Genomic DNA, 57106 nt, shown 5'->3' on the forward strand with positions numbered 1-57106 from the left:
ACCGACACCACCTTCCGCGACGCCCACCAGTCGCTCCTGGCCACCCGCGTCCGCACCAAGGATCTCCTCGCGGTCGCCCCGGTCGTCGCCCACACCGTGCCCCAACTCCTCTCCCTGGAGTGCTGGGGCGGCGCCACCTACGACGTGGCGCTGCGCTTCCTCGCAGAGGACCCTTGGGACCGGCTGGCCGCCCTGCGCGAGGCCGTTCCGAACATCTGCCTCCAGATGCTGCTGCGTGGCCGCAACACGGTGGGCTACACGCCGTATCCGACCCAGGTGACCGACGCCTTCGTGCAGGAGGCCGCCGCCACCGGCATCGACATCTTCCGCATCTTCGACGCGCTCAACGACGTGGGCCAGATGCGCCCGGCCATCGACGCCGTACGCGCCACCGGAACATCGATCGCCGAGGTCGCCCTCTGCTACACCTCGGACCTGTCCGACCCCAACGAGCGCCTGTACACGCTCGATTACTATCTCCGGCTCGCGGAACAGATCGTCGAGGCCGGTGCTCACGTCCTGGCCGTCAAGGACATGGCGGGGCTCCTGCGCGCACCCGCCGCCGCGACCCTCGTATCGGCGCTGCGCCGCGAGTTCGGCCTCCCGGTGCACCTGCACACCCACGACACGGCGGGCGGCCAGCTCGCCACCTACCTCGCCGCGATCCAGGCCGGCGCGGACGCCGTCGACGGTGCCGTGGCCTCCATGGCGGGTACCACCTCGCAGCCGTCCCTCTCCGCGATCGTCGCCGCCACCGACTACTCCGACCGCCCGACCGGCCTCGACCTCCAGGCCATCGGCGACCTGGAGCCGTACTGGGAGAGCGTCCGCAAGATCTATGCCCCCTTCGAGGCGGGCCTCGCCTCGCCCACCGGGCGCGTCTACCACCACGAGATCCCCGGCGGCCAGCTCTCCAACCTGCGCACCCAGGCCATCGCGCTCGGCCTCGGCGACCGCTTCGAGGACATCGAGGCGATGTACGCCGCCGCCGACCGCATCCTCGGCCACCTGGTGAAGGTCACCCCGTCGTCGAAGGTCGTCGGCGACCTCGCCCTGCACCTGGTGGGCGCGGGAGTGACCCCGGCCGATTTCGAGGCGTCCCCGGAACGCTTCGACATCCCGGACTCCGTGATCGGCTTCCTGCGCGGCGAGTTGGGCACGCCGCCCGGCGGCTGGCCCGAGCCGTTCCGCACCAAGGCACTCCAGGGCCGCGCCGCCCCCAAGCCCGTACAGGAGCTGAGCCCCGAGGACCGCACGGCCCTCGACAAGGACCGCCGCGCCACCCTCAACCGCCTGCTGTTCCCCGGCCCGACCCGCGAGTTCGAGACGCACCGCCAGACCTACGGCGACACCAGCGTCCTCGACAGCAAGGACTTCTTCTACGGCATCCGACCTGGCAAGGAGTACACGGTCGACCTGGAACCGGGCGTGCGTCTCCTCATCGAGCTGGAGGCCGTCGGCGAGGCGGACGAGCGTGGGCTGCGTACGGTGATGTCCGCCCTGAACGGGCAGCTCCGGCCGATCCAGGTGCGTGACGCGGCCGCCGCCTCCGACATCCCCGTCACCGAGAAGGCCGACCGCGCCAACTCCGGCCATGTGGCAGCCCCGTTCGCGGGTGTGGTCACCCTCGCGGTCGAGGAGGGCGACGAGGTGGAGGCCGGTGTCACCGTCGCCACCATCGAGGCCATGAAGATGGAGGCGGCGATCACCGCGCCCAGGTCCGGCCGGGTCTCCCGTCTCGCCATCAACCGCATCCAGCAGGTGGAGGGCGGCGACCTGCTCGTCGAGCTGAGGTAGGCGGACGGCGGCGACAGATCGCGTCACCGGTGACCGGATCGGACCGGTCCCGGACCCGATGCGGCCTGTCGCCGCCCCACCCGCACGGCGCAGTCTTGGGACATGACCCGAGCACTGATCGTCATCGATGTCCAGGAATCCTTCCGCGCCCGCCCGCTGTGGGAGACCATCTCCGACCCGAAGATCGCCGAGCAGGCCGACCGCCTGGTGCGGCTCGCCCGCCGGGCGGGCGACCTGGTCGTGTGGGTACTGCACTCCGAGCCCGGCAGCGGCGACGTCTTCGACCCGGCCCTCGGCCACGTCCGTCTCATCGACGGACTGGAGCGCGCGGAGGGCGAGCCGCTCATCCACAAGACCTCGCACAACGCCTTCACCACCACCAACCTGCAGCAGATCCTCACCGAGCACGGCGTCCGCGAGCTGACCATCTGCGGCATCCGCACCGAACAGTGCGTCGAGACCACCACCCGGGTCGCGAGCGACTTCGGCTACCAGGTCACCTTCGTCACCGACGCGACCGCGACGAACCCCATCCCGCACCGCGACGCCCCCGCCGACCAGACCGTCGCCGAACTCCTGGCCGACCCCCGCACCCTCCCCGCCGACGAGATCATCCGCCGTACCGAGTACGCCCTCGCCGGCCGCTTCGCCACCATCGCGACTGTCGCCGAACTGGAAGCCGCAGCGGCACATCAGGCATGATGACCGGATCGTGAGCCACGTCGTCTTCTTCCTGGTACCCGGAGTCCATCTGCTGGACCTGGCCGGCCCCGCGCAGGTCTTCTCCACGGCGGCCGACTTCGGGCACCCCTACACGCTCTCCTACGTCGCCGAGCAGCCCCAGGTCACCAGCGCCCAGGGGCTGCCGCTGACGGCCGCTCTCGACTGGCCCGAGTTGGGACCCGAGGATCTGATCGTGGTACCCGGCTGGCGCGCGCTCCGGCTCGCCCAGGGGCCCACCATCGGTCCCGATCCCCTGCGGGTCCTACGAGACCACCACGCCCGCGGCGGAACGGTGGCCAGCGTCTGTGCCGGAGCCGACGCGCTCGGCCGGGCCGGACTCCTCGACGGCCGCCACTGCACCACCCACCACGACGTACAGGACGAACTCGCCCTGCGCCACCCGAAGACGACCGTCGTCCGCGACGTCCTGTTCACCACCGACGACCGGGTCATCACCTCGGCGGGCATCGCCAGCGGCATCGACCTCGCCCTGCACCTGATCGCCACCCGGCACGGCCCCGCCGTGGCCGCCCAGATCGCCCGGGACATGGTCGTCTACGCCCGCCGCAACGGCCACGAACCACAGACCAGCGCGATGCTCAGGCACCGCTCCCACCTCGACGACACCGTGCACCGCGCCCAGGACCTCATCGACACCCGCTTCGACGAAGCGCTGCCCCTGCCCGCCCTCGCCTCGGCCGTCGGCGTCAGCGAACGCACCCTCACCCGCCTCTTCACCCGGGCCACCGGACTCACCCCGCTGCGCTACCAGCAGACCCTCCGCCTCGAACGCGCCGAGCACCTCATCAGCCACGGCACCACGATCGACACCGCCGCCCGCTCGGTCGGCTTCGAGGACCCGCGCATGCTGCGCCGACTGCGCGCCCGCGGCCAGTAATCGAAGGGCGGTTCGGTGGGGACGCTGTTGGGTTGGCGGCTGATCCTCACAGGACCGCCCCCATCCGCCAGGGGACGATCTCCTCCGTCCCGAACCCGAGCGCCTCGGACTTGCTCTCCGCACCGGAGGCCATGTCCACCAGAGCCTCGAACAAGGCGGTGCCGTAGGCGACTTGGTCGGTATGGGCCATGGCGGGCCCGGCGTCGAAGTCGATGTCGCCGCGCATCCGCTCGTACAGTTCGCTGGTGGTGCTGATCTTCAGCGACGGCACGGGACGGGAGCCGAACAGTGAGCCGCGGCCGGTCGTGAAGGCGAGCAGGTTGGCGCCGCCCGCGACCATCCCGGTGGCGGACACCGGGTCGTAGCCGGGGGTGTCCATGAAGGTGAGGCCCGGCGCGGTGACCGGTTCCGCGTAGCCGACGACGTCGTTCAGCGGACTCGTCCCGGACTTGAGCACGGCGCCCAGGGACTTCTCCCAGATGGTGGTGATGCCGCCGGCCCGGTTTCCCCGCGACGGATTGTTGTCGAGTGTCGCGCCGCTCGCGGCCGTGTACTCCTGCCACCAGTCGATGAGTTGGTCGATCCGTGCCGCCGACTCCGGGGTCGTCGCCCGGTCCCGCAGCAGATGGTGGGCGCCGTAGATCTCCGGGGTCTCGCCGAGTACGACCTTCCCGCCGGCCGCGACGAGCAGATCGGCCGCGACCCCGAGCGTGGGGTTCGCGGTCAGGCCGGAGTAGGCGTCGCTGCCGCCGCATTGGAGGCCCAGGGTCAGTTCCGCGAGCGGGATCGGTGTGCGGTGTGTCCGCGTGATGCGTGGGACCAGGTCCGCGATGCGGTCGAGTGCCGCGTTCACCGTGGCGGCCGTACCGCCCAGTTGCTGGATGGTGAGCGTCTCGGTGGCCAAATCGCCCTCGGCGAGGAGGTTTTCGGGCTGGTTCACCTCGCAGCCGAGGCTGATCAGCAGGGCCGCCGCGACGTTGGCATGGCCGAGGTAACCGCGCAGTGTGCGGCGCAGTACGGCGTCCCCGGGGGTGCCCTCCGCCATTCCGCAGCCAAGGTCGTGCGGGAGCGCGATGACGCCGTCGAGGCCGGGTGTCCCCTTGTGGACGGCGTCGGCCCGCTGGGCGATCATCCGGGCCACCATGGCCGAGCAGTTCACGGTCGGGACCACGACGACGTAGTTCCGGGTGGCGGCGCGCCCGTCGGTCCTGCGGTAGCCGAGGAAGTGGTCGCGGGTGGGGGAGACGCCGGACGGTCCCGGGTGCTTCGGTGGCGGGCCAGCGATTGGTTCCTCCCAGCGGCCGACGCCCAGGTTGTGCACGTGGACGTGCCTGCCCGCCGGGATGTCGGCCAGGGCGACACCGATGACCTCGCCGTACTTGCGGACCGGGGTGCCTTTCGCAATGTCGTGCAGCGCGACCTTGTGCCCGGCGGGGATGTTCTCAACGGCCGGTGCTGCGCCGTTGGCGAGTTCGAGGGGCGTGCCCTGCGTCACCGCCGCGAGAAGCAGGCCGATGTCGTCCACGCCGGGGCGAGGCACCAGCGGCCTGATGGTCGCCGCCGGTCCCTCTGCGGTACGACGTTCACTGTTCACGTGATCGACCGTAGGGCCCCAACACCGCCCAGGGGAAAGACGGTTATCGATGGTCGGTCATCCGGAATACGAATGCCCGGCGCTCCGGCGGCAGTTGGGTCAGGCCCGGAAGGGGCGGACCGGAACCCCGGCCGTCCCGGTCTCGACGACGAAGACGGAACCGGACAGCGGGGACCTGGTCAACTCCTCGGCGGACAGGCCGTTTCGGGCGGAGGTGATGTACAGGCGGCCGTCCGCACCGAAGGCGCAACTCGTCGGCTGGAGCACGGGCACCGGTACCAGTCCGACGACGAGCCCTGTCGGGTCGTACCGTCGCACTTCGCGTCCGCCGTGCATGGCCACCCAGAAGCAGCCCTCCACGTCGACGGCGAGACCGTCGGGGACACCGACTCCCTCGGTCTTGGTCAACACCTCCAGGCGGCCGAGTTCGCCCGGCTCGGCGTCGAAGTCCGCGCGGTAGAGGAGGTTGGCGTAGCTGTCGGCGAGGTACATGACGGTGTCCTCGGCGTTCCAGCCCAGCCCGTTCGGCAGCACGAGGCCGTCCGCGACGACGACGCTCGGACCGTCGCCGTCCCAGCGGTGCAGCCTGCCCTGGCCGGGCGCGAACTCCATGTCGTTGCTGCCGGCCCAGAACCTGCCGCGGGAGTCGACCTTGCCGTCGTTCATGCGCAGGTTCGGTTCGGGCAGTACGGGATCGATCAGCGTCAGACCTTCGTCGGTGACGTAGCCGAACCCGTCGGCCACCGCGACGGCGAAACCGTCGTGCGCCTCGCGGGGTGCGACCGCGCCGACCATCGTGCCGACGTCGTGGACGGTCTGCCGACCGGTGGACAGCTCGTCCTCGAACACCTTGCGGCCGTAGATGTCGACCCAGAGGAGATGCCCGGTGCGCGGATCGAAAACCGGTCCCTCGCCGACGTCCGACGTCTCGCTGCGCACCGCGACTTCGAGCTGTGTGTACGTTCGGACATTGGACATCGCGACTCCGTTCGTTTTCCCTCAACCTGGCCCCGGACGCCCGTGATCGTCAACGCCCGAACAGCCGATGTCGGGTATTCGTTCCGCGAATGGAAGCGAGTCATGTCACACCGGTGGAATGGCCGTTGTGCCTTCGGGTCTTGATGCCTTCAGTACCTCTCGGATGAAAGCCTGTGCGGCTGCGCCCAGTGGCCGTTCCGAATGCCACCACACTCCCACGTCCCGAAAGCGGTTGAGTTGGCGAATGGGGCGCATTTCCATTCCTTCGCGCAGAATCATCACCGCGCCCAGATAGTTGATGATGCCGAGTCCGTGTCCGGCGCGCACCATGGCGCCGAGCGTGGTCGGCTGATGCGACACGATTCCGTTCGGCGAGACCAGGTTCTGGATGCTCAACTCGACCTCGGCCTCATAACCCACCACCGTGTTGGCGAGCGGATCGCCGATCGTGATGACGCGCTGGTTCGCGAAGTCCGCGAGTTCGACCTCGCTCTTCTTGAGCAGGGGATGACCGGTCGGGGCGAGCATCACGTAGGGCTCTCGCCACAACGGTCGCATGGTGAACGCGTGATCGTGCGGCTCGGGGCGGATCGTCCGCACGGCCACCGAGACCCGGCGCTCGGACAGTGCCGCCTCGATGAAGTCCACGTCCCCGTCCAGGACCGCCACCCGGATCCCCGGATATTTCTCCTGCAACGACGTGATGACTCCCGGCAGGAACTCCGAACTCGCGCTGGCGAAACTCGCGACGGTGACGCTTCCCGTGATGTTGCCCAGGTCGGTCTGGCGCGCGGTGACCAATTCGTCCGCCGCCGCGAGAACCGCTCTCGCCCGGGCCAGCAGTGCACGTCCGTCGTCGGTGAGGGTGAGCGGCCGGATACGGCGTTCGATGAGCAGACAGCCGAGTTCGCGTTCCAGATTCGCGATGTGTGCCGATACGCGCGGCTGCGACAAATGCAACTTCTCGGCCGCTCTGGTGAAGCCGCCCGTATCCACGACCTCGACCCAGGTACGCAACCAGGCCAGTTCGAGCGTCATCGACCGAACCTCCTCTTCTTACGGTCATCTGCGCGGCGGATCACCGGTATTCGTATGTCACTGTTGACGAGATTCGGCGACCATGGCCGACTTGGACAATGACCGATCAGACTTCTTTCGGCACCGCCCGCGGACTGCTCTCCGCGCACGGAGCGGACCTCCTTCGCGGCGACGACGGTGCCGTGATCACCTCCGTGGAGACCTACGCACTCGCCGTGCCCCTGAAGCGGCCCATCGCCGACTCCACGGCCGCCATGGCGCACTGGACGGTGCCCGTGGTCGAGATCCGTACCGCCGACGGCCGGGTCGGGACCGGGATCTCCGGTGTGCACTGCGCTCCCGAACTCCTCTCCGACGTGATCCTCTCCTACTACGCCGACGCCCTGCTCGACACCTCCTCGGAGGACATCCTCGGCACCTGGAAGCGCCTGTACTGGCTGCCCACGCACTGGATCGGCCGGGCCGGTGTCGTCCACATGGCGCTGGCCATGGTCGACATCGCCCTGTGGGACCTCGCCGCACAGCGCGCCGGCATGCCTCTGTGGCGGCTGCTGGGCGGCACCCAGGAGAGCGTCGAGGCGTACAACACCGACGGCGGCTGGCTCAACCTCAGCGACTCGGACCTGGTCCGGGACCTCACCTCGCTGGTCGACCACGGCTGGTCCCGGGTGAAGATCAAGGTGGGCCGCTCCGACTGGCGGGAGGACGCCCGGCGCGTCCGCGCGGTCCGCAAGGCGCTCGGCGACGACGTGACCCTGATGTGCGACGCCAACCAGCGCTGGGACCTGTCGACCGCGAACCAGATCATGCCGGTCCTGGAGGAGGCGGCGATGGACTGGGTGGAGGAGCCCTTCCACGCCGACGACCTCCAGGCCCACACCCGCCTCCAGTCGTCGACGCGCCTGGACGTGGCGGCCGGCGAGAGCATCTACTCGTACCACCAGTTCGCCTCCTTCATGGCCGCCGACGCCATCCGCGTCGTCCAGGCCGACGTCACCCGGGTCGGCGGCGTCACCGAGTTCCTGCAAGTCGCCGCCCACGCGGCGGCACGCGGCCTGCGACTGGCCCCGCACGCGGGCGACATGATGCAGGTGCACCAGCACCTGGTCGGCACCGTCCTGTCCGAGGTGCCGCCCCTCGTCGAGTTCATCCCCTGGACGCAAGAAGCGTTCGTCGAGCGCAGCGTCGTACGCGAAGGACTCATGGAGCGCCCGCAGGGCCCGGGCGCCTCGACCGCGATCGAACCGGCCGCCCGGGTCCGCTGGCAGATCCCCGCGGTGGGCTCGACCAGGACCCTGTGAGACCCCGACCGTCCACCGAGGAAAGGAACGAGATGACCGAGCAGACCGACGACCGCGTGGCCGTCGTCACCGGCGCGGGCCAGGGAATCGGGCGTGCCGTCGCCCTGGCGCTCGCGGCCCGAGGCGTACGGGTCGTCGTCACCGACCGCAACACCGAGACCGGCACCGCCGTCGCCAAGGAGATCGGCGGCGACTTCCTGCCCCTGGACGTCGCCGACCCCAGGGCCGTCGCGGAGGTCGCGGACGAGGTCGTACGGCGCTTCGACCGCGTAGACGTCCTCGTCAACAACGCCGGTATCGCCCACGAGAACGCGGCCCTCGACGTGACCGACGAGATCTGGCACCGCGTCCTCGACGTCGACCTGACCGGCACCTTCGTGGCCTGCCGCGAGTTCGGCCGGCACTTCGTGCGCCGACGCTCCGGATCGATCGTGAACATCTCCTCCATCGCCGCCTTCATCGGCTCCAACCCCGAGTACCACGTCGCCTACGACGTCGCGAAGGCCGGTGTCTCCCAGCTCGCGCGGTCCCTCGCGGTCGAGTGGGCCCCGTACGGGGTCCGGGTCAACGCCGTCGCGCCGGGACGGACCCGCACCCCCATCCTCGACACGGTCGGGATGGACGACCCCCTGCGGATGACGCAGTGGATCGGCCAGATCCCGATGGGCCGGCTGCTGGAGGCCGAGGAGATCGCGGCGGCCGTGGCGTTCGTGGCACTGGACGGAACCGCGATGACCGGACAGACCCTCCTCGTCGACGGCGGCCAGATCGCGCAGTGACGCTGTCATCGGCGCTTGCCCTCAGCCGAGGCCGAGGGCAAGCGTCTCTCCCTCGGCGAGTTGTACGTCGAGGAGGTGGGCGCCGTACCGCACCCGGACGTAGGCGGCTCGTGCCGCCCGGATCCGCGCGGCCTCCAACTGCCCTGCTTTCCAACGGATGTCCACGGTGAGACCACCACGGGCGCGCAGTCCGCTCACGCTCCCCTCCGGCCATGCGGCGGGCAGCGCGGGCAGCAGTTCTACGTCCCTGCCGTCGGACTGGAGGAGCATCTCTGCGATGCCCGCCGTGCCGCCGGCGTTGCCGTCGAAGGAGTAGATGTTCTGCGCCGCGCCTGCCACCCCGCCGGCCGAGAACGACATCAGGTTCGCCTCGCCGGCGTCCGCGATCAGGCTGGTGAGGTGCTTCAGGGCCGCGTCGCCGTTGAGCAACCGGGCGAAATAGACAGTGAAGTTGGCCTCGACCCACTCGGTCTGCTCCCAGCCCGGGGCCTGCTGCCTGCGCGCGATGGTGACCTCGGCCGCACGGGCGAGGTCCGGGGTGTCGCGCGGGGTGATCTGGCGCTCCGGGAACAGCGCGCTGAGGTGGGAGGTGTGCCGGTGGCTCGGCTCGGCCTCCTCGTAGTCGTGCAGCCACTCCTGCAACTGCCCGTGCCGCCCGATGCTGAACGGTGGCAGCCGGCGGCGCGCGGCGGCGATCCTGGTCCTCAAGTCGGCGTCGACACCCAGCAGTTCGGCACTCTCCGCGCAGATCCGCAGCACCGCCTCCATGAACACCCGGTCCGCGGTGGCCCCCATGGACACGGAACACTTGCTGCCGTCGGGCGCGAGATACCAGTTCTCCGGCGACTCGGACGGCCCGGTGACCAGCAGACCGTGCTCCGGCTCCTCGACCGCGTAGGCGAGCAGGAACTCGGCGGCACCGCGCAGCACCGGGTACGCACGCTCCCGGAGGAACGCCTCGTCGCGGCCGTACTCGAAGTGCTCCCACAACTGGAGGGCCAGCCAGGCCCCGCCGGTCACGTTCATGCCCCAGCCGATGCCGGAACCGGGTGCCGTGTAGCCCCACGCGTTGGTCACCGTGTGCGCGACCCAGCCCGGAGCGCCGTACAACTGCTCGGCGGTGGAGCGGCCTTGGTCCGCCAGCATTTCCAACAGGCCGAACAGCGGCTCCTGGCACTCGGCGAGGTTGGTCGGTTCGGCGGCCCAGTAGTTCTGCTGGGTGTTCATGTCCAGGTGGAAGTCGTTGGTCCAGGGCGCGCTGCTGGCCAGACCGTCGTTCCACAGACCCTGCAGGGCAAGCGGCAAAGGGGAGTCGGAGCGGGAGCCGGCCACCGTGAGGTAGCGGCCGTACTGGAAATAGAGGGCGATCAAGTCGTTGTCGGCCCTGCCGGAGGCGAGCCGTTCGCGGCGTGTGTCGGTGGGGAGGGCCGCGAGGTCGGGCGGCGTCGGACCGAGTTCCAGGGAGACGCGTTCCATGAGCGCCTGGTGGTCCGCGATGTGGGCCGCCCGGACGGCCTCGTATCCGGCCTCCAGCCCTGCCGACAGCAGTGATTCGGCGCGTTTTCGCGGGTCCGCTCCGGCCCAGTCGGTGCCGACCACGACGTACACGACGGCGCGATCGGCGCCCTCCAATCGGAGCGTGTCTCCCGTGCGGTGCACGGTGCCGCCCTCGGCTTCGAGGTGGGCGCGGATCTCCAGGGCGACGCCCTGCCGCCCGTCACTGTGCAGGCTCTCGTACGCATGGCCGTCGAAGGTGACGCAGGTGTCCGTCGCGGTCGTGTCGCCGGGCAGTATGCCGTCCCGGATCGAGAGGGTGAAGGCGAGCGATCCAGGACGGTCCGAGGTGAGGCAAATCGCCATCAGACCATGGGGGTTGGTGGCGAACACCTCGCGGGTGAAGCGGACGCCGTCCTGTTCGTACGTCACTTCGGCGAGGCCCGTGTCCAGGTCCAGGGTTCGCCGGTAGTCGTGGACCAATGCTCCGTCGGGGAAGGTGAGTTGGACCTCTGGCAGGGGCAGGTTGGTCCCGAACGAGCTTGGTCTGCCCGGGAGATGCTCGGCGGCGAGCCGTTGTGCCTCGGCGTGGTCTCCCGCGAAGAGGAGTTCGCGGATGCGTGGGAGCTGTTGCCGGGCGGTCGGGTTCAGGTCCGTTGAGGAAGGGCCGCCCGACCATGCGGTCGACTCGGAGAGCTGGATCCGCTCGCGGTCCGTGCCGCCGTAGATCATGCCGCCGAGACGGCCGTTGCCTATGGGGAGTGCTTCGAACCAGCGGGTGGCGGGGTGGTCGTAGTGGAGCGTTCCGGGTGGGAGGCGGACAGCGTGGAAGTCCTGGTCGGAGAAGGCTTTCAGCATGGCGTGCGCTTTCGGGACATGGCCAACTCGCGTGCGGTGCTGGCTACTTGACGGGGGCGAAGACGTGCTGGGCGGCTATGGCGGCGCCGCCGCGGGCCCATTCCTCGAAGGGGAGGGGTCTGACGACGAGGTCGCAGTCGGCCGCCGCGCCGAAGGCACGGGCCGCGAAGGTGGCGCGGATCTGGTCCTCGTAGAGGTCGTAAGTGGCCACGCCCTCACCGGAGATGATGATCCGTTCGGGGCCGATGAGGTTGGCGACGGAGGCGATGGCCAGGCCCAGGGCGTGACCGGCCCGGGCGAAGACGGCGCGGACGACGTCGTTGCCGGCGTGGGCCAGGCGGACCGCGCCGTCCATCGTCAGTTCGGGGTCGCCTGCCGCCTGGCGGGCCTGGTCGGTGATGGCCTGGGTGGAGGCGACGGCTTCCACACAGCCGGTGTTGCCGCAGGTGCACACCCGGTCCGTGCCGCCCACGGGGAGGTGGCCGACCTCGCCGGAGACGCCGTGCGCACCGGAGACGACCCGGCCGCCGATGGAGATGCCGCAGCCGATGCCGGCGCCGACGGTGACCAGGGCGAAGGACGACAGCCCGGCGCCCACACCGAACCACTGCTCCGCGACGGTCAGGGCGCGGACGTCGTTCTCGATGACCGTCGGCAACTGCGTCGCGTTCCGGACGAGTTGGGCGAGGGGTACGCGGCGCCAGTTGAGGAAGGGGGAGTACTGGACGGTTCCGGTGTGGCCGTCGACGTCCCCGGAGATCGTGACGCCGATGCCGTGCAGGGCGCCCGGTGCGTACGGCCGCGCCTTCGCGTTCAGCTGCTCGACGAGGCGTGCGACGGCCAGGACGACCGTGCCGACGTCACGCGAACCGAGTGCGGACCGTGCGGTGGCCAGGGTGCGCGCGGTCAAGTCGGCCAGCACGCCGATGAGTTCGTCACCAGTGATCTTCACGCCCACGAAGCGGGCGCGTTCTCCGCGCACCGCCATGAGGGTGGCCGGCCGGCCCTGGGTGCGCTCGGTGGAGCGGCCCAGCTCGGTGATCCAGCCGTCGGTCAGCAGGGGAGTGGCGACCTTCGTCACCGCGCCGGGCGACAGACCGGTGCGGCGCCCGACCTCGGCGCGCGTGAGCGGGCCGTGGGCCAGGAGGGTCTGGAAGAGCAGCGAGGCCGCGGGTGGCTGATCGGCGAGCGTCATGCGGCGACCATACATTTCCATTGGAAAAGAAGATAGAAGAAGGATCGCGTGGATCTGCGCCCGTCTTCCGCACTCATCTCCTGAATCCGGCTCCATTCTTTCCACGAATGTCGATGATTCGCGCGGCGCAATATGTTGACGCTGGAAGAAAAGCCTGGCTACATTCGCGGCACCTCGCGACAGGCGGATGGGACGTCCACCGGCGCAGGTGGCGGCCGGTTTCCCCCACGACCGGCCGTCGTCGTACGGCTACGAGGGCGGATCCGAACGCCCACTCACCAATTCCCCATGCGGCTGACCGCGCAGGGGCACTTCCGGACCTTCCCGGGGCCCCGCCGTGCCTTTTCGCGCCGAGATGGAGTAAACACATGCCTCGTCCAGCAGGACCCGCGTCATTCGCTCGGCACAGATTCCGTGCGGGCGGTGCGCTCCTCCGTCATCTGCCCGTCCTGGCCGCCGGCGCTCTCGTGGTGTCCCTCGCGGCACCGGCCGCCGCGTCGACCGCGGACACCGGCGCGCCCCGGCAACAGGCGGTCCTGGCCGCCAAGCCCTATATGGGCTGGAGCAGTTGGAGCCTGGAGGCCACCAGCTATCCCGGCTACGGCGGGGTGAGCTGGCTGACCGAGGCGCATGTCAAGCAGCAGGCCGACGTGGTCGCCTCGAAGCTCAAGTCCCACGGCTACGAGTACATCAACGTGGACGCCGGCTGGGCGAGCGGCTTCGACCAGTACGCCCGGCCGACCGCGAACACCACGACATTCCCGCACGGCATGAAGTCGCTGGGCGACTACCTCCACCACAAGGGCCTCAAGTTCGGGCTGTATCTGGCGGTCGGCCTCGACCCCGTCGCGTACGGCGACGGGAAGACGGCCATCCACAACGCGCCCGGCTGCACCACTTCGGACATCGTCTATCCCGATCTGCGGAAGACCAACGGGTGGAACTCCGCGTACAAGATGGACTTCGCCAACCCCTGCGCGCAGAAGTACATCGACTCCCTCGCCGACCAACTGGCGGGCTGGGGCGTGGACTTCCTCAAGGTCGACGGTGTCGGCCCGGGTTCGTGGCAGGGTGACGCGGACCACGACAACACCCCGGACGTGAAGGCCTGGCACACCGCGCTCCAACGGACCGGCCGTCCCATGCAGTTGACGCTGTCCTGGTCACTGAGCCACACCCAGGCCGAGACCTGGAAGGCCAACTCCAACGGCTGGCGGGTCGACACCGACGTCGAGTGCTACTGCGACACGCTCGTGACGTGGAACAACTCGCTGAAGGTCCGCTGGAACGACGTCGTGCAGTGGATCGACGACGCGGGACCCGGACACTGGAACAACCTCGACTCCCTGAACGTCGGCGTCGGCGCCATGGACGGCCTCACCGAGGCCGAACGGCAGAGCTACGCCACGCTGTGGGCCATCGAGTCGGCGCCGCTGTACTCGGGCGACGACCTCACCAAACTCGACCCGTACGGGCTGAAGCTGCTCACCAACGACGAGGTCATCGCCGTGGACCAGGCGGGTCATCCCGCGCGGCCGGTCAGCCAGACCACGAACCAGCAGACCTGGTACGCCCGCAATCCCGACGGCAGTTACACCGTCGCCCTGTTCAACCTGGGCTCCGAAACCGCCGACGTCACCGCGGACTTCGCCGACCTGGGCATCAGCGGCCCGGCCGCGGTCCGTGACCTGTGGCAGCACAAGAACCTCGGCCGCGTCTCCGGACACCTCACGGCGAACCTGCCCGCACACGGCTCACGGCTGTTCACCTTCACCCCGAAGGACAATGGCGGCCGACCCGGAACCCCGCTGGGCGTCCACGGCACCGCCGCCACGTCCACGAGTGTCTCGCTGGCCTGGAACAAGGTGAACACCGGCGCCTCGCCCGTCACCCGCTACACCGTCTACGCCGACGGCCGCCCGGTGAGCGCCGGCACCGGCACCACGGCTACCGTGAGCGGCCTGAGCGCGGCCGGTGCCCACACCTTCACCGTCGTCGCCCGTGACGCCAAGGGCCGAACTTCGGCTCCCAGCAAGGCCGTTGCGGTGAACGCGCCGGCGTCCGGCGGTCCCACCGCCTACGAGGCCGAGTCACCCGGCAACATCCTCACCGGCAACGCCGTCGTCGCCGGCTGCGACGCCTGCTCCGGCGGAAAGAAGATCGGCAACCTCGGCGGCGGGGTCGTCGCCTTCACCCACGTCAGCGCGCCGAAGGACGGCACCTATCTGCTGAAGCTGGACTACGTGGACGCCGACTCAAGTCGCGTCATCGACCTGACCGTCGGTGACACGACGCTCCAGGTCCCGGTGCCCGGCACCAACGACAACGCCTGGGGCACCCCGCAGTCGCTCACCGTCCCGGTGCCGCTGAAGGCCGGGGACAACACGATCGGCTTCGGCAACGCGACCGACTACGCGCCGGACATCGACAAGATCACCGTCTGATCCACCAGTTCGTATCGCAGTTCGTATCGCAAGAAGGAGGGTGCTGTGGTGGTCACATCACAGGGCAACCACGCGACATCGGTGAAACCGCGGTCCGGTGAACCGGGCGCCGTGGCCACCACCACCTCACCCAGCAAGGGCCCGGGCAGGAAGGCGCGGCGCACGGCCGTCACCAGGTCGGCCGCCGCCCGCCGCCGGGACCTGCCGATCGCCCTGCTGCTCATCCTGCCCGCCGTGATCGGCTTCGCGACCTTCTACGCCTATCCGACCCTGCGCGGCATCTACCTCAGCTTCACCGAGTTCCATGTCCTGAGCCCGCCGAAATGGGTCGGCCTTGCCAACTTCCGGGAGCTGTTCGGGGACGACGTCTTCTGGCACTCGCTCCTCGTCACCGGCTACTTCGTCCTGCTGTCCGTCGTCTTCGGCACCCTGATCTCGCTGGTGACGGCGGTGGTGCTGGACCGGGTGACCCGGTCGTCGGCACTGCGCGGAGTGATCCTGCTGCCGTTCCTGATCTCCAACGTCATCGCCGCTCTGGTGTGGCAGTGGATGCTCGACCCGACCCTCGGCATCGTCAACATCGCCCTCAAGCATCTGACCGGCCACTCCATCCTGTTCTTCGGCAGCGGGGGATGGGCGATCCCCTCCCTCGCCGCGATCAGCGTCTGGAAGTGGATGGGCTACTACGCCCTGCTGATCTTCGCCGGACTGCAGACCATCCCGCCGACCATCTATGAGGCCGGCCGGGTCGACGGCGCGAGCGAGATCCAGATGTTCCGGCGACTGACCGTGCCCCTGCTGCGGCCGATCCTCGTCATGGTCGTCGTCCTGACGGTGATCAACTCCTTCCAGGTGTTCGACATCGTGCAGGTCACCACCGAGGGCGGTCCGGCGAACGCCTCGAACGTGCTGCAGATGTACATCTACCGCAAGGCCTTCCGCCAGTTCGACTTCGGCTACGCAGCCACCATGTCGCTGGCCCTGTTCGCCCTGCTCATCGCGGTCACCTTCACCCAACTGCGGCTCGCCCGCGCCAATGAATCCGACCTGAGCTGAAGGAGGCCGCCCCATGGCTGTCACCGTCGCACCCGGCCCGGCGGCGCTCCCGCGTCGCCCGCCCCGGAAGGACACCCGCAGGTTCTCGCCCGGCAGGGCCGTGGCCTGGACCTACCTCGGCGGCATCGTCCTCGTCACCCTCTTCCCCTTCTACTGGATCCTCCGCACCGCCCTGTCGAACAACTACCAGCTCGCCACCAACCCGTCCTCGCCGCTGCCGGTCGGCTTCACCTGGGGCGCCTTCGAACGCGTCCTCGGCATCGCCACCACCGCCGAGGCACAGGCCCAGGGCGGCTCGGGCGCCACCCTCGACATCGCGATCTATCTGCGGAACTCGCTGATCTACGCGTCCGTGCAGACGGCGCTCATCGTGCTGTTCTCGGCAGCCGCCGCCTACGCCTTCTCCCGGCTGCACTGGCGTGGCCGCGACCTAGTGTTCAACATCCTGATCAGCGCCCTGATGGTGCCCAGCGTCTTCACGCTGCTGCCCAACTTCGTCCTGGTGAAGGACCTCGGACTCACCGACACCTTTGCCGGACTCATCCTCCCCGGCGGGCTGTTCCAGGCCTTCGCGCTGTTCTTCCTGCGGCAGTTCATGCTGGGCCTGAGCACGGAGGTCGAGGAAGCCGCGATCATCGACGGCGCGGGTCCCCTGCGGATCTTCTTCCGGATCATCCTGCCGATGTCGTCCGCGCCGATCGCCACCGTCTCGCTGCTGATGTTCGTCAACGCCTGGAACGACTACTTCTGGCCGCTGCTCATCGCCAACGACCAGAGCGTCCAGCCACTCACCCTCGCCCTCGGCGTCTTCAAGCAGTCCTCACCCCAAGCCGCCCCCGACTGGGCCGGGTTGATGGCCGCCGCGCTCATCGCGGCGCTGCCGATGCTGCTGCTCTTCATCGCCTTCGGCAAACGCATCGTCAACTCCATCGGCTTCTCCGGCCTCAAGTGATCAGTGAAAGAAGGAACCATGAGAGTTCGCAAGGCCGTGGCACTGGGAGCCGCGCTCACCCTGACCGCCCTCGTCTCCGCCTGCTCCTCGGGCTCGAGCAGCGGCTCCGGCTCCTCCACCCTCAACTGGTGGACCTGGGACGACAAGCAGGCCGCCGCCTACAAGGTCTGCGCCACGGATTTCGAGAACGCCAACCCCGGCGTCAAGGTGAAGATCACCCAGTACAACGTCACGGACTACTTCACCAAGCTCACCGCCGGCTTCGTGGCCGGCAAGGCTCCCGACGCCTTCCAGAACAGCGTCCAGTTCTTCCCGGAGTACGCCGACCAGCACCAACTCCTCCCGCTGGACGACTACATCAAGAAGGACAAGTTCGACCTCTCGCGGTTCTCCGTCGGCGTCGACTCGTGGAAGTACACCGACGGCAAGCAGTACGGCCTGCCCCTGGACTGGGCCGCCACCGGCCTCTACTACAACACCGACATGCTCACCAAGGCCGGCTACTCCGCCGACGACGTCCAGAAGCTGAACTGGAACCCCGACGACGGCGGCACGATCGGCAAGATGATCGCCCACCTCACCCTCGACACCAAGGGCCGACGCGGTGACCAGCCGGGCTTCGACAAGGCGCACATCAAGACCTACGGCTTCGGCCAGCTGGCCGCCAAGGACTTCCTGGGCCAGTCCACCTGGAGCTCCTTCGTCTCCACGACCGGCTGGCGGCTCGGCAACAAGGCCAACTGGCCCACCGAGTTGAACTACAACGACCCGCGCTTGGTGAAGACCATGGACTGGATCCGCACCCTGGTCGCGAAGGGCTACGCACCCAAGATCGGCACGTTCACCAACACCGTGTCCGACGTCGACCTGCTCTCCTCGGGCAAGGTGGCGATGGAGACCGGCGGATCGTGGTCGGCGTCCACCTTCGCCAAGATCCCCAACGTCAAGGTCGGCATCGGCCCCACGGTCCTGGGCCCCGACGGCAAGACCCGCGCCGTCTTCAGCAACTCCAACGGCAACACCATCTGGGCCGGCACGAAGGACCCCGACCTGGCCTGGAAGTGGGTCTCCTACATGGGCTCCGAGGCCTGCCAGACCAAGGCGTCGGCGACCGGCACCTTCTTCCCGTCCATCCCCGCCTCGATGGACGCCTCCGCCAAGGCGCTCAAGGCGCAGGGCGTCGACCTCACGGTCTTCACCGACATGCTCAAGAACAAGGAGCTGTACCCGTCGCCGGACTTCCGCAACGGCGCCGCCCTCCAGGACGCGATCGAGCCGCTGATCGAGGCCTACTTCGGCGGCCAGAAGAGCGACAGCGTCTTCGCCGACATGCAGGCCAAGACGAAGAGCATCCTCACCGAGAAGTGACCGCCGCCCCTTCGGCGCACTGAGGCGGGACGGGGCTTGTACGGCGGGGATCCCCACGCAAGTCCCCGCCGCCGTCGCGGAGTTGCTCCGAGGCCCCGAGCCGCTCGCCGTCCGGCGCTGCCCGGTCGATGACGACTGTGCCGGCCGGCGAGATCCGTCCAGGCGCGTGGGTCCGGCGCGAACCGTGGCCCGGACCGGCTCGGCCATGCCCGCCCCACTCGCCCTTCCGTGCCGGGCCACGGCGTTCCGCCGCCCTCCCCGAAAAGAGACCGCATGCCCACACCCCCCTCGCGCATCGTCAGCCTGCGGGCGGCCGGTACCTGCTTCACCGTGGAACTCACCGAACCCGTGCCCCGGGTCCTGCACTGGGGAGCCGACCTGGGCGACCTCACCCCCGAGGACCTGACGGCCCTGAGCCTCACCGCCGAACCCGCGATCCTCAACAACGCCCCCGACATCCCGCGCCGCTTCACCGTCTGGCCCACCGAGGCGGACGGCTGGTCCGGCACCCCGGCCCACCACGGCCACCGGGCCGGCACCGCCACCGCACCCCGGCCCACCCTCACCGGCGCCACCCACCACACGGCCCCCGACGGCGGCGGCGAACTCCAACTCCGGCTGAGCGACGAGCCGTTCGGCCTGGACATCACCCTCACCTACACCCTGGACCCGCACGGAATCCTCACCGCCGACGCCGTCCTCTCCCGCCCGCCCGGCACCGACACGACGCCCTACGACCTATCCGGTGCCCTGACCCTGCTGCCTCTTCCGCGCCGGGCCACCGAGATCCTGGACTTCACCGGAAAGTGGAGCCGCGAACGCTCCCCGCAACACCGCCCGCTGCACCACGGCGCCCACGTCCGCGACGTACGACGCGGAAAACCCGGCGTCGACTCGCCGTACCTCCTGTCGGTGGGCGTACCGGACTTAGGGTTCCGTACCGGCGAAGTGTGGGCCGTGCACGTGGCGTGGAGCGGCGATCAGCGCTACCTGGTCGAGCAACTCCCGGAGGGAGCGGGCGTACACGCCTCGGCTCTCGGTGGCGGCGAACTCCTCCGGGCGGGCGAGATCCGTCTCGCCCCCGGGGAGTCGTACCGCACGCCCCGCTGCCACTTCGCATGGTCGGCCGATGGCCTCGACGGCATCGCCGACCGTTTCCACCGCCATCTCCGCGCACGACCCCAACACCCGCGCGGCGCCCGCCCCTTGGTGCTCAACAGCTGGGAGGGCGTCTACTTCGACCACGACCTCGGCCGGCTGCGCGCCCTGGCCGAGCGGGCCGCCGCGGTGGGGGTCGAGCGGTTCGTGCTCGACGACGGCTGGTTCAGCGGGCGCCGCGCCGACACGGCAGGTCTCGGCGACTGGCTCGCCGACCCGACCGTCTGGCCCGACGGGCTCAGCCCGCTCGCCGACCATGTCCGGGCGCTGGGCATGGACTTCGGGCTCTGGGTGGAGCCGGAGATGGTGAACCTCGACTCCCACCTGGCCCGCGCCCACCCCGACTGGATCCTCGGCCCCGCCGCAGGCCTCGGCCCGACCGCCCGCCATCAACACGTCCTGGACCTCGCCCGCCCCGAGGTCTTCGACTACCTGCTGAAGTCACTCGACGCCCTCGTCGGCAGCTACGACATCGCCTACCTGAAGTGGGACCACAACCGGGAACTCCACGAGGCCGTGCACACTCCGGACGACCGGCCCGCCGGTCACGCCCAAGTCGCGGCGCTGTACCGGCTGTTGGACGCGGTCAAGCAGCGCCACCCGGGACTGGAGATCGAGAGCTGTGCAAGCGGCGGTGGCCGGATCGACCTGGGCGTGCTGGCCCGCACCGACCGGGTGTGGCCCTCGGACTGCAACGACCCCGTGGAACGCCAGGCCATCCAGAGCTGGACCGCCCAACTCCTGCCGCCCGAACTCGTCGGCGCCCACGTCGGCGCCGCCCGCAGCCACACCACCGGACGTGTCACCTCCGACTCCTTCCGCATGATCACCGCCCTGTTCGGCCACGCGGGCATCGAGCAGGACCTCGCACGGTGCTCCGAGGAGGAGCTGGCCCGACTCACCGCCTGGAGCGCCCTCTACCGCGAACTGCGCCCACTGCTGCACACGAGCCGTACGGTCCGCGCCGACCTGGAGGACGAGGCCCACGTACTGCACGGAGTGGTGGCCCAGGACGGATCGAGGGCCCTGTACTCCTGGGCGCGCGTGGCGAGTTCACCCGAGGGGCAGTCCGGTCGTACGACCCTGCCGGGGCTGAGCCCCGACGCCCACTACCGACTCCGGGTGCGCACCGAACTCGGCCTGCCGTCCTTCCACCAGGTGGCGGCGCCTCCGTGGGTCACGGCCGCGCAGGAGGACTGGCTCGCGCTGCCCGGCTCGGTGCCGGCCGTCGCGGGACTGCCCATGCCGACCCTCGATCCCGGGCAGGCACTGCTCGTCGAGGTCCGCCGCGTTGGCTGAAGTCGCCGTGCGTCAGCGAGAATTGGTGTTCCCCGAGACCGTGACGTTGACGGGAAGGCTCCGTACACCGTGCATCAGCAGACCCGGAGACCACTCCAACTCGGCCTCGCCCACGGCCAGTTCTAGACTCTCGACGCGTTCCAGGAGCGCGGTGACCGCGACCGCGGCCTCCATCCTCGCCAGGGGCGCGCCCAGACAGTGGTGGACACCGTGCCCGAAGGCGACATGGCCGGTCGACCGCCCGAGACGGAAGGAGTCCGGCTCCTCGAACCGGGCGGGATCGCGGTTCGCCGCGGCGAGCGACACCAGCAGCATGTCGCCCCGGCGCACCGGCACTTCACCGATCACCATGTCCTCGGTGGCGAAGCGTTCGGTCGCGGTGAGTACCGGCCCGTCCAGGCGGAGGAACTCCTCGACCGCAGCGGGCACGAGCGCGGGATCGGCGCGCAGCGCCTCGAAGAGGTCCGGCTGTCGGGCCAGACCGAGGAGGACGGCACCGATGAGGTTGGCGGTCGTCTCGTACCCGGCGATCAGAAGGAGGAAGGCCATACCGACCAACTCCGGGTCGGTGAGGGCGTCTTCGACGGTGTCGTTGGCCAGCGCGCTCAGCAGGTCAGGGCCGGGCACGGCCCGCTTGCCCGCGATCAGCACGGCCAGGTACCCGCTCATCCAGACGTAGGCCTCCTCCCGGTCCGATCCGGCGACCGGGGACACGATCTGCTCCGAGGCCCAGCGGAACCTGTCCCAGTCGGCCAGCGGCACGCCGAGCAGTTCACAGATCACCGCGATGGGCACACGGACGGCGAACCCGTCGATCAACTCCGGTGCCTCGGCGGCCAGTACGGCGTCGGCCAGCTCGTCCGAGATCTCGCGCGTGCGGGGCCGTAGCGCCTCGATCTGCTGGGGTGTGAAGGCGCGGGTCACCAGTTTGCGCAGGCGGGTGTGGTCGGGCGGGTCCACGGTGAGCATGTAGTCGATGCCGACCTCGTCCCGCACACCGCTCATCAGCCAGCCCGGCTCCAGGCCGGCGCGCTCGCCGCGCTTGGACACGCGCGGATCGGTGAGGACTTGACGGGCCGCCTGGTAGCCGGTGATCAGCAACTGCGGCGGCGCACCGGCCGGTTCGCAGCGGTGCGCCGCCGCGGACTCCGTCAACCGCCGCAGCAGCGTGTGCGGATCCGCCTGGAACGCCGCACCTTCCAGCTCCGGCCGCAACGACCCGCTCTCGTTCGTGGTCATCCGGGTTCTCCCGCCTGGTTTCTGTGCTCTCGTCGGCGAGCGTCTCGTCGACCGAAGGACTGGAGGGACGTGTCACGGCGTCGGGTGCCGACGGTCGCCGTATGGCTGCCGCAGGCACCCGACTGCCGTGCTGTCACGCGTTGTTGAACCGTGCGGTGACCGTGGCCACGCGCTTGCCCTGGTACGCGGCGGCGGCCCGGGCGGTGTCGTCGACGGGAAGCGCACCCTGGCCGTTGACGTGGCTGGTGCCGTAGGGGTTGCCGTCGGCGAACTTCACCGGGTCGGTGTAGCCCGGGGTGACGATGATGCCGCCGAAGTGGTGCACGGAGTTGTAGAGGGCGAGCAGCGTGGACTCCTGGCCGCCGTGCGCGGTGGCGGTGGCCGTGAAGCCGCTGTAGACCTTGTCGGCCAGCTTGCCCTGCGCCCACAGCCCGCCGAGCGTGTCGATGAACTGCTTCAACTGGCTGGCGACATTGCCGAACCGGGTGGGGCTGCCGAAGATCACCGCGTCCGCCCACTCGATGTCGGCCGGGGTCGCCACCGGTATGTCCTTGGTGGCCGAAGCATGCGCCGACCAGGCGTCGTTGGCGGCGATGGCCTCCTCGGGGGCGAGCTCGGACACACGCAGGAGCCGTACCTCCGCACCCTCCTTGCGGGCGCCCTCGGCCACCGCCTCGGCCAGCTCGTGCACGGTACCGGTCGACGAGTAGTAGATGACTGCGATCTTGGGAGACATGGGAATTTCCTCTCGCTGTGCTGCGTGCTCGACGGCGGTCGCCGCCGTGGCCTCGGCGGCGGGGGCCGCCGTGCTCGGTTCGGGATGGGCGATGGTGGTCAGGGTGAGCCGCAGCCGGCGGGCAGCGAGGCCCTTCGACGCGGTGAGTCCGTGGCGGTAGCGGTCGACGGAGGTCGAGGCCGAGATCCGCAGTGAGCCGTTGTCGACGGACAGGGAGTCCACCGTCAGTTCGACCGGGGCCTGGTGTCCGCGGACGGTGAGGAGCCCCTTGACGACCCAGGCACCCTCCTCGCCGCGGGCCACCCTGGTCGACTCGAACCTGATCTCGGGGTAGCGCTCCGCGTGGAGGAACGCGGGGGAGCGCACATGGTTGTCGCGGCGGGACGTACCCGTGCGGAAGCTGCGCGCTTCGATGACCGCCCGAGCGGTCGAGTGGGTGACCGGCTCCGCGATCGTGACGCGCCCCGACTCCACTTGGAACGTGCCACTCACCCGGCCCAGGCCGAACAGGTGCCGCGTGGTGAAGGTGACGGACGACCGCGCGGGATCGATCACGTACGTCCCGGCTGGGGGCAAGGAGACGCTCATGCCCTGCTGGCCTCTCGCTCGTCGTCGCGCGGGCCGTCCCGTTGCGACGCTGTTGCTTGCTTGGGCAAGTATCTTCGACCCATCGGAAATGCTTTGTCAAGCAAGTAGTTCCTGTGGTTCAGTGGTCTCACCGGGAGCTTCGGCGGGAAGGCGAAGGACATGGAAACGCCGGAGCAACAGCACCCCACGAACCCGGTCTCCACTCCGCTGAGCTGTGTCGAGGAACGCCTCTGGCGCTCGCTGCAGAGACTGCTGGTGACGCTGCCCCGGGCGCTCGACGAGGATCTGCTGCGCTCCACCGGTCTGTCGCTCACCCAGTACACCGTGCTGATGCACCTGTCGGAGGCGGACGACATCGGCCTGCGCATGACCGACCTGGCCACCGCCACGGGCCTGTCCGCGAGCCGCATCACCCGGCTCGTGGAAGCCCTCCGGGCCGAGGGGCTGGTGGTCAAGCGACCGCACTCGACGGACGCTCGGGGCAGCATGGCCGTACTCACCGAAGCGGGGTGGCGACGGCTGCGCGGCGCCTACCCGGCGCATCTGGCCAGCGCGCGCCGACGCGTCATCGACCGGCTCGACCCGGTCCTGGTCGACCAACTGGCCGAGGAACTGGGGGCGGTGGCCGATCCGCTCCACGCCCGGTGCCGGGCGAGCCACGACTCCCGCGAACAGACGTCCGCGTACGGCGAAGCAGTCACATGACCCAAGCCGGGCCCGCTCCCTCCGGCGAAACATGGTGTCCTTCCGGCCCCACCCACCGCCGAGGAGGCATCCATGCTCCAGGGCTACACCTACCCGCTGTCACCGCGTGGAGAGGCGGATCTCGCGCCCGCCCCGCCGTGGCGCTACGCCGGTGACATCCTCGGCGTCGAGTTCTGGGCCGACCCGGCCGCCGCCGAGGCGACACTCCCCGAGGGCTGACACCGGACCCGGACTCCGACGGGCGCGCGGTGGCGCTGTTCACCGACTGGCAGTTCTCCGCGCGGCACGACGAGTACCTCGACCCGGTGCGCAGCCAGTACCGCGAGTTCATGGTCCTGGTCGACGCGCACCACCGGGACGAGCCGGTCTCGTGGTGCCCGTACATCTACGTCGACAACGACCTTGCCCTGGCGCGAGGTTGGCTACAGGGCTTCCCGAAGAAACTGGGCGCGGTCCACCAGACGCGCGTCTTCGCGGCCCCCGGCAACGCCTCGCCGACCCTCGCACCCGGCGGCCCTCTTCGCCCGGCCCACGGTCAACCTCCGGCACTTCCCGAGCCTGTTCGCCGGGTAGTACGGCAAACCCGCCGTGCACGAGCTGGTCATGGCCGAGTTCGACGACCGGCGACTCGCCGACGTGTGGACCGGCACCGGAGACATCAGCCTGTTCGCCGCCCGGGGCGAGGAACTGGCCGACCTGGCTCCCGTGCGTACCGGCGCCGACTTCCGCGCCTCGATGTCCTACAGCGTGCCGGACGTACGGCGACTGGACGGGTAGCGGGCCGCCGTTGAGGTTCCTTGCTTGAGCACGCTAACCTGCGAGGATGACCGCCGAAGATCCCCTCACCGCGCAGGAAGAGCGCTTCTGGCGCGCGCTGATGCGTGTCATCGTCGCGCTGCCGCGCTCGCTGGACGACGACCTGCTGCGCGCCACGGGTCTGACGCTCACCGAGTACGTCGTCCTGATGAGCCTGTCGGAGGCCGAGAACCAGGAACTCCGCATGGCGGACCTGGCCTCGGCCACCGCCCTCTCGGCGAGCCGTATCACCCGTGTCGTGGACGCGCTGCAGAGCCGCGGCCAGGTCGTCAAACGGCGCTACGAAGGGGACGCCCGGGGGAACGTGGCGACGCTCACCCCGGACGGCATGCAACGGCTCCAGGCCGCGTATCCGGTCCACCTCGCCAGTGCCCGCAAGCGGGTCATGGACCATCTGGACGGCCGGTCACTGTCGGCCATGGTGCGGCAGTTCGAGACGGTGGTCGAGAAGTTCGACTGAGGGCCGCGGCCCCCAGCGAGTTCCTTACGCGGGCCGGACCGCGCCGGTGCGGTGGCGCCGCTCCTCGAACGAGGCGAAGACCGCCGAGACGCCGTAGACGAGGCTGAACAGGCCGAAGACCGTGGCGAGGGAGACCGCGCCGATGTCCGGGTGGACGAACAGCGAGAACGCGAACACGATCGCCACCGCGCCGGTCAGCAGGAACAAGGTGCGTTCCCCCGCCGTCTCGCCGCGCTGGAAGGCCAGTCCGATCTCCATGGCGCCGGTCGTCAGGGCCCACGCGGCGATCCAGATCGTGAGCGCGAGAGCCGTGATGCCGGGCCAGGCCAGGGCGACCACCCCGCCGGCCAGCGAGAGCAAGGAGAGCAACAGCCAGCCGAGGACCGGTCCAACCCGGTCACTGGCGAAGGCACGCGCGGCGTCCGTGGCCGCGATCATGAACGCGTAGACGGCGAACAGGACGACAACGGCGCCGATGGTGATGCCGGGCCAGGCGACGGAGACCACACCGAGGACGACGGCCAGCAGACCGCGCGAGAGAAGCACGTTGGGTGAACTGAACATGGTCACCTTCCCCATACGAATGTCGCCCCGGTCTTCGCCCGGGGCCATGGTCCGCCACGAAGGCTAAGGTCGCGCCCCCCGGCCGCGATCTGTCATACGACTGCATCCGCTACTTCCATACCCCCCTGTCGCCATGACATGAAGAGGTACAGCCAACTGACCGATGCGCCACCCGAGTTGCGGCGAGAACATCGGCACCCCCTGGCTGCGGCCGCCGACGAGGAGCCGACGTGAGCACCGTGATCGACACACCGCCTCCCCGGACCGTTCGACGGGCGGTCGATCTGTGGCGGCTGTCGCTGTCCCTGGCCGTACTGCTGGCCGCCGTACTCCTGGCCGTCGCGACCCGCGACTTCGTCCGCGCCGCACAGCAGGGCCTCCTCGACTCGGCGACCGCCCTCCCCCCGGCCCTCCGGGACGCCCTGGTGGGAACGGTCCAGGCCGTCGCCCTCCTCGCGCCGGTCGCGGCCGTGGTGGTGTGGTGCGTACGGCGCCGGGCCGACCCGGTGCTACGGGTCCTGCCCGCGGCGGTGCTCGGCGCACTGGGCGCGTGGTCGCTCACGCACCTGGCGTTGGAGCGGGGGAGACCGGACACCTGGCCGGAGGTGCTGGCCGGCAGGGACGGACTGCTGCGGGCGACCTGGCCACCGGCCGTGTACCTGGCGGCCTGCGCCGCGGCCGTCGTCGCGGCCGGGCCCTGGCTCGGGGCGCGCCCGCGCCGTGCGCTGTGGGCGCTGGCCTCCTCCTGTGCCGTGCTGAGCGTGGCCACCGCGGCGATCGTGCCGCTGGACGCCGTCACCGCACTCGCCATGGGCGGCGCGGCGGGATCGGCCGTACTCCTGCTGGCCGGTGCTCCCGCCGACCGTCCGGCGGCGCAGGCCGTCGCCGACGCCCTCGCCGCGTCCGGGATCTCGGTCAGCGCGCTCCATGAACTGCCCGCGAGTGAGCAGCTGCCGGGGGAGGGGACCCTCTACCGGGCCGACACCCCTGCCGGGTCCCGGCTCGCGGTGCGGGTGCTCGCCGCCGAGGACCACAACCGCGATCTGTTCCACCGGCTCGCCCGGCGGACACTGCTGCGTCACCCCGCCGACCCGACCGCCCCGACACCACTCGTCGCCGCCGAGCACGAATTGCTCATGCTGGTCTTCGCGGCCCGCACCGGCGCCCGGGCCGTCGAACCGGTGATGGCCTATCCGGTGGCCGGGGGCGGCGCCCTCGTGGCGACCTCCGCACCGGACGACGCCCGTGCCCTCTCCGCCCTGCGCGCCGAGGAGTTGACCGACCCGCTCCTCACCGGGGTGTGGAACTCCGTGGCTCGCCTCCAGGAACACCGCCTGGGACATGGGGAGTTGCGCCCGGAACACGTCCTTGTCGCACCCGACGGCGAGAGCCGGCTCACCGCGTTCGCGCGCGGTCGGCTCAACGCGCCGCCCGAGGTGCTCGGCAGCGACCTCGCGGAGTTGCTGGCCACGACCGCGATACGGGTCGGCCCGCAGCGCGCCACCGCGTGCGCACTCGCGGGCCTGGGACCGGAGTTGCTCGCGACCGCGCTGCCGTACCTGCAACCGCTCGCGCTCATGGGACCCGCGCGGAGTGCGGTCGCCCACCACGACCAGGCCCGCGCGCGGGCGGCCCGGGAGAAGGCCGGCCGGCGGACGCTGCGGGCCGGCGGCCGGCCAAGTCTGCTGCGTGATCTCGCCACTGAGGTCTCAACAGCCACTGGCGCCAAGGAAGTTCAGCCCGCGCGGCTGGCGCGCTTCACCTGGAAGAGCGTCCTGGGGCTCGCGGGCGCGTTTCTCGTACTCCACCTGGTGCTGCCCCAGTTGGCCAACGCGCCCGCGGCCGTCGACGCGCTGCGGGACGCCAACTGGTGGTGGGTGCTCGCGGTGTTGCCGATCACCTTCCTCTCGCAGGCGTTCTCGACCTTCCTGCAACAGGGAACCATCCCGGAGCGGCTGCCGTTCGGCCCCACCTACCAGGTGCAGTTCGCCAGTTCGTTCCTCAACCGGATCACCCCGAGCAACGTGGGCGGCATGGCGCTCAACCTGCGCTACCTCCAGAAGACGGGGATCGAGACCGGAGCCGCCACCGCCTCCGTGGGGCTGCAGAGCCTGGCCGGCGCGCTCTCCAACACCGTGGTCGCCGCCGTCTTCCTCACCTCGGCGGGACGACGTCACGCCGGAGTACATCTCGACCTGTCCGCCGGCCGCCCCGTGCTGTGGGCCCTCACCCTCGTGCTCGCCGCCGGCGGACTGCTCGCCTTCACCCCGCCGGGCCGGCGCTTCCTGGGCGACAAGGTGTGGCCGTTCCTGCGGGCGGCCGGTTCGACCGTCGCGGGGATCGCGACCGAACCCGCCAAGATCGTCGTGGGTACCGTCGGCGCCCTGGGCCTCCCCCTCATCCAGGTCGTCGGCCTCGCCATGAGCCTGCACGCACTGGGCGCCGACCTCCCCTTCGTCCAGGTCGGCGCCGCCTACATGGCGGCCCGGCTGATCGCCAACGCGGCTCCCGTGCCCGGCGGCCTCGGGGCGCTGGAGGCCGGACTCATCGCCGGACTGACGGCCCTCGGCGTCCCGGCAGGGGCGGCCACCTCGGCGGTGCTCCTCTACCGGCTGCTCACCTTCTGGCTGAACGTCCCGCTGGGCGCCCTGGCCCTGAACGTCGTGCAGCGGCGCGGCTACGTGTGAGGGGCCGGGCCGTCGTACGGTGGACGAGCGGGCGGGTGCCGCAGCCGTACAGTTCCGGGCGCGGTCGGATGACTCAAGCCCCGCTGCCGGGGAGAACCCTACGATCCCGCTGAGAAGACATGAGGTGTCCTGGACGGCTGGAGGGCACATGAACGAATCCGAACTCCTCGGCCGTGAGCCGCAGTTGAGGGCCCTGCACGAGCTGCTGGGCAGGCTGCCCGACGCCGGCGGTGCCATGCTGCTGCAGGGCGGTCCGGGGGTCGGCAAGACCGTGCTGCTGCGGGCCGCGGCGGAACGGGCCCGGGCGGCGGGATGGCGGCTCCTGGAGGTGACGGGCGGTGCCGACGACACGCCCTTCAGCGGGCTGCGCGCGCTGCTGCGCCCGGTGCTCGGTACGGCGGAGTCCCTGCCGGCGGGGCAGGACGAGATCCTGCGGACGGCGTTCGCCGCCGGTTCGGGGCCGCCGCCGGAGACCTCGCGGGTCGCCCTGGCCGCGTTCAACCTGGTCACGGCCAGGGCCGCCGAGCAGCCCACCGTGCTGATCGCCGACGACACGACGAGACTCGACGGGCCCACCCGGGACGTCCTGGCCTTCATGGCCCGCAGGGCGAGCGACAACCCGATCGTCCTCCTCGGGGCACTGCGCGGCGGACGGACCCTGCCGGGAGTCCCCGTACTGGACGTGCCGGTGCTCGACGAGCCCTCGGCCCGGCGGCTCCTGGCCCGGCACGCGGACGCACTGCCACAGGCCGTCCGGGAGCGGATCCTCGGGGAAGCGCTCGGCAACCCGCTCGCGCTCGTCGAACTCCCCGCGGCCTGGCGCCCGACGGGACCACCGGGATCCTGGGCCCACGTGCCGGTGAACGCCTCGCTGACGAGCGCCTTCGCGGCCGGTCTCGGCGAACTGCCGGACCGGACCCGGGACGCCCTGCTGGTCGCGGCCGTGGACCAGGTCGGGGACGTCGCGGAGATCCTGGCCGCCGCCTCCGTGCTGGCCGGGCGCACCGTCGCGGTGGACGCCCTCGACAGCGCGGTCGCCGCCTCACTGACCCGACTCGACCGGACGACCCTGCGCTTCCTCCATCCCGTGGTCCGGTTCGCCGTGCTGGCGGCCGAGACCCCGGCCCGCCGACAGGCCGCCGACGCGGCTCTGGCACAGGTGCTGACCGAGCACCCGGACCGCCGCACCTGGCACCGCGCCCAGTCCGTGAACGGCCCCGACGACGAGATCGCGGACCAACTGGCCGCCGCCCACGCCTCTTTGCTACGGCGGCACGGAGCCCTCGCGGCCATCTGGGCGCTCGAACGGTCCGCGCAGCTCACCACGGACTCGGTCACCCGGGGACACCGGCTGCTGGGCGCGGCCGAGCACGCGCACGGGGCCGGACGCGTCAGGCTGGCCCACTCCTTGATCGACGCGGCGGAACGCCAGGAGCTGACCGGCGCCGACCGGACCAGGGCGGGGTGGCTGCGGGAGATCTCGGACGCCGAGCCGCAGCCGGGTCCTGCCCCGGTGCAGCCGCCCGACCTCACCGAACTGTCGGCGGGCGAACCCGAGTTGGCCCTCGACCTGTTGCTGAGCGCGGCCCTGCACGTCCACCGGACCGGCGACGACCCCGCCCTGCGCGCCGTCGTCGTCCGGACCGCCGAGCAGCTGCCCGCCACGGACGACCCCCGCCATCTCGCGGCCCTGGCACTGACCGAACCCGTACGCCAGGGCAGGACGGTGGCCGACCGACTCCCCTCCCAGGAGACGATGTCGTGTCTCACCGACTCCGAGGGATTCCGGCTGCACGGCATGGCCGCGCACGAGATCGGCGATCCGGTCGGCGCGGTCGACCTGCTCGGCCGGGCGGCGCCGACTCTGCGCCGACAGGGCCAACTCGGCCTGCTCACGGAAACCCTCCTCACCGAGGCCACCGGCCGACTGCTGCTGGGGGACTGGCCGCGCGCGACCCAACTCACCGAAGAGGCACGGCAGATCGTCGCCGAGACCCGACAGCCGGCCATGGTCGCCGCACTCGCCGGCACGGACGCGGTCGCCGCCGCACTGCGCGGACAGGCCCTGCGCGCCGAGGAGTTGGCCGACATGGTGGCGGCCTGGCAGCGCGCCGACCTCGCCCCGACGCTCCGGCTGGCCCGTGGCCTGGCGCGGCTAGGCGAGGGGCGGTACGCAGAGGCGTACGGCGAACTGAGCCCGCTCCTCGACCGGCCGCACGAGAGCCTGCGCTGGCAGGGCTTCGCCGCGGTGCTGCCGTTCGCCGTGGCGGCGGACCGCGCCGGCCGGAGGGCGGACGCCGTACGCGTCCTCGCACCGGCGGAGGAGGCGGCGCGGATGTCCCCCGCCCCGCTGCTGCACATCCAACTGCCCTGCGCCCGCGCCGTGTTGGCCTCCGACATGACGGCCGAGGAGCTGTACCTGGTCGCCCTGGAACAGGACCTCTCGCGCTGGCCGCTGGTCAGGGCCCGGACGGAACACGCGTACGGGCAGTGGCTCCGGCGCCGTCGGCAGGCCGCCCGGTCCCGCACGATGCTGCTCTCCGCGCGGGCCGCCTTCGAGCTCGTCGGTGCCTCCGACTGGGCGGGCCAGGGCATGGCGCCGGGAGCGGGCGCCCCGCTGCCGTCCGCCGCCGACCTGCTGTCGCCCCAGGAGAGGCAGATCGCGCTGCTGGCGGCGGAGGGCCTCTCCAACCGGGAGATCGCGGAACGGCTGTACCTGTCCCACCGTACGGTCGCCGCGCATCTGTACCGGGCCTTCCCCAAGCTCGGCATCACCTCACGCGGTGAGCTGGCCCCGCTGTTGACGAGCCTGGAGTAGGGCGTCTCAGTCGGCCGTTGAGGTGTGCTGGGTGTCGTTCATCTTCGCGCGGTTCTGCGCCAGCAGCGTCCGTACGTCCTCCTCGACCTGCTGGGCATCCACTCCGAGGGAATGGCCCATGTGGGCCGCCCACACCTCCGAGCGGATATTGGTCTCGAAGTCGAGGTCGGCGCGGACCGTCTCGCGCGTCGCCTGCCGGTTCTGGCTCACCATCACGAAGGTCGAGAGGAAGATCGCCTCAAGGCTGACGATCATCGTGAGCAGCCCGAACGGATAGGGGTCCCAGACCGCGTCACGGCCGAACAGCCCCTCGTTGTACACGATCCAGACCGTGAACCACAACGCGTGGAGATAGATGAACTGCATGGTCCCGGCGAAAGCGGTGATCGCGTCCGCGATCCGGTCCTGGGTCCCCCGCATCCGCGCGAGGACGGCCTGTTCGTTCGGGAGACGTATGTCCAACCCGTTGATTCCAGACGGCACGGTCACTCCTTGATCCGGCGCTCACGAGAAACGGCCGTCAGCGTAAGCGCGGCACGGGGGCGCCTCCTTGGGTCAATCGACTGTCCGTACGGCCGCAATGCCTCCGTCTACGCCGTCCGTTGCGTCGATTGACCGAAGCGGACCGCGCCGCCGCGACGGCAGAGTGACGGTCGGCTCGGACAGGTACCCCGGCCACACACGCACCGCGGTACCGCGCGTCATCGAGCAGCGACACATCCGTCAAGGAAGGGATCACCATGTCGGACCCGACGCCGCAGCAGAACCAGGCACCCGGCACCACCCCGGCCGGCCCCGCGGGGCGCCTCGCCGAACTGTCGCAGAAGGCCCAGGACGCCCAGCGGACCGTGGCGGCGAGCATCGCGGAGGACCGGCAGAAGCTGTCCGCCGCCGTCGCCGACGCGAAGGACAAGGCCGAGCAGGGCGCGCAGCGGCTGCAGTCGAGCGGGCAGCGGGCCAAGGAGAACGTCGCCGGGAGCTGGAACCAGGTACAGACCTCCTGGCAGGACCACGTGGCCTCGGTCCGCGCGAAACCGGACGAGCGCAAGGCCGAGCGTGATGTGAAGCGACTGCAGCACGCGGCCGACGACGCCGAGGACTACGCCTCCGACGCCGTCGACTTCGCCATCGCGGCCGTCGAGGAGGCGGAGTACGCCACGCTGGACGCGGTGCTGGCGAGGGTGGAGGCGGACGAGACCGCCGACGCCGTTCAGTAGTCGACCTCCGCCGTGCCTCCGGGCGCGGGCGGCCGAAAGGCCGGGGGAGCGGGTCGCGGGACGGCACCCACGGCCCGCTGCCCCGCGCCCGGGCGGTGGTGTGGGCGGCCACTGCCCTCGGCGCCGAACGCTGTGGCCGGGAACATCGACCTCCGCGCCCCGATCAGCGACGATCTTGCTGTGGAGCGACAGTACGTGGATTCTTCCTCGCCGACTCGTTATATTTCCTTCGGCAAGCAACTTGACGGAGGGGAGTCGGTGACCTCACGGCCCGGAGCGGACCTGGTGGGGCGCGCGGCCGAACTGGAGCTGCTGGACTCGCTGCTGGCCCAGCGGGAAGGTGCCTGCCGCGGGCTGCTGATGCGCGGCGACCCCGGAGTGGGGAAGACCGCGCTGCTCGACGCCGCCGCGGCACGGGCCGGGGTCCTCGGGACGCGTGTACTGCGGGCCTCCGGCGTGGAGTTCGAGCGGGAGATGAACTTCTCGGCGCTGCACCAGATGCTCTATCCGCTGCGCCGGCACACCGGGCGGCTCGCCGGACACCACCGTGACGTCATCGACCGGATCTTCGGCCTCGCGCCGGGACCGGCGCCGGACCCGCTGGCCGCTTCGACGGCCGTACTCGCCCTGCTCGGCGAAGTCGCCGTGCAGGGACCGCTGTTGATGATCGCCGACGACGTTCCGTGGCTCGACCTCGCCAGCGCGACCACGCTCGGTTTCGTCGTCCGCAGGATGAGCGACCACCCGATCGCCTTCCTGGCCACCCTGCGCACCGGGGTACGGGGAATCTGCGGCCAACTCGCCCTGCCCGTACGGGAGATCGGACCGCTGACCGAAGGGGAGGCGGCGCGGCTGCTGGACGCGCGGTGGCCCGGTCTCGGGCCTTCGGTGCGCCGACGGATCCTGGCCGAGGCCGGCGGAAACCCGCTCGCGCTAAGGGAGTTGCCGGCCGCGCTGACCGGCCGACAGCGCTCGGGCCAGGCCCCGCTGCCCGCGCGGCTGCCGCTGTCCGGGCGCCTGGAAGCGGCCTTCGCCTCCGCGGTGGAAGCACTGCCCGCACCGACCCGGACCGCGCTGCTCATGGCCGCGCTGGACACCGGGATCGACCCGGCCGTGATCAGAAGGGCCGCGCGGGCGGCACTGGAGGACCCGGCGGATACCGATGCCGTCCAGTCCGCTGCGACCAGGGGCGCTGTGCAGGACTCGGAGGGTGTCGACGGCCTCGGTCCGGGCATGGCCAGGAGTGCTGTGGCAGATCTGGGGGGTGTCGATGGCCAAGGTCCCGGCGCGGTCAGGGGTGCTGTGCAGGGGGCGGAGGGTGCCGACCGCCATGGCCCAGGCGCGGACAGGGGTGCCGTGCAGGGCTCGCAGGGTGTCGACCGCCACGGCCCAGGCACGGTCGGGGGTGCTGTGCAGGATTCGCTGGGTGTCGACGGCCACGGCCCGGCCACGTCGAGGAATGCCGTGCGGGACCCGGAAGGCGGCCTCGTCCCGGTCGCGCCCAGCAATGCGGCGCGGGTCGTGGAGTGCCCGGTCGGCGCCGATGTCCTCGGTCCGGCGCGGGACGCGGGCCTGCTGCAGGTGGACGTAGGACATCTGTCGTTCCGGCATCCGCTGGTCCGGGCGGTGGTCGTGCATCTGGCGTCGCCCGGTGAGCGCAGGCGCGCGCATCGCTCGCTCGCCGCCGCTCTGGGTGACGTACCCGAGCGCCGGGCATGGCATCTGGCGGAGTCCGCGACCGGACCGGACGAGACGGTGGCCCGGGCGCTGGACGAGGCGGCCCTGTCGGCCTGGCGGCGCGGCGCGGAGTCCGTGGGCCCCGGGGAGTCGGCCCCTTCCGAAGGGCGGCGCGTCGCGGCGTCCGCCGCCGTGTCCGCCCTCATGCGGGCCGGTGAACTCAGCCCGCACCCCGGCGACCGTTCACGGCGCCTGGTCGAAGCTGCCTACCTGGCCACCTTCACCGGTCAACTCGACGACGTACCAAGGCTGTTGGCCGACGCCGGACAGGCCCCCGACACCCCGGGCGGACTCGTCTTCGCCGCCACCGCCCACCTCCTCACCAACGAAGAGGGCGACGTCGACGCCGCATACCGCCTCCTGGCCCGCGCGCTCGACGACGACACGGTCACCGCCGCCAACGACGACTGGGACCAGCACGGCATCCTCTACGCGCTGCTGCTCGTCAGCCTCTACACCCTCCGCCCCGAGCCGTGGCACCTCCTCAAGACCGCGCTGACCCGCTGCGAACCGACCACGGCGACACCGATCAGGCTCTGCTACGACGCCTACGTCGACCCCACCCATGCCCCCGACGCGCTGCGCAAGGGCCTCTCGGACGCCTTCGATGCGCTGCCCGCCGACGCGGCACCCTGGGAACTGATCCCCCTGGCCTTCGCCGCGGTCGCCACGGACGCCCTGTCGGACCACCGGTACCTGGTCTTCCGCATGATCGAACGCGAACGCGACGGCGGTGCGATCGCCATGGTCGTGCCCGCGCTGCTGCTGCTCTGCCAGGACTCCTACGTGCACGGCCGCTGGGACGAGGCCGAGGATCTGGCACAGCAGGGGCTGGACCTGGCGGCGGCCCACGGCTACCACTTCTGGGAACGGCAGATCCGCGTCCTGCTGGCAGTGGGCGCGGCGCTGCGCGGCGACGCCGAACTCGCCCGGGTCCGCAGCGAGGAGACCACGACCTGGGCGGCGCCCCGTGGCATCGAGGTGACCGAGGCCTACGCCCGGTCGGCCCGCCGCCTCGCGGCCATGGGCGAGGGCGACTACGAGGAGGCCCACGTCCAAGCGGGCCGGATCGAGCCACCCGGCCCGCCGCTCTTCGGGGTCCCGCGCCGGTGGACGGTCCTGGACCTGGCCGAGACGGCCGTCCGCACCGGCCGCGCGGACGAGGCACGCGACCATGTCGCCGCGGCGCGCCGGGCGTCCGTGCACCGCATCTCGCCCCGGACCGCGCTGATCTGCGCTGGGGCCGAGGCCGTGGCCGCCGACGAGACCGAGGCCGGGCCGCTGTTCGAGGCGGCCCTGTGCGTGCCCCACGCGGCACGGTGGCCGTGGGAACACGCACGCGTCCAGCTCGCCTACGGACAGTGGCTGCGCCGCACCCGCGACCACCGCGCGCGCCGGTATCTGAGCGCCGCCCTCGAGACCTTCGACCGGATCGGTGCCGGGGCCATGGCGCAGCGGGCCCGCAACGAACTGCGCGCCACCGGGGTCGCCACCACCACCGGGCCCGTCGCGCCGGCCGCCGCACTGACCGTGCAGGAACGGCAGATCGCCGAGCTGGCGGCCGTGGGCCTGACCAACCGGCAGATCGGCGAGCGGCTGTTCCTGTCCCACCGCACGGTCGGCTCCCATCTGCACCGGCTGTATCCCAAGCTCGGCATCACCTCACGCGCAGCCCTGCGCGCCGCCCTGGAGACGATGTAGGAGGTGGCGGGAACCGGTGAGTACCCGAAACGGCCCGGCGTACGGTGGGATCCGGGACCCCTTGAACGGTGAGCCGGAGAGGACCGTGGTCGACAAGGAGATCAACGCCCTGGCCACCGCGTTGCTCGAACGCATCGACGAGCTGACGAAGGAGATGGCGGCGCGGATCCGCGCCGGCTCACGGGCGGACCACTACGAGGTCGTGCCCGAGGAGGATCTGGAGGACGCCTGCCGGATCCATCTGGGCAACGCGCTCCAGGCGTTCACCGGACAGACGCCTCTGGACACCGGTGCCGCCGCCGACATAGGTCGCAGGCGTGCCGCGCAGAACGTGCCGCTGCCCAGCGTGATGACGTCCTACCGCGTCGGCGTGCGGTACTTCTGGGAGGCGCTGGTCGACGAGGCCACCACAACGTCCTTGGTGGGCAACGACATTCTGGTCGCGGCGGCCTCCGCGATGTGGGAGATCCAGGACGGCATCACCGAGGCCATGGTCTCCGGGTACCACGAGGCGGTGGCCGAGCGGCTCCTCGCGGGCGACCAGGAGCGTTCGGCGCTGGTGGAGGCGCTCCTGGAGGGCAGGAGCATGGACGCCGACGCCGTGTGGTCCGCCGCCGAGGTTCTGGACGTGCCGCACAAGGGCCCCTTCACCGTGGTGGCCGCCGAGGTGCCGCGGATCGGCCGGCGGGCGCTGCCGGACATCGCGGCCGTCCTGGCCCGGCGCGGCATCCGCTCCGCCTGGCGACTGCGGCCCGAACTCCAGCTGGGCATCGTGCACTTGCGCACCCCGCGCGACATGGTCGACCTCGTCGAGGTGCTGCGCGAACAGGCGGAACAGCGGGTCGGGGTGAGCCCCTCCTACGGCGATCTCAGCCGCACCGGAGACGCCCTGCGCTTCGCCAAGGTCGCGATGCGCGGCGGCGACGCGGGCAGCGCAGCCGTGACCGTCTTCGACGACTCCCCGGTCGCGGTCGCGACGGCGGGCGCCCCCGATGTGATGGCCCGGGTCGCTGCCAAGGTGCTCGGTCCCGTCGAGGCCCTGCCCGCAGACGAACGAACCCTGCTGCTCGACACGTTGGAGGCCTGGTTCGACTCCGGCGGCTCGGCCGAGGAGGCCGCCAAGGTGCTGTACGTCCACCCCAACACCGTCCGCACCCGCCTGCGCCGGATCACCGAACGCACCGGCCGCTCACTGACCGACCCCCGCGGCATCACCGAACTCTCCCTCGCGCTCCGCGCCGTCCGGCAGACCCCGAGGCCCCCGACCTCGGAGTCGACCGGTACGGAGGACTAGGCGGCCGTACCGCCCGCGTAGTCGCTCTTGAAGGTGGTCTCGATGGTGGTGGCGACGGACTGGGCCACTCCCGTGCCGGTGAGGATGATGCCCAACTCCCGGTTGTTGGAAAGGGAGTTGCTGCTGATGTTCATCGAGCCCGCCTCCACCTCCTGGGTGGACAGACCGTAGTCGGCGACCATCGCCTTGGCGTGGATGTAGAAGCCGTTCGGGTCGGAGTACCCGACCACCGTGCCGCCGGCCGCCTTGATCGCGGACACCTGGCTGGAGTAGCTCGACGGGGTCTCCAGCACCACCCGCACGGTCACGCCCGCCTTCGCCCTGGCCACGATCGCGTTGACCACCGTGCTGTCGCTGAACTCCAGTTCCTCGACGTCGAGCGTCGTGGTGGCCGCGTTGATCACGGTGAGCAGCCGGCTGCGGGAGTCCGTGGGGGACCAGAGCAGGTGGTCGCCGTCGGTCGGGGTGATCGAGGTGCCGGCGTAGTCGGCGTTGAAGACCTTCTCGATCGCGGCGACGTCCCGGGTGTCGTCGGTGAAGACGCCGTAGTCGCGGCCGGTCGTGTAGTACTGCGAGGTGAGATTGCCGGTCAGGACAAGGGACTTGGTGGCGTCGACCGTGATCGTCTTCTGGTGCGTGTAGACGAAGCTGGAGGGCGACCACACCACGCCGACGCCCGCGTTCGTCAGCGCCGTGTACGCCGAGCTGTTGGCGGACTGGTGCGCGGTGTCGAGGACCACCCGCACGGTGACGCCCTTCTTCTCCAGCGCTATGAGGTCGTTGACGGCGGTGGTGTCCTCCAGCTCGTACATGGTCATGTCGAGCGAGGAGGTGGCCGAGTTGATGAAGTCGTAGATCGTCGGCTGTGTGGTGCCGGACTGCGAGAAGGCGAAGGCGGTGTAGGTCGCGGCGTTGGCGGGGACGGCCGTGACGAAGAGGGTGGCGCCGGCTGCCAGCGCGACACCCGCGCGGCCGAGGAACGTCCTCAACATGTGTGACTCCTAGTCGAGTTGATGCCCACGTGGGGGGTGGTGAGCGTGGGCATGACACCACGCGCGTAGAACGCTGAGGAAGAGAACCTCGGTGAACTCGCGATTACCGGCGCCGAGCAGGAGCGGACAAAGGGGACTTCGCGCAGGTGAGGGCCGGTTCATGGAGTCCCCGCGAGTTCGCAAAAACTTCGTAGTCGAACTCGCGGGAACGCCGACCGCCGGCTCAGCCCGCTGCCGGGCCCTGCGGAACCTCCGGCCGGGTGAACCCCTGGCTCCGCTCCACTTTCGCCACGTGCAACGTGTAGCTCTCGTACCATTCGGCCCGCCCGCGCTGCTGCGCCGCGCGGTGCTCGGTGTTGCTCCGCCACTCGGTGAGGCCGTCGGCGTCACGGAAGTAGCCGACGGTGATGCCCAGCCCGCCCGGGGTCTGCGCGTGGTCCATCCCGAGGTACCCGGGTATCTCCCTCACCAGGTCTTCCATGCGCGCGTTGGTCTCGCTGTAACCGCGCTGCTCCTGGGTCCGAACGGTCGTGAAGACGGCCACGTAGTACGGGGGTTCAAAGGCCTCGACGGGCGTGACAGGTGCTTCGGTGTGATCGCTCATGTCGCCACTGTAGGGCGGGCCGGATCGGCGGACGAGGGCCGACCACGGCATCCTGGACACCGTTAGAGGATCTCCAGAGGACGTATGCCCGACCATGCTCTTCCCCGTGGTAAAGGATCTTTCGATGAGCCAGCAGAACACGCAGGACGACCGGTTCGACGTCGTCGTACTCGGCGCGGGCCCCGGCGGCTATGTCGCCGCCATTCGCGCCGCGCAGCTCGGCAAGCGGGTCGCGGTGGTGGAGGAGAGGTACTGGGGCGGCGTCTGCCTCAACGTGGGCTGCATCCCGACCAAGGCGCTGCTGCGCAACGCGGAGCTGGCGCACATCTTCACCCGCGAGGCGAAGACCTTCGGCATCAAGGTCGAGGGGGAGGTCTCCTTCGACTACGGGGAGGCGTTCCGCCGCAGCCGCCGGGTCGCGGACGGCCGGGTCAAGGGCGTCCACTACCTGATGAAGAAGAACAAGATCACGGAGATCGACGGCCGCGGCACCTTCCTCGACCCGCACACGCTCCAGGTGGCCGGATACGACGGCGACACCCGCACCATTGCCTTCGAGCACTGCATCATCGCCACCGGCGCCACCCCGAGGCTGCTTCCCGGCACCAAGCGCAGCGCGCGCGTCGTGACGTACGAGGAGCAGATCCTCGCCGACGACCTCCCGCGGTCCATCGTCATCGCGGGCGCCGGCGCCATCGGCATCGAGTTCGCCTATGTGCTGCACAACTACGGTGTGAAGGTCACCATCGTCGAGTTCCTGGACCGCGTCGCACCCTTGGAGGACGCCGAAGTATCCACCGAACTCGCCAAGCAGTACCGCAAGTTGGGCATCGACGTCCTCACCTCCACCCGAGTCGAGTCGATCGACGAGTCCGGCCCGCAGGTCCGCGTCACGGTGACCGGCAAGGACGGCACCCAGCAGGTCCTGGAGGCCGACAAGGTGTTGCAGGCGATCGGCTTCGCACCGAACGTCACCGGCTATGGCCTGGAGAACACGGGCGTACGGCTCACCGAGCGCGGCGCGATCGACGTCGACGGCCGGTGCCGCACCTCCGTCCCGCACCTGTACGCCATCGGCGATGTCACCGCGAAGCTGATGCTCGCGCACGCCGCCGAGGCGATGGGTGTGATCGCCGCCGAGACCCTCGCGGACGCGGAGACCATGGAGCTGGACTACGCGATGATCCCGCGCGCCACCTACTGCCAGCCGCAGATCGCCAGCTTCGGCTACACCGAGGCGCAGGCACGGGAGTTGGGCCACGACATCAAGGTGGCGAAGTTCCCGTTCACCGCGAACGGCAAGTCGCACGGCCTCGGTGACACCACCGGCTTCGTGAAGCTGATCAGCGACACGAAGTACGGCGAGCTCCTCGGCGGCCACCTCATCGGCCCCGACGTCACCGAACTCCTCCCCGAACTGACCCTGGCCCAGCAGTGGGACCTCACGGTCCACGAGGTCGCCCGCAACGTCCACGCGCACCCGACCCTGGGCGAGGCGGTGAAGGAGGCGGTGCACGGTCTGGCCGGACACATGATCAACATGTGACCGTCCTCCAAAAAAGAAGCTCGCCGACCTCCGAGCCGGTCACGGTAGCCGTCACCGTGACCGGCTTTCTCATGTCCGGAGCATCGTTCGCGCAAGCAATCACGGGCCGCTGTCGAGTCGGTTCGGCCGGGTCTCGATCGGTGCGATCACGCAGTGAACCTCCCCTGGGCGGCAGCCGTAGTCAACGACAGAGGGGGCGCTCGAAGAGCTCGCTTCCGGGGACCGGGCCGTGGGCCAAGGACTGGTATGGGAATGGACGGCCGTTCGCACCGGCGTTCGTCAGTCGTCGCGATTCCGGCCGACCGCTGGTCAGTACGTGCGGGACGTCACCCGGAGACCATGGGCTGGGCCCGCCACCGTCGACGGTCGGCAGCGCGGCGTCGCTGTCCAGGACGCCCAGCCGCCCGAAGGAGTCCAGCGCCGCCCGCACCAGGCTTCCCACCCCTTCCTCCCGCGCCCGCGAGCCCGGGCGGCGGCCGATGCGTGACGACCGATCGGACAGGAACGGCAACCGCCCGGGTGGCGCTACGCTGCCGTGTCGTGCAGCAGACACGCCTCGACATGGCTCGGATCAGGGCGGCCCGCCGGGTGATCGACCCGATGTTCCTCGACACCCCGCTGTACCGCTGCGAGGCGCTGGAGCCCGGCCTCGGGTGCGCCGTCAGCATCAAGCTCGAAACAGCGAACCCGGTCCGCAGCTTCAAGGCGCGCGGCACCGAGGTCGTCGCGAGCCGACTCGCCGACATCGGCGCGCGGGCCGTCGTGTGTGCCAGCGCGGGCAACCTCGGCCAGGCACTCGCGTGGTCCGGTCGCGGCCGGGGGATCGATGTCACGGTAGTGGCGTCCCGTTTCGCGACCGCGGCCAAGCTCGACCGCATCCGCGCGTTGGGCGCTCAACTGCAACTGGTGGACGGGCACCACGAGTTGGCCCGTGAGCGGGCGGCGGCCGTCGCACGGTCCGACGGTATGCGGCTGGTCGAGGACAGCTTGGACATCGAGACGTGCCACGGCGCGGCGACCATCGGGCTGGAACTGGTGGACGCGGCGCGGCCGTTCGACACCGTGCTGATCGCCCTCGGCGGCGGCGCGCTCGCCACCGGAGTGGGACATGTGCTGAAGTCCCTCGCGCCCGAGGTGGAGGTGATCTGCGTCCAGCCGCTGGGCGCACCGGCGTTGACGCTCTCGTGGCGCGCACGGCGGGTCGTCAACACCGAGTCGGCGGTCACCATCGCCGACGGTGTCGCCGGCCGGTTTCCCATCCCTGCCGTCCTGGACGACCTCCTCCTGGTCGCCGACGACGCCGTTCTGGTGCGAGAGGAGTCGGTCATCACGGGTATGCGGATGCTCTTCGACCACGCCGGCCTGGTCGTTGAACCGTCGGCCGCGCTCGGCATCGCGGCGGTTCTCGAAGACCGTGACCGCTTCGCCGGCCGTCATGTGGTCACCATCGTGTGCGGCGGCAACGTCGATGGGGACGTGTATCGCCGCTGGATCGGTACGGCTCCGCTGTAGGGGTCCTCCCGCACGGCGCCCCGGGCACGCTCGTCACGTGCCCGGGATGTCCCGCCGCGGTGGCCGCTTTCCCTTCACCGCGGCGGTTTCCACCGGTGTGCGGGACCAGAGTTGCCGCTGTGCGGCGACGGGTGAAGGTCTCGGGGGGCCGCGTCAGACTCTCGTAAGATCCACTCCGCGCAATCGCCTACGGGGTGACAGAGTTGGTGACGGCGGAGTGCCGCGCGAGGGCGCCCTCCACGAGCTTCACCCGTGCGGCGTCCACCAGTTGACCGTCGACGCCGGTGGCGCCCGGCCTCCTCGGCGTCGGCCCCGCCGAACGGCACTGTGAGGCGCGCACGGTCCGCGATTCCCGCCGCGCCGTCGCACAGGGCTGATGCCCGAACCTTCGATGTCAGTGGGCCCGCGTACCTTTCAGATCGACCGCCTGCCGAGGCGGCGAGGGAGGGACGGGACATGGAGCGGGGCGGGGACGCCAGGCTGGCGGCCGGGCCTGAGGCCACCTGGTATCTGGAGACGGCGTTCACACCCGGGGCCCAACTGGGCACGGTGTACGACGATCCGGAAACGCCCGTCGTCGTCACGGGAATCGAGGAGGTCACCACCATCCGCGTCCCCAGTGGCCGCCTCGTCGTGGACGCGCCGTGGCACGACGACGAGGTATGGAAGTACGAGCAAGGGCGGCCCACGAGGCCCCCGAGAGAGCTGGCCGCGCGGATCCCGCCGGGCACCTACCGGGTGGAGTTCTCGTGGACGACGGGGCCGTACGAGTTCATGGGCGAGCGTTTCGACGGCGCCGAGTGTGCCGCGACCAGGCTGTGTGTCAGCGACGACCCGGTGGTCGGCTGGGAGATGGGCCTGGGGGTCGGCGACGACCTCGACGGGCTTGAGCCGGGCAAGCGGGTCGAGTTCGGCTCCGATGCCAATATCGGCTGCTTCGCCGACGCCGACGCGTGGCCGACGCTGAGCGCGCCGTTCCGCACGTTCACGGACGGCATGCCGGCACCGCGCGACAGCGAGCAGTTGGCAGAGCTGTGCGAGCGGATACGCGACGAGGCGCACCAGGCCGACCTGGTCACGTTCCCGGCGGAGTCGGGCGGTGTCGTCTGGCTGGGCCGCACCAGGACCGGCGAGGTGGCCTCGATCGTCGTCACCAGCGGCATGCCGGGCGCCAAGGCCTGACGCGGCGCTAGGAGTCCGTCCAGCGGACCGGATGGCCGGACGCGTCCGTGGTGAGCCAGGTGCCGTCGCCGAGGGGCCGCATGTCGTAGTGGTCGTCCGTGCGCGCGTCGAACTCGGCTCCGACCCGGCCGGAGCGCACATCCACCCGGTAGTGCCGGAACCACTCCTGCTCGTCCTCGGTCTCGCCGCCGAGGGTGACGAGGACGGTGTCCGGGTCCAGATAGCCGCCGCTCCATTCCACGTAGACCTCGTCGGGGTCGTGTCCGAAGGCGTCGACGGAGAGCGCGAACCGCACCTCGCCGTCGGGATAGGCGTGGAGGGCGACGTCGGCCTGCTCGTGATGGACGGTCATGAACTCGTGTCCGTCGGGCGACAGGGCGATGAGACACCGGTCGTCCCACGGATAGGTGGTGAGATCCATCCGGCTCCCGGTCAGCGACGCCCGGAAGACGACCGAGCCGTCCTGTCCCTCGCCCACATCGAGGAAGACCTCGTCGCCCGCCGGGTGCAGCAGGTGCAGCCCGCCGTGGCCTACGGTCGACAGTTCTGCCTCTGCGACGACCGCCCCGGTCGCGGCGTCCAGGGCGACCCACCGGTCGTGTCGGTCGCGGCCCGCCATGGCGTCGGGCCGGTAGACCCACAGGACGAGTTCGTCCGACGACAGCACACAACCGGGCCGGTGTCCGTGCCGCTGGTCCGACCGTGGCTCGAACCGCGACCGCCAGACCTCGGTCCCGTCCGCCGTCACGCAGACCGCCGCGTGGAGGGTCGTGTAGTAGGCGCGCTGACGGCCGACAGCAACGGCATGGTCGACGACTTCGTCGTCGGGGGACGGTCGGCAGACCATGACCGGCGACAGCACGCCCTTGACGTCGCCGACCAGGTCGTAGGCGCAGATCCGCCCCTGGACGAATCGTGTGATCGTCGGCAGGGGACGAGGTGATGGAGGCATGCCCCGGAGGCTAACGTCCCCGCGTCTTCGGTGGTCAGGGGGGATCGCTCACGTACTCGTGCACCGGGGGGCCGAAGCCGCGGATCTCGACCACCGCTTCCGGCAGGTACGGCGCGGCCATGTCCCGCGTACGACCCTCTTCCTGCGCCTGGTGCGCTGAAGGTCGATGTCGACGAGATGCCGACCGTGATGATCAAGTACCGAACCTGCGAGGACTTCAAGATCCCCGACCCCTCCGCGCCGATCTCCGGGGCCCTGAAATGTGGTGCTATGCCAAGATCACCAGGCCACGGGCCGGACTTCGAGATCAGGCGTCAGGAGATCATCGACAAGGCGGCCGCGCTGTTCGCGAGGAAGGGCTACGCCGCCACCGGTATCGCCGAGGTGGGAGACGTAGCCGGTCTCGGCAAGGGCGCGCTCTACTGCTACATGGGCTCCAAGGAGAAACTCCTCGTCGAGATCCAGGACCGGGTGATGCGCCCCTTGCCGGCCTCCGCCCACCGGATCGTCGCCCTGGAGGACGTGGACCCGGTCCTGCGGCTGCGCATGCTGTCGCAGACGCTGCTGGAGAACACCCTCGCCCGGCTCGACCACGTCTGGGTCTACGAGCACGACTACCGGAGCCTGCGGGGAGCCAACCGGGCCCGACTGCTCGACCAGCGCCGTGAGTTCGAGGAGGTGGTCGAGGGCCTGCTCGTCGCCGCGATGGACAACGGTTCATTCCGCCCACTCGATCCCGGACTGGCCACTCTGCAGTTCCTCAACCTGCACAACCACACCTATCAGTGGGTGAGGGTCGACGGCGCGTGGGACGCGCAGTACCTGTCGCGCGCCTACTGCACCACCCTCTTCCGCGGCCTGGGCGCTGCCGGCAGCCGGTTCGACGACATCGAAGACCGCATGGTGGAGTACCTCGCCAAGAGGCAGTCCGCCGTCCCCGAGCCACTGCCCCACTCCGCCACGGACTGACTCCCGTTCCCGGCCGCGAGACCCGCCTGACGTACACCTCCTCGAACGGGGCCGGGTGGTCCCGCCTGCGCGAGATGGCCGTGGCGATCGCGGACCACGAGTACGCCGGGTTCGTCCTCTCCAAGGCGGGCAGCGCGGCCTGACCCGTGCCGGGGCCCGGCGGGCCGAATGGTTGGATACGGGCATGGACCACGGCGGCCACCAGGAATCGGGCCTTTCCAAGAGCGTCTGGAGCGACGCCGACTTCCCGGAGATGGGCTGGCACGACGCCACCGTCCACGGCCTCTCCGTGCAGCCGACCGACGACGTCCTCCCGCGACTGCTCCTCGACCTCGACTACATCGTCCGCTGGGTCCACCCGGTCCCGCCGGAGACATATTTCTCCTTCTGGGTCGCCCCGGCGACGCTCGTCTTCGACGACGTCTGGGACCTCGAAGGTGACCTCGACTTCAAGGGCACGGCCCCGGACCTGGAGATCGACGGCGTGCACCGACTCGTCCCGGGCGACGGCCGGGACGACCTGCCGTTGTGGCACATCGAGGGCCACGCCTTCGACTTGCGGTTCCGCGCGTCCGGCTACCGCCAGTACGTCCGGAAAGCCCCGACGCTCGCGACACGACAAGCGCTGCCTTACGCGGATCGGGGCGGCTGCGCCTTCACCGAGGTCGGCTTCCGCTGACGCACCCGTTGGCCGGACCGCACCAACTCTTGGCGCCGCAAGGCGAGTTCAGCGTGGCCGCCGCTGTACGACGTCGGCGAGCACCGAGGTCACCAACTTGCCGACGGTCGATGCGGTCGGCGGGTCCGAGGCCCGGTCGGCGAACAGGAGATGTCCGCCCCCGACCAGGGAGAGGGTGAGCGAGTCGATGTCGGCGTCGGCCGCGATACGGCCCCTCTCGCGCTCGTCGGCCAGATAGGCGGAGACCGCCGCCGTCACCTGGGCCAGGATGGCGATACCGCCTCCGGGCCGCGCCTGCCGCAGCCGTGCGCGCAACTCGTCCCGGAAGGTGATGAGCGGAATGATCGCCACCGGAACCGGTCCGAACAAGGTGGTCAGTGCGTCGGTGAGGTTGTCGGCGACGCTGCCGGTCCCGGCCGAGTCGCGCAGCGCCTGCGCCTGCGTCTCCAACCGCGCGGCCCGGTCGAGGACGAGCTCGGCGAGGAACGCGTCGAAGTCGGTGAAGTGCCGGTGCAGGACGCCTTTGGCGCAGCCCGCCTCATCGGTGACGGCCCGGCTGGTCAGCCCGTTCGGACCGTCCCGCAGCAGCACGCGTTCGGCGGCGTCGAACAGCTGCTGCCGCGCATCACGAAGGTGCACCCCGGTCGGCACTTGTGGATCCTCTCCCGCGCAAGTCCGCTGACATCCATTGGCTTGTGGGCGCTCGCCCACTAAAGTGAACGCATGCCCACTTTACCGCGAGAGCAGCCGGAGCCCACCCCACTGCACCAGGCCCGACAGATGGCCGAGTCCTTCGGCACGGACGCGCAACGCTACGACCGGGCCCGCCTCGGCTACCCCGATGACCTGGTGGCCCGGACAGTCATCGGAAGCCCGGGCCGCGACGTCCTCGATGTGGGCTGCGGTACCGGCATCGCCGCCCGCCAGTTCCAGGCCGCCGGCTGCACCGTGCTCGGCGTCGAGCCGGATGCCCGCATGGCCGACTTCGCCCGGTCCCGCGGCCTGCCGGTCGAGGTGGCGACTTTCGAGGCCTGGGAACCGGACGGCCGTACGTTCGACGTGGTGACCGCAGCCCAGTCCTGGCACTGGGTCGACCCTGTCGCCGGCGCCATGAAAGCGGCCCAAGTGCTGCGCCCGAACGGCAGATTGGCGATCTTCGGCCACGTGTACGAGCCGCCGGCCGAGGTCGCCGAGCCCTTCGCCGCCGCTTACCGGCGAGTGGCACCCGACTCGCCGTTCGACGGCCGGTCGGCCCGCCGCCCGCTGGAGATGTACCAGGCGGGGTACGCGAAGGTCGCCGACAAGATTCGCGAGACCGGCCAGTTCCTCGACCCGGAACAGTCCCGGTTCGACTGGGAGCACTCGTACACGCGCGATCAGTGGCTGGAACTGCTCCCCACGACCGGCGGCCTCACCCGCCTCGACCGCGGTCAACTGGCCGAGATACAGGGCGAGGTGGGCCGCGCCATCGACGTGCTGGGAGGCAGCTTCACCATGCCGTACACCACTCTGGCGGTCATCGCGGTACGTGCCACCACCCCCCTCTGATCCCCTTTGATCCACTCCCTTTCGGAACGGCGGCTTCCAGAGCGTTGCTTTCCGAATATCCCGCTCGTTGATCTCCGCATGCAGTGAGCGGTGCCCGAGCGGCATGGAGGCATGGATCGACAGTGGTGCCCGGCGGCCTCCCGTGGGCAGGCGAACGGAGAGCCCTGTGCGCATGAGTGACCTTCAGCGGTGCGAGATCCGTCCCGGACGACTCGTCGAGTGGACGCTGCACCCGACGGCCGTAGGAGCGGCGCGGGTGCTTCCCGACGACGTGCGGCCACCGGCGTATGTGCAGGAGTCCCATATCCGTACGGCGCGTTCGGTGCGCGAGGACGGGCTGTTCGTGCCGACCTGGCTCGGTACCGCCTTCGACATGCCGGGGAGGATCGAACTCGACGTGCTCCAGGGCGCGTTGCGGGCCTGGATGCTTCGGCACGAGACGCTGCGCAGCGGTTTCCGGTGGGCCGGTGACGAGATGCGCCGCTTTACCCTGGACGCCGACGCGGTGGCCCTGCACCGCGAGGACGTCGGCGAGTTCGCGGACGCGGGGACTCTGACCCGGTATCTGCAGGACCGTTTCGATGTCGCGGCGGACGCGCTCACCTGGCCGAACTTCCTCTTCGCCGCGGTCGTTCGCCAGGACTGCACGAGCGTGTACCTGGCGTTCGACCACAGCAACGTCGACGCCTACTCGCTCCATCGCATCGCGGGCGAGGTGCACGAGCTGTACTCGGCCGGGCTCGCCGGCAGGACGGTCGAAGTGGCGCCCGTCGCCAGCTACATCGACTTCTGCGCGGGCGAACGCACGGACGCCGACCTGATCGACGACACGCACACCGTCGTCTCCCGCTGGCGCGAGTTCATCGCCCGCTGCGACGGCAAACTGCCGAACTTCCCCGTCGACCTCGGCCTCGACCCCCAAGGGCCGCTGCCCACACAGAAGTTCCTCCAGGAGATGCTGACCGACGACACGGAGGCGGCGGCCTTCGAGGCGTACTGCCGCCCGTACGGCGGAAGCCTCGTAGGCGTGCTGGCGGCCGTCGCCCTCGCCGCCCGCGAGATCAGCGGCCTCGACGTGTACCGCACCGTCGTGCCCTTCCACACCCGGGCCAAGTCCCGCTGGGCCGACTCCGTCGGCTGGTACGTGGGCGGCGCGCCGATCGAGATCCCCATCGAGCACGCGAGGGACTTCGACGACGCCCTGCGGATGGTCCGCGCCACCCTCCGCGAGAACCGCTCGCTGGCCCGCATGCCCATCGCCCGCGTACTGCGCCTGCTGGGCGCCGACTTCCGGCCCACGTCCCCCGACCTGTACTCGATCGTCTCCTACGTCGACTCGCGCGCCCTGCCCGGTTCGGAGCGCTGGCAGGAGCTGAAGGCGTACGGGCTGATCCGGGTGTCGTACGGTGACCAGGTGTGCGCGTGGGTGACCCGGGTGCACGAAGGTCTGCAGTTCGCCTGCCGTATCCCGGACAACGTCATCGCCGACAAGAACATGCGGCTGTGCATGGAGCTGGTGGGGGAGCACCTCGTCTCGGTGGCCCGGCGGGCACTGCCCGTGCGTCTCTGACCCGGACGCAACACGTGATGCGCCGCCGTCCGGAATTACGCATCACGTGTTGAATGCCTGTCTCCTGCCGTGATGTCACACTTCCTGAAAGCCGAACCCGCTGACCAGAGGGTGTTCACCCCGCGTTCGGCAACGCTCGGTACCTCGCCCCCGGCGTCGTAAGCGGGAGTCACGATGACAGGCCCAGGCACAACCGCCCTCTCCCCTCGAACCACCTCCCGGCGCTCCGTTCTGCGGGGCGCCGCCACGGCCGGGATGCTGCTGGCCGGCGGCGCCCCGCTCGCCGCGTGCGGGCGGCAGCCGGTCGCGGCGTCGGCCGGGCCGACCGGACCGCCGCGCAGGGGCGGCCGGCTGCGGGTCGGCATGGTCGGGGCCGGCAAGGGGGAGTCGTTCGACCCCTCCCTCGCCGCGAACGCCCTCATCAACACCGCCATGAGCTGCGCCGTCTTCGATCCCCTGCTCACCATGGGACCGGACGGCCGGCTGCGGCCGATGCTCGCGACGTCCTGGATCTCGAACTCCACCGCGTCCGTGTGGACGTTCCGGCTGCGCAAGGGCGTCACCTGGCACGACGGCGAGGACTTCACCGCCGCCGATGTCCTGTACTCGCTGAAGTGGATGGCGAAACCCGGCAACGGGCTCGCCCTCAACATCGCCGACGTCGACCTGGAGAAGGTGTCCGCACCGGAGCCGTACACCGTCGTCGTCCCGCTGAAGAGCCCCAACCTGCTCTTCCCCTACAGTCTCGCCACCGCCTCCATCGTGCGGCGCGGCGCCGAGGACTTCACCAGACCCGTCGGCACAGGGCCCTTCTCCTTCGTCTCCCTCGACCCGGGTCAACAGGCCGTCTGCAGACGCAATCCGGCGTACTGGCAGCCCGGGAAGCCCTACCTGGACGAGCTGGTGTTCCTGTCCGTGAAGGACGACTTCGCCCGGCTCAACGCGCTGCTGTCGGGCCAGACCGACGTCATGGCCCAGGTGCCCTTCACCCAGGCCAAGTCCCAACTCGTGGGCGACGTGCGGCTGATCAGAAGCCCCGGCGTCACCGCGCAGGCCTTCTACACGGCCGTCGACAAGCCGCCGTTCGACGACGTCCGGGTGCGCCGCGCGCTCCGGCTGATCGTCGACCGCAGACAACTGGTCGACGTCGCCCTGTTCGGCTTCGGCACGGTCGCGAACGACCTGTACGGCAAGGGACTTGAGTACTACGACGACTCCCTCCCGCAACGCACCCGCGACCTCTCCAAGGCGAAGGCCCTGCTCGCCGAGGCCGGACACGGCCGGGGACTGACCCTGAAGCTGCAGACCTCCACCGTCGCGCCGGGGATGGTCGAGGCCGCCACGCTCTTCCAGCAGCAGGCAAAGGACGCCGGCGTCGACATCTCCATCTCCCAGGTCGACCCGACCTCGTACTTCGATCCGACCCGCGACTACCTCAAGATGCCCTTCGCGCAGACCATCTGGCAGGGGATGACGACTTTGGGCGACGTCTACAACGCGAGCCTGGTCTCCAAGGCCCCGTACGGCGAGACCCACTGGTCCGACCGCCGTACCGACGAACTCGTCGCCACCGCCGTCGCCGCACCCGACGCGAGCGCCGCCCGGTCCGCCTGGGCCGCCGTACAGCGTCAGCAGTACGACAGCGGGGGCTACATCTGGTGGGGGAACGTCGACAACCTCGACGCGGTGTCGAACCGGGTCGGCGGCCTGGTCCCGAACCGCTACCAGAACCTCGGTCTGCCGACCGGCCTCAACGAAGCGTATTTCGCGTCGTGACCGCCACCACCACGGTGCCCACCACCGCACCCGTCTCCGCGCCCTTCGGCTCCCGGCACCCGCTGGCCCGCGTCGCCCTGCGCCGGATCGCCGGCGGTGTCCTCACCCTCCTCGTGCTGTCCGTGCTGGTGTTCCTCGCGACCTCCGTGCTGCCGGGCGACGCGGCGAGCGCGATCCTCGGCAAACAGGCCACGCCGGACGCGGTGGCCGAGCTGCGGCACACGATGGGACTCGACCGGCCCCTCGTCGTCCAGTACGGAAAGTGGCTCGGCGGACTGCTCCACGGCGACCTCGGCAACACCGCCGCCGGATACGCGGCGGGCGGCCGGTCCGGTGTCTGGGACCAGATCAGCGGCAAACTCGGCAACTCCCTGGTCCTCGCGGCCACGGTCTTCGTACCGGTCCTGCTCCTCTCGTTGCTGCTGGGCGTCCTCACGGCTCTGCGGGCGGGCCGCTGGCTCGACCACCTCGTCACGACGGTGACCCTGGTGCCCGCGGCGCTGCCCGAGTTCGTCCTCGGCACCGTCCTGCTCGCCGTGTTCTTCACCTGGTTCGACCTGCTGCCCCCGGTGTCCTTCGTGGCCCCCGGCACCAGTCCCCTCGCGACCCCCGCGACCCTCGTCCTGCCCGTGCTCACCCTGGTCGGAGTGACCGTGGGACCGGCCACCCGCATGATCCGGGCCGGCATGCAGGATGCGCTGCTGTCCGACCCGGTCGCCGTCGCCCGCCTCAACGGCATCCCCGAGGCCCGCGTGATCCGCCGCTACGCCCTGCGCAACGCGCTCGCGCCGAGCATCCAGGTCTTCGCGCTCATCGCCCAGTACCTGGTCGGCGGACTGCTCATCGTCGAGGAACTCTTCGGCTATCCGGGCATCGGCAAGGAACTCGTCGACGCCGTGACCGTCCACGACAACCTCGAAGTCCAGTCCGTGACCATGCTCCTCGCCACCTTCTACGTGACCGTCACCATCGCCGCCGACCTGCTGGTCATGGCCGTCGTACCGAAGCTCAGAACAGGTGGTACGTCATGACCGCCCTCCTGAAGACCGACTCCCCGCGGCGAGGGTTCCCGTTCGGCGCGGCCCTGCGACGGCGCGCCCCGAAGACCCTCTCCGGCCGGATCGGCCTCGCCCTCCTCGTCCGGAGCGCCGAGGAATTCCTCGACCGCGCCGGCGACTCCGGCAGCACGGCCCAGGCGATGCATGTGCACCGGACCACGCTCTACCACCGGCTCAAGCGCGTCGAGACCATCACCGGCCTCTCCCTGGACGACGGGATGGACCGCCTCACCCTGCATCTCGCGCTCAAGCTGGCCCGGATCAACACCGCGCGCCGATCGGCGGGTTGACCGCAACACCCGATGCGACACCCGACGCAACACCTGATGCGGGAAAGCGCCGTGCGGCGCGACCGCGAGCGCTTCCGGCACACCCGCCGACGCTCCTACGCTCGACGAAAGAATGGAGGACCGCCGATGCATTCCGACGCCGTGATCGTGGGAGCCGGTGTCATGGGAACATCGATCGCGCTCGAACTGGCGCGATCGGGCCGCAGCACCGTCGTGATCGACAAGGCGCGCGGCATAGGGCACGGCTCCACCAGCGCGTCCAGCGCCATCATGCGGTTCAACTTCTCCACCCTGGCCGGTGTCGCCACCGCCTGGGAGTCCAGGTTCCACTGGGAGAACTGGGCCGAGCACACCGGACTGCCCGACTCCGCCGGCCTCGTCCGGTACGTCAGGACGGGCCTCGCCTTCCTCGACGTGGACATCGCCCCCCGAGCCCTGTACCTGCCCTTGTTCGACACCGTCGGGGTGCCCTACGAGGAGTGGGACACCGACCGCCTCACCGCCGAGCTGCCCGGCATCGACACGGGCCGCCACTGGCCCCCGAAACGCCTGGCCGACGACGCGTTCTGGGCGCCGTCCGCCGAGAACCTCGGCGCGGTCTACACCCCGGACGCCGGTTACGTCAGCGATCCCCAGCTCGCCGCGGCCAACCTGGCCGACGCCGCGGTACGGCAGGGCGCGGTCTTCATGCTGAACCGGGCGGTCACCAAGGTGGTCCGCCACTCCGGGCGGGTGGCCGCCGTGCTCCTCGACGACGGGACGAGGATCGAGACCGGCATCGTCGTCAACGCGGCCGGCCCCTGGTCCGGCCGGATCAACGAACTCGCGGGCGTCGGCGACGAGTTCACGGTGTCGCTCCGGCCGCTGCGCCAGGAGGTGCATCACCTGCCCGGAGGCGCGGAGGGCACGACGGGCATGTGCGTCGCGGACATCGACCTCGGTGTCTATCTGCGCTCCGAAGTGGGCGGCGGCCTGCTGATCGGCGGGACCGAACCCGAATGCGACCCCCTGCAATGGGTCGACGACCCCGACACCGTCGCCCCCGACGTGACGAAGGCCGTGTTCGAGGCACAGGCCACCCGCGCGGCCCGCCGCCTCTCGACCCTGACGGTCCCCAACCGCCCGAGGGGAGTCGTCGGTGTCTACGACGTCACCGACGACTGGACACCCATCTACGACAAGACCGACCTGCCCGGCTACTACGTGGCGATCGGCACCAGCGGCAACCAGTTCAAGAACGCCCCGCTCGTCGGCGGATTCCTGCGCAGCATCGTCGAGCAGACCGAGAACGGCGTGGACCACGACCGGCACCCCGCGGTGTTCAAGGCCCCGTACACGGGCCACACCATCGACCTGAGCACCTTCTCCAGACTGCGACCGGTCAACGACAAGAGCTCGGGGACGGTCCTGGGCTGACAGCCGCAGCCCTCCCTACACGCCCGCTGGGCGGACTGCCGCGCGCGCGTCCCAACCGCTCCGGGCGGGGATCGCCTCCAGGGCCTCCCGCCAGGCGGACGGGATGCCGCCGGTGCCGGTGCGGGCCGCGACCACACCGCCCACGATCGCGCAGGTCGTGTCCCGGTCGCCCCACCCGGCGACGGTCTGCCACAGGGCCTCCTGTAGATCGTCCAGGTGCCCCGCCGCCGACCACAGGGCGAACGGCACGGTGTCCGGAGCCGAGATCAGCGTCCCCGAGCCCAGCACGGACGCCGCGTGCCGCACCGACGTCCGCGCGGAGAAGCCCGCGGCCACCAGCAGACGCGCGCGGACATCGCCGTCCGGCACGTGGGAGGCGACCTCCCGCAGGAACTCGGCGCGCGGCAGCGCCTGTTGGCCCGCGCCGGCGGCGGCCAGCGCGGCGGCGACCGCCACGGCCACCGCCCCCGCGACGGCCTCCGGGTGGGCGTGGGTGGCCAGCGCGGACAGCCGGGCCTGCTCGACGGCGACCTTCAGGTCGTCCCGGAACCAGGCGCCCAGCGGGGCGACCCGCATCGCGGCGCCGTTGCCGTAGGACCCCTGGCCGCCGAACTGCCCCGTGGTGACCGTCCGCCAGTCCTCGCCCTCGCCGATCCGGCGCAGCACACCGTGCATGGACGGGCCGTACTTGCGCCCCGGTTCCCGCTCGTACTCGGCGGCGAACTCCCTTGCCAGCGCGTCCGGTTGAACCTCCCCATGGGCCACCAGATGCGCGAACAGGACGAACGCCATCGCCGAGTCGTCCGTCCACAGCCACGGCGCGGGCCGCAGCTCCCGCGCGGCCCACAACTCCTCGGCGGGCTCGTCGGACCGCGTGAACCAGCTGTCCCCGAAGGCGTCGCCCGTCACCAGCCCGTCCAGGGAGGCGTGGGCATGCTGCGGACTGCTCATGGTGGGGCTCCTGTTAATGATCGGCGGGCTGCGCACATCGTAGTTAGGGTGCGTGAATGGAGCGGATCCTGGTGGTCGGGGCGACGGGCGCGGGCAAGTCCACGCTGGCCCGGGGCGTGAGCGAGCGGCTGAAGCTGCCGTACCACGAGATGGACGCCCTCTACTTCAGCGGCCCCGACTGGGCCGTCAACGAGCACCTGACCGACGACGTGCTACGGCTCACCGCGGAACCCCGCTGGATCATCGACTCGATCGGCTCGCCCGAAGTCCGCGACCTGCTCTGGGAGTTGGCCGACACGGTGCTCTGGCTGGACTACGGGAGAGGCGTGATCATGCCGCGCGTCCTGCGCCGCTCCCTGCGGCGTACGGTCACCCGCGAGCGCGTCTTCGGCGGCAACAGGGAGACCTGGGCGGGCTGGCTGAGCCGCGAGCACCCGGCCTGGTGGGCCTGGTCCCAGCACGCCGGCAGACGCGCCGAGATCGAGCGCCGTACGAACGACCCACGCTTCGCTCCGCTCACCACACTCCGGTTCGCCCGACCCCGGGACACCGCCGCCTGGTTGGGGTCGCCGGGCTGAGCCGTCAGAGGAAGGGCGTGCCCGCGTCGAGTCCGGAGAGGACCCGGCCGTACAGCTCCAGGTTGGTGGCGGGGTTGACGAAGGAGTGCAGGCTGAGCGCGTGCAGATCGCGCACCGCCCGCTGGACGGGGACGTCCCGGTGCAGTGAGGACGCGCCCGACGCGGAGGCGATGAGGTCCACGGCCTCCTTGCACAGCCGGGTCGTGTAGCCGCTCTGCGCGCGGATCCTGGCGCGTTGCTCCTGTGTGTACGGTTCGTCGTTGTCGGCCGCGGACTCGATCCGGGCGACGAACTCGCGGGTCAGCAGTTCGGCACAGGAGATCTTCAACGCGGCCTCGGCGACCTGGAGATGGGTGACGCCCGCCTCGTACTGCCGCTCGTGGAAGGTGTACGTGATGCCCCGCCGGTGAATGCGCTCGGTGAACTCCGCGAGGGCCGCCCGCGCCAGGCCCAGCGCGTTCGGCGCCGTCCAGGCACAGAACAGCATCAGGACCGGCATCCGGTAGAAGGGGTCGTCGGCGTTGGCCTTGGAGGGAAAGCCACCCCCGAGCAACTGCCCCACGGGCAGGACGCGGTGCGCGGGCACGAACACGTCCCGGGCGACAACGCTGTTGCTGCCGCTGCCCGCAAGGCCCGACACGTACCAGTCGTCGAGGATCTCCAGATCCGCCATCGGTACGGCGGTCCACAGCACCTCGGGCGGGCCGCCCTCGGACTCGACCCGAGCCGTCAGCAGATGCCAGTCGGCGTTCTGGCAGCCGGTGGCGAAGCCCGAGGTGCCGTTGACGACATAGCCGCCGTCCGTCGCCACCGCGACGGCGTCCGGGATGAGCGTGCCGCCGACCCGCACATCCGGGCCGGTGAAGATCTCGTCCTGCGCCTCGTCCGGGAACAGCGCGGCGATATAGGAACACCCCGCCTGGATCAGCGCCATGAAACCCGTCGAACCGCACCCGGCGGCGATCTCACTCAGCACCTGGACCTGAGTGCTCAGCCGACTCTGGTAACCGCCGTACCGCCGGGGGACGTTCATCCGGTACACCCCGGCGTCCGTCAGCGCGGACACCACCTCGGCCGACACCCGCCGCTCCTGCTCGGTGCGCAACGCGCTGTCACGGAGCAGGGGTTGCAACTCCCGTACACGTTCGACGAGACCGGCATCGGACGGGAGCGGAGCCATGGGCGACCTCCGAGCGCTACGGGCCCTCACCGTGACGCGGATCGCACGAGGTGTCAACGGCCGTGCTCGGCAAGGGGAGTTGTGTGTGACTCCCGGTGCTACTCGGCCACGAGGGCGTCCGTCGGCTCATATCCGGTGGGCTACGCTGTGCGGCTATGAAGACCGGGACGGCCTCGCGCCACACACGGATCGGTGACCCGGGGCTCTTCTGAGCGCCGTACGGGCCGGTTCGGGCCCGCTGTTCGATCGAGGCTCTTGCGCCGCCGCGCGCGCTCCGCCTCCCGTCGTGTTGATCACAGGCTCTGCACATCAACCACGACAGGAGCATTGTTCATGCCTACCAAGACGCTGCGGATTCCCACCGCGGACGGCCAGGCCGACGCCTTCGCCGCCTTCCCCGACCAGGGCGTGCGGCACCCGGGGGTACTGATGTACGCGGACGGCTTCGGCATCCGGCCCGTGCTGCGGGAGATGGCCCGCGAACTGGCCGGGCACGGCTACTACGTACTCGTCCCCAACTCCTTCTACCGGCACGGGCCCGCACCGCTTGTCGAGCTTCCCGCGTACATCGGAGAAGAAGTCCGGCCCGCGGTCTTCGCCCAGCTGATGCCCCTGATCAAGGCGCACACCGCCGAACGTGTCCTGCGCGACGCCGACGCCTACCTCAGGTTCCTCACCAATCAGCCCGAGGTCGGCCCCGGACCGGTCGCGGTGACCGGCTACTGCATAGGCGGCCTCTACGCGATGCGCACCGCCGCGGCCCACCCCGACCAAGTGGCGGCCGTCGCCGCGTTCCACGCACCCGTGGG

The 57106-nt window shown here is 70.5% G+C and carries 48 protein-coding genes and 2 pseudogenes (2 of these 50 only partly in view); 33 read left to right on the forward strand and 17 right to left on the reverse strand.

Annotated elements, in window-relative coordinates; genetic code table 11:
* The 3 genes from JHN45_RS04490 to JHN45_RS04500 form a co-directional block, all read left to right on the forward strand.
* Positions 1 to 1797, forward strand: the 3' portion of a protein-coding gene (locus tag JHN45_RS04490; RefSeq protein ID WP_201048122.1) for a pyruvate carboxylase. It extends 1578 nt beyond the left edge of the window; 1797 of the gene's 3375 nt are visible here — the last part of the coding sequence; its start codon lies beyond the left edge, outside the window; its stop codon occupies positions 1795 to 1797.
* A gap of 102 nt (positions 1798 to 1899) precedes the next feature.
* Complete coding sequence (locus JHN45_RS04495) at positions 1900 to 2499, forward strand: isochorismatase family protein (protein WP_201048086.1); 600 nt, start codon at positions 1900 to 1902, stop codon at positions 2497 to 2499.
* Positions 2500 to 2509: 10 nt separating this feature from the next.
* Entirely contained in the window at positions 2510 to 3418 is a 909-nt protein-coding gene (locus JHN45_RS04500) for a GlxA family transcriptional regulator (protein ID WP_200708561.1), read from the forward strand.
* Between the two features lie 46 nt (positions 3419 to 3464).
* Here the strand turns inward: JHN45_RS04500 and JHN45_RS04505 are convergent, their stop codons facing one another.
* From JHN45_RS04505 to JHN45_RS04515, 3 genes are all read right to left on the reverse strand, one after another.
* Complete coding sequence (locus JHN45_RS04505) at positions 3465 to 5012, reverse strand: altronate dehydratase family protein (RefSeq protein WP_307783034.1); 1548 nt, start codon at positions 5010 to 5012, stop codon at positions 3465 to 3467.
* 99 nt (positions 5013 to 5111) lie between these two features.
* On the reverse strand, positions 5112 to 5990 hold the full coding sequence (locus JHN45_RS04510) for an SMP-30/gluconolactonase/LRE family protein (protein WP_201048087.1): 879 nt from the start codon (positions 5988 to 5990) through the stop codon (positions 5112 to 5114).
* A gap of 105 nt (positions 5991 to 6095) precedes the next feature.
* Complete coding sequence (locus JHN45_RS04515; RefSeq protein ID WP_200708563.1) at positions 6096 to 7028, reverse strand: LysR family transcriptional regulator; 933 nt, start codon at positions 7026 to 7028, stop codon at positions 6096 to 6098.
* A 98-nt stretch (positions 7029 to 7126) separates the two neighbouring features.
* Here JHN45_RS04515 and JHN45_RS04520 point away from each other — a divergent pair, with 98 nt between their 5' ends.
* Together JHN45_RS04520 and JHN45_RS04525 are read left to right on the forward strand one after the other, a co-directional pair.
* Complete coding sequence (locus JHN45_RS04520; protein ID WP_201048088.1) at positions 7127 to 8329, forward strand: mandelate racemase/muconate lactonizing enzyme family protein; 1203 nt, start codon at positions 7127 to 7129, stop codon at positions 8327 to 8329.
* Between the two features lie 32 nt (positions 8330 to 8361).
* Positions 8362 to 9108: an SDR family NAD(P)-dependent oxidoreductase gene (locus JHN45_RS04525; RefSeq protein WP_201048089.1), complete on the forward strand. Its 747-nt coding sequence runs from the start codon at positions 8362 to 8364 to the stop codon at positions 9106 to 9108.
* 21 nt (positions 9109 to 9129) lie between these two features.
* On the opposite strand, the gene JHN45_RS04530 is transcribed toward JHN45_RS04525, so the two are convergent.
* Complete coding sequence (locus JHN45_RS04530) at positions 9130 to 11460, reverse strand: glycoside hydrolase N-terminal domain-containing protein (RefSeq protein WP_201048090.1); 2331 nt, start codon at positions 11458 to 11460, stop codon at positions 9130 to 9132.
* 43 nt (positions 11461 to 11503) lie between these two features.
* On the reverse strand, positions 11504 to 12655 hold the full coding sequence (locus JHN45_RS04535; protein WP_201048091.1) for an ROK family transcriptional regulator: 1152 nt from the start codon (positions 12653 to 12655) through the stop codon (positions 11504 to 11506).
* A 368-nt stretch (positions 12656 to 13023) separates the two neighbouring features.
* On the opposite strand from JHN45_RS04535, the gene JHN45_RS04540 reads away from it, so the two are divergent.
* The 5 genes from JHN45_RS04540 to JHN45_RS04560 all read left to right on the forward strand — a co-directional run bounded on the left by JHN45_RS04540 (position 13024) and on the right by JHN45_RS04560 (position 20932).
* The gene (locus JHN45_RS04540; protein ID WP_236583317.1) at positions 13024 to 15099 is read left to right on the forward strand and encodes a fibronectin type III domain-containing protein; all 2076 of its coding nucleotides are present in this window, start codon (positions 13024 to 13026) and stop codon (positions 15097 to 15099) included.
* Between the two features lie 45 nt (positions 15100 to 15144).
* Positions 15145 to 16155 (forward strand): carbohydrate ABC transporter permease, encoded by a 1011-nt coding sequence (locus JHN45_RS04545; protein WP_201048092.1) that lies wholly within the window; start codon positions 15145 to 15147, stop codon positions 16153 to 16155.
* A gap of 13 nt (positions 16156 to 16168) precedes the next feature.
* Entirely contained in the window at positions 16169 to 17107 is a 939-nt protein-coding gene (locus JHN45_RS04550) for a carbohydrate ABC transporter permease (protein ID WP_200708569.1), read from the forward strand.
* Between the two features lie 18 nt (positions 17108 to 17125).
* A complete protein-coding gene (locus JHN45_RS04555; RefSeq protein WP_200708570.1) occupies positions 17126 to 18475 on the forward strand; it encodes a sugar ABC transporter substrate-binding protein in 1350 nt (449 codons plus the stop codon).
* A 273-nt stretch (positions 18476 to 18748) separates the two neighbouring features.
* Positions 18749 to 20932, forward strand: a complete 2184-nt coding sequence (locus tag JHN45_RS04560) for an alpha-galactosidase (protein WP_201048093.1) — start codon at positions 18749 to 18751, stop codon at positions 20930 to 20932.
* Between the two features lie 12 nt (positions 20933 to 20944).
* On the opposite strand, the gene JHN45_RS04565 is transcribed toward JHN45_RS04560, so the two are convergent.
* The 3 genes and pseudogenes from JHN45_RS04565 to JHN45_RS52770 form a co-directional block, all read right to left on the reverse strand.
* The gene (locus JHN45_RS04565; protein ID WP_201048094.1) at positions 20945 to 22171 is read right to left on the reverse strand and encodes a cytochrome P450; all 1227 of its coding nucleotides are present in this window, start codon (positions 22169 to 22171) and stop codon (positions 20945 to 20947) included.
* A 133-nt stretch (positions 22172 to 22304) separates the two neighbouring features.
* Positions 22305 to 22907 (reverse strand): NAD(P)H:quinone oxidoreductase, encoded by a 603-nt coding sequence (gene wrbA / locus JHN45_RS52765; RefSeq protein ID WP_236583354.1) that lies wholly within the window; start codon positions 22905 to 22907, stop codon positions 22305 to 22307.
* A gap of 132 nt (positions 22908 to 23039) precedes the next feature.
* Positions 23040 to 23495 (reverse strand): annotated as a pseudogene (locus tag JHN45_RS52770) (YceI family protein); the annotation flags it as partial.
* A 159-nt stretch (positions 23496 to 23654) separates the two neighbouring features.
* Here JHN45_RS52770 and JHN45_RS04575 point away from each other — a divergent pair.
* From JHN45_RS04575 to JHN45_RS04585, 5 genes and pseudogenes are all read left to right on the forward strand, one after another.
* Positions 23655 to 24200: a MarR family winged helix-turn-helix transcriptional regulator gene (locus JHN45_RS04575; RefSeq protein ID WP_201048096.1), complete on the forward strand. Its 546-nt coding sequence runs from the start codon at positions 23655 to 23657 to the stop codon at positions 24198 to 24200.
* 72 nt (positions 24201 to 24272) lie between these two features.
* Positions 24273 to 24419 (forward strand): hypothetical protein, encoded by a 147-nt coding sequence (locus tag JHN45_RS52775; protein WP_236583319.1) that lies wholly within the window; start codon positions 24273 to 24275, stop codon positions 24417 to 24419.
* 29 nt (positions 24420 to 24448) lie between these two features.
* Positions 24449 to 24619 (forward strand): annotated as a pseudogene (locus JHN45_RS52780) (acetoacetate decarboxylase family protein); the annotation flags it as partial.
* Between the two features lie 184 nt (positions 24620 to 24803).
* Positions 24804 to 24977: an acetoacetate decarboxylase family protein gene (locus tag JHN45_RS52785; protein ID WP_236583361.1), complete on the forward strand. Its 174-nt coding sequence runs from the start codon at positions 24804 to 24806 to the stop codon at positions 24975 to 24977.
* Positions 24978 to 25023: 46 nt separating this feature from the next.
* Positions 25024 to 25476 carry a MarR family winged helix-turn-helix transcriptional regulator gene (locus tag JHN45_RS04585; RefSeq protein WP_201048097.1) on the forward strand — a complete coding sequence of 151 codons (453 nt, stop codon included), beginning with the start codon at positions 25024 to 25026 and terminating at the stop codon, positions 25474 to 25476.
* A gap of 24 nt (positions 25477 to 25500) precedes the next feature.
* Here JHN45_RS04585 and JHN45_RS04590 read toward each other — a convergent pair whose 3' ends face one another.
* Complete coding sequence (locus JHN45_RS04590) at positions 25501 to 26040, reverse strand: HdeD family acid-resistance protein (protein ID WP_200708576.1); 540 nt, start codon at positions 26038 to 26040, stop codon at positions 25501 to 25503.
* 230 nt (positions 26041 to 26270) lie between these two features.
* Here JHN45_RS04590 and JHN45_RS54320 point away from each other — a divergent pair, with 230 nt between their 5' ends.
* Positions 26271 to 28727: a lysylphosphatidylglycerol synthase transmembrane domain-containing protein gene (locus tag JHN45_RS54320; protein WP_201048098.1), complete on the forward strand. Its 2457-nt coding sequence runs from the start codon at positions 26271 to 26273 to the stop codon at positions 28725 to 28727.
* A 148-nt stretch (positions 28728 to 28875) separates the two neighbouring features.
* The gene (locus JHN45_RS04600) at positions 28876 to 31545 is read left to right on the forward strand and encodes a LuxR family transcriptional regulator (RefSeq protein WP_201048099.1); all 2670 of its coding nucleotides are present in this window, start codon (positions 28876 to 28878) and stop codon (positions 31543 to 31545) included.
* 6 nt (positions 31546 to 31551) lie between these two features.
* On the opposite strand, the gene JHN45_RS04605 is transcribed toward JHN45_RS04600, so the two are convergent.
* Complete coding sequence (locus tag JHN45_RS04605; RefSeq protein WP_201048125.1) at positions 31552 to 32007, reverse strand: DUF1003 domain-containing protein; 456 nt, start codon at positions 32005 to 32007, stop codon at positions 31552 to 31554.
* A gap of 278 nt (positions 32008 to 32285) precedes the next feature.
* On the opposite strand from JHN45_RS04605, the gene JHN45_RS04610 reads away from it, so the two are divergent.
* The 3 genes from JHN45_RS04610 to JHN45_RS04620 all read left to right on the forward strand — a co-directional run bounded on the left by JHN45_RS04610 (position 32286) and on the right by JHN45_RS04620 (position 37494).
* Positions 32286 to 32762, forward strand: a complete 477-nt coding sequence (locus JHN45_RS04610) for a hypothetical protein (protein WP_201048100.1) — start codon at positions 32286 to 32288, stop codon at positions 32760 to 32762.
* A 258-nt stretch (positions 32763 to 33020) separates the two neighbouring features.
* Positions 33021 to 36200 carry a LuxR family transcriptional regulator gene (locus JHN45_RS04615; protein ID WP_201048101.1) on the forward strand — a complete coding sequence of 1060 codons (3180 nt, stop codon included), beginning with the start codon at positions 33021 to 33023 and terminating at the stop codon, positions 36198 to 36200.
* 85 nt (positions 36201 to 36285) lie between these two features.
* Entirely contained in the window at positions 36286 to 37494 is a 1209-nt protein-coding gene (locus JHN45_RS04620) for a CdaR family transcriptional regulator (protein WP_200708581.1), read from the forward strand.
* Here the strand turns inward: JHN45_RS04620 and JHN45_RS04625 are convergent.
* The gene (locus tag JHN45_RS04625; RefSeq protein ID WP_200708582.1) at positions 37491 to 38486 is read right to left on the reverse strand and encodes a phospholipase D-like domain-containing protein; all 996 of its coding nucleotides are present in this window, start codon (positions 38484 to 38486) and stop codon (positions 37491 to 37493) included. The two genes, JHN45_RS04620 and JHN45_RS04625, sit on opposite strands and share 4 nt — an antisense overlap.
* A gap of 223 nt (positions 38487 to 38709) precedes the next feature.
* On the reverse strand, positions 38710 to 39090 hold the full coding sequence (locus JHN45_RS04630) for an antibiotic biosynthesis monooxygenase (RefSeq protein WP_200708583.1): 381 nt from the start codon (positions 39088 to 39090) through the stop codon (positions 38710 to 38712).
* A gap of 124 nt (positions 39091 to 39214) precedes the next feature.
* On the opposite strand from JHN45_RS04630, the gene lpdA reads away from it, so the two are divergent.
* Entirely contained in the window at positions 39215 to 40636 is a 1422-nt protein-coding gene (gene lpdA / locus JHN45_RS04635) for a dihydrolipoyl dehydrogenase (RefSeq protein WP_200708584.1), read from the forward strand.
* Between the two features lie 540 nt (positions 40637 to 41176).
* A complete protein-coding gene (locus tag JHN45_RS04640; RefSeq protein ID WP_201048102.1) occupies positions 41177 to 42148 on the forward strand; it encodes a threonine/serine dehydratase in 972 nt (323 codons plus the stop codon).
* A gap of 187 nt (positions 42149 to 42335) precedes the next feature.
* Here the strand turns inward: JHN45_RS04640 and JHN45_RS04645 are convergent, their stop codons facing one another.
* Positions 42336 to 42488 (reverse strand): hypothetical protein, encoded by a 153-nt coding sequence (locus JHN45_RS04645; RefSeq protein WP_201048103.1) that lies wholly within the window; start codon positions 42486 to 42488, stop codon positions 42336 to 42338.
* 116 nt (positions 42489 to 42604) lie between these two features.
* Between JHN45_RS04645 and JHN45_RS04650 the strand changes: the two genes are divergently transcribed.
* Positions 42605 to 43330, forward strand: a complete 726-nt coding sequence (locus JHN45_RS04650; RefSeq protein WP_201048104.1) for a DUF4241 domain-containing protein — start codon at positions 42605 to 42607, stop codon at positions 43328 to 43330.
* A gap of 7 nt (positions 43331 to 43337) precedes the next feature.
* Here JHN45_RS04650 and JHN45_RS04655 read toward each other — a convergent pair whose 3' ends face one another.
* Positions 43338 to 44282, reverse strand: a complete 945-nt coding sequence (locus tag JHN45_RS04655; RefSeq protein ID WP_201048105.1) for a hypothetical protein — start codon at positions 44280 to 44282, stop codon at positions 43338 to 43340.
* A 270-nt stretch (positions 44283 to 44552) separates the two neighbouring features.
* Between JHN45_RS04655 and JHN45_RS04660 the strand changes: the two genes are divergently transcribed.
* Together JHN45_RS04660 and JHN45_RS04665 are read left to right on the forward strand one after the other, a co-directional pair.
* Complete coding sequence (locus JHN45_RS04660) at positions 44553 to 45251, forward strand: TetR/AcrR family transcriptional regulator (RefSeq protein ID WP_201048106.1); 699 nt, start codon at positions 44553 to 44555, stop codon at positions 45249 to 45251.
* A gap of 184 nt (positions 45252 to 45435) precedes the next feature.
* Positions 45436 to 45930, forward strand: a complete 495-nt coding sequence (locus JHN45_RS04665) for a hypothetical protein (RefSeq protein WP_201048107.1) — start codon at positions 45436 to 45438, stop codon at positions 45928 to 45930.
* A 48-nt stretch (positions 45931 to 45978) separates the two neighbouring features.
* On the opposite strand, the gene JHN45_RS04670 is transcribed toward JHN45_RS04665, so the two are convergent.
* The gene (locus JHN45_RS04670) at positions 45979 to 46581 is read right to left on the reverse strand and encodes a TetR/AcrR family transcriptional regulator (RefSeq protein WP_201048108.1); all 603 of its coding nucleotides are present in this window, start codon (positions 46579 to 46581) and stop codon (positions 45979 to 45981) included.
* 72 nt (positions 46582 to 46653) lie between these two features.
* Here JHN45_RS04670 and JHN45_RS04675 point away from each other — a divergent pair, with 72 nt between their 5' ends.
* The 6 genes from JHN45_RS04675 (at position 46654) to JHN45_RS04700 (ending at position 53588) form a co-directional block, all read left to right on the forward strand.
* Positions 46654 to 47478, forward strand: coding sequence for a class I SAM-dependent methyltransferase (locus tag JHN45_RS04675; protein ID WP_201048109.1), 825 nt, complete (start codon positions 46654 to 46656; stop codon positions 47476 to 47478).
* A gap of 172 nt (positions 47479 to 47650) precedes the next feature.
* Positions 47651 to 49048: a condensation domain-containing protein gene (locus JHN45_RS04680; RefSeq protein ID WP_201048110.1), complete on the forward strand. Its 1398-nt coding sequence runs from the start codon at positions 47651 to 47653 to the stop codon at positions 49046 to 49048.
* A gap of 174 nt (positions 49049 to 49222) precedes the next feature.
* A complete protein-coding gene (locus tag JHN45_RS04685; RefSeq protein ID WP_201048111.1) occupies positions 49223 to 50824 on the forward strand; it encodes an ABC transporter substrate-binding protein in 1602 nt (533 codons plus the stop codon).
* Positions 50821 to 51855, forward strand: coding sequence for an ABC transporter permease (locus JHN45_RS04690; RefSeq protein WP_201048112.1), 1035 nt, complete (start codon positions 50821 to 50823; stop codon positions 51853 to 51855). Before JHN45_RS04685 ends, JHN45_RS04690 begins: the two co-directional genes overlap by 4 nt.
* Positions 51852 to 52172 (forward strand): helix-turn-helix domain-containing protein, encoded by a 321-nt coding sequence (locus JHN45_RS04695; RefSeq protein ID WP_201048113.1) that lies wholly within the window; start codon positions 51852 to 51854, stop codon positions 52170 to 52172. Before JHN45_RS04690 ends, JHN45_RS04695 begins: the two co-directional genes overlap by 4 nt.
* Before the next feature lie 126 nt (positions 52173 to 52298).
* A complete protein-coding gene (locus tag JHN45_RS04700; RefSeq protein WP_201048114.1) occupies positions 52299 to 53588 on the forward strand; it encodes an FAD-binding oxidoreductase in 1290 nt (429 codons plus the stop codon).
* Positions 53589 to 53603: 15 nt separating this feature from the next.
* On the opposite strand, the gene JHN45_RS04705 is transcribed toward JHN45_RS04700, so the two are convergent.
* On the reverse strand, positions 53604 to 54539 hold the full coding sequence (locus JHN45_RS04705) for an ADP-ribosylglycohydrolase family protein (protein ID WP_201048115.1): 936 nt from the start codon (positions 54537 to 54539) through the stop codon (positions 53604 to 53606).
* Between the two features lie 56 nt (positions 54540 to 54595).
* Here JHN45_RS04705 and JHN45_RS04710 point away from each other — a divergent pair, with 56 nt between their 5' ends.
* Complete coding sequence (locus JHN45_RS04710; RefSeq protein WP_201048116.1) at positions 54596 to 55117, forward strand: adenylate kinase; 522 nt, start codon at positions 54596 to 54598, stop codon at positions 55115 to 55117.
* Positions 55118 to 55121: 4 nt separating this feature from the next.
* Here JHN45_RS04710 and JHN45_RS04715 read toward each other — a convergent pair whose 3' ends face one another.
* Positions 55122 to 56297, reverse strand: a complete 1176-nt coding sequence (locus tag JHN45_RS04715) for an acyl-CoA dehydrogenase family protein (RefSeq protein WP_200711980.1) — start codon at positions 56295 to 56297, stop codon at positions 55122 to 55124.
* A gap of 333 nt (positions 56298 to 56630) precedes the next feature.
* Here JHN45_RS04715 and JHN45_RS04720 point away from each other — a divergent pair, with 333 nt between their 5' ends.
* Positions 56631 to 57106 carry the 5' portion of a dienelactone hydrolase family protein gene (locus JHN45_RS04720; protein WP_201048117.1) on the forward strand. The gene runs 259 nt beyond the window's last position, so 476 of the gene's 735 nt are visible here — the first part of the coding sequence; it begins with the start codon at positions 56631 to 56633; the stop codon falls past the right edge of the window.

The sequence above is a fragment of the Streptomyces sp. MBT53 genome, assembly GCF_016654115.1.
Lineage (GTDB): Bacteria > Actinomycetota > Actinomycetes > Streptomycetales > Streptomycetaceae > Streptomyces.

Excerpts from the sequence above, each read along its gene's own strand:
- JHN45_RS04495 (WP_201048086.1), top strand. The coding sequence starts at position 1,900 with ATGACCCGAGCACTGATCGTCATCGATGTCCAGGAATCCTTCCGCGCC.
- JHN45_RS04510 (WP_201048087.1), bottom strand. The coding sequence starts at position 5,990 with ATGTCCAATGTCCGAACGTACACACAGCTCGAAGTCGCGGTGCGCAGC.
- JHN45_RS04515 (WP_200708563.1), bottom strand. The coding sequence starts at position 7,028 with ATGACGCTCGAACTGGCCTGGTTGCGTACCTGGGTCGAGGTCGTGGAT.
- JHN45_RS04520 (WP_201048088.1), top strand. The coding sequence starts at position 7,127 with ATGACCGATCAGACTTCTTTCGGCACCGCCCGCGGACTGCTCTCCGCG.
- JHN45_RS04525 (WP_201048089.1), top strand. The coding sequence starts at position 8,362 with ATGACCGAGCAGACCGACGACCGCGTGGCCGTCGTCACCGGCGCGGGC.
- JHN45_RS04530 (WP_201048090.1), bottom strand. The coding sequence starts at position 11,460 with ATGCTGAAAGCCTTCTCCGACCAGGACTTCCACGCTGTCCGCCTCCCA.
- JHN45_RS04535 (WP_201048091.1), bottom strand. The coding sequence starts at position 12,655 with ATGACGCTCGCCGATCAGCCACCCGCGGCCTCGCTGCTCTTCCAGACC.
- JHN45_RS04540 (WP_236583317.1), top strand. The coding sequence starts at position 13,024 with ATGCCTCGTCCAGCAGGACCCGCGTCATTCGCTCGGCACAGATTCCGT.
- JHN45_RS04550 (WP_200708569.1), top strand. The coding sequence starts at position 16,169 with ATGGCTGTCACCGTCGCACCCGGCCCGGCGGCGCTCCCGCGTCGCCCG.
- JHN45_RS04555 (WP_200708570.1), top strand. The coding sequence starts at position 17,126 with ATGAGAGTTCGCAAGGCCGTGGCACTGGGAGCCGCGCTCACCCTGACC.
- JHN45_RS04560 (WP_201048093.1), top strand. The coding sequence starts at position 18,749 with ATGCCCACACCCCCCTCGCGCATCGTCAGCCTGCGGGCGGCCGGTACC.
- JHN45_RS04565 (WP_201048094.1), bottom strand. The coding sequence starts at position 22,171 with ATGACCACGAACGAGAGCGGGTCGTTGCGGCCGGAGCTGGAAGGTGCG.
- wrbA (WP_236583354.1), bottom strand. The coding sequence starts at position 22,907 with ATGTCTCCCAAGATCGCAGTCATCTACTACTCGTCGACCGGTACCGTG.
- JHN45_RS04575 (WP_201048096.1), top strand. The coding sequence starts at position 23,655 with ATGGAAACGCCGGAGCAACAGCACCCCACGAACCCGGTCTCCACTCCG.
- JHN45_RS52775 (WP_236583319.1), top strand. The coding sequence starts at position 24,273 with ATGCTCCAGGGCTACACCTACCCGCTGTCACCGCGTGGAGAGGCGGAT.
- JHN45_RS52785 (WP_236583361.1), top strand. The coding sequence starts at position 24,804 with ATGGCCGAGTTCGACGACCGGCGACTCGCCGACGTGTGGACCGGCACC.
- JHN45_RS04585 (WP_201048097.1), top strand. The coding sequence starts at position 25,024 with ATGACCGCCGAAGATCCCCTCACCGCGCAGGAAGAGCGCTTCTGGCGC.
- JHN45_RS04590 (WP_200708576.1), bottom strand. The coding sequence starts at position 26,040 with ATGTTCAGTTCACCCAACGTGCTTCTCTCGCGCGGTCTGCTGGCCGTC.
- JHN45_RS04600 (WP_201048099.1), top strand. The coding sequence starts at position 28,876 with ATGAACGAATCCGAACTCCTCGGCCGTGAGCCGCAGTTGAGGGCCCTG.
- JHN45_RS04610 (WP_201048100.1), top strand. The coding sequence starts at position 32,286 with ATGTCGGACCCGACGCCGCAGCAGAACCAGGCACCCGGCACCACCCCG.
- JHN45_RS04625 (WP_200708582.1), bottom strand. The coding sequence starts at position 38,486 with ATGTTGAGGACGTTCCTCGGCCGCGCGGGTGTCGCGCTGGCAGCCGGC.
- JHN45_RS04630 (WP_200708583.1), bottom strand. The coding sequence starts at position 39,090 with ATGAGCGATCACACCGAAGCACCTGTCACGCCCGTCGAGGCCTTTGAA.
- lpdA (WP_200708584.1), top strand. The coding sequence starts at position 39,215 with ATGAGCCAGCAGAACACGCAGGACGACCGGTTCGACGTCGTCGTACTC.
- JHN45_RS04650 (WP_201048104.1), top strand. The coding sequence starts at position 42,605 with ATGGAGCGGGGCGGGGACGCCAGGCTGGCGGCCGGGCCTGAGGCCACC.
- JHN45_RS04655 (WP_201048105.1), bottom strand. The coding sequence starts at position 44,282 with ATGCCTCCATCACCTCGTCCCCTGCCGACGATCACACGATTCGTCCAG.
- JHN45_RS04660 (WP_201048106.1), top strand. The coding sequence starts at position 44,553 with ATGCCAAGATCACCAGGCCACGGGCCGGACTTCGAGATCAGGCGTCAG.
- JHN45_RS04665 (WP_201048107.1), top strand. The coding sequence starts at position 45,436 with ATGGACCACGGCGGCCACCAGGAATCGGGCCTTTCCAAGAGCGTCTGG.
- JHN45_RS04675 (WP_201048109.1), top strand. The coding sequence starts at position 46,654 with ATGCCCACTTTACCGCGAGAGCAGCCGGAGCCCACCCCACTGCACCAG.
- JHN45_RS04680 (WP_201048110.1), top strand. The coding sequence starts at position 47,651 with ATGAGTGACCTTCAGCGGTGCGAGATCCGTCCCGGACGACTCGTCGAG.
- JHN45_RS04685 (WP_201048111.1), top strand. The coding sequence starts at position 49,223 with ATGACAGGCCCAGGCACAACCGCCCTCTCCCCTCGAACCACCTCCCGG.
- JHN45_RS04695 (WP_201048113.1), top strand. The coding sequence starts at position 51,852 with ATGACCGCCCTCCTGAAGACCGACTCCCCGCGGCGAGGGTTCCCGTTC.
- JHN45_RS04700 (WP_201048114.1), top strand. The coding sequence starts at position 52,299 with ATGCATTCCGACGCCGTGATCGTGGGAGCCGGTGTCATGGGAACATCG.
- JHN45_RS04705 (WP_201048115.1), bottom strand. The coding sequence starts at position 54,539 with ATGAGCAGTCCGCAGCATGCCCACGCCTCCCTGGACGGGCTGGTGACG.
- JHN45_RS04710 (WP_201048116.1), top strand. The coding sequence starts at position 54,596 with ATGGAGCGGATCCTGGTGGTCGGGGCGACGGGCGCGGGCAAGTCCACG.
- JHN45_RS04715 (WP_200711980.1), bottom strand. The coding sequence starts at position 56,297 with ATGGCTCCGCTCCCGTCCGATGCCGGTCTCGTCGAACGTGTACGGGAG.